Source organism: Actinomycetospora soli, from assembly GCF_021026295.1.
GTDB lineage: Bacteria > Actinomycetota > Actinomycetes > Mycobacteriales > Pseudonocardiaceae > Actinomycetospora > Actinomycetospora soli.
Genome location: NZ_JAJNDA010000016.1, coordinates 1 through 57,671 on the forward strand (window position 1 = coordinate 1; position 57,671 = coordinate 57,671).

The following is a 57,671-nucleotide window of genomic DNA, read 5'->3' on the forward strand; positions in this document are numbered from 1 at the left end:
AAACTTTCCACCACAGAACATGCATCCCATGGTCATATCCGGTATTAGACCCAGTTTCCCAGGCTTATCCCAGAGTGGAGGGCAGGTCACCCACGTGTTACTCACCCGTTCGCCGCTCGTGTACCCCGAAGGGCCTTACCGCTCGACTTGCATGTGTTAAGCACGCCGCCAGCGTTCGTCCTGAGCCAGGATCAAACTCTCCAACAAAAAACGTTAGAGACCAATCAAGACCTCTGACAAAAACTAGCTACTCAAAGAAACCCCAAAAAAATTGGGGCCAGAACACAAAACGTCAGCACACTGTTGAGTTCTCAAAGGACGACCACACGAACCCGCAGACCCACACCCAGGTGGACCGCCAAGCCCGATGGCTTCGAGTCCTCACCCTACCAGACCGGCTGGAGGGCAACCTCTCGAACCTATCCCGCCTCCAGGCCCCGGGGCAACCCCTTCGTCCTGGCGACATGGAGAACATTACACGGCCCGTGAGGGCCTGTTCGAAGGGGGGTCCCTTTCGGGATCACCGCAGGTCGGACGGGGTTTCCCGCCCGACCCACGGTCGTCACCCCGTCGACACGAGCTCCACACCCGCCGTCGTGCGCTTCCCGCGACGGACCACGAGCCACCGACCGTGCAGCAGATCGGTCTCCGCCGGCGTCCAGTCCTCGGTCTCGACCTTGGTGTTGTTGACGTAGGCCCCGCCCTCGGCGACCGTCCGCCGGGCCGCACCCCGGCCCGAGGCCAGGCCGGTCCCCACGAGCAGGTCGACGATGGTCGGGTTCTCGCTGCGCGACAGGGTCGCCGACGGCACCTCGGCGAGGGCGGCCTCGAGCGTGGCCGCGTCGAGCTCGCGCAGCTCCCCGCGTCCGAACAGGGCCTGGCTGGCGGCCTGGACCCGCCCGACCTCCTCGGCCCCGTGCACGAGGGTGGTCACCGACTCCGCGAGGGCCCGTTGGGCGGCCCGCGCCTGCGGCTTCTCGACGGTCAGCCGCTCGAGTTCCTCGATCTCCTCGTGGGGCAGCCACGTGAAGGCTCGGAGGTACTCCCCCACCTTCGCGTCCTCGGCGTTGATCCAGAACTGGTAGAAGGCGTAGGGGCTCGTCAGGTCGGCGTCGAGCCACACCGTGCCCGCCTCGGTCTTCCCGAACTTCGAGCCGTCGGCCTTGGTGATGAGCGGCGTCCCCAGTGCGTGCACGGACCGCCCCTCCACCCGGTGGATGAGGTCGATGCCCGACGTGAGGTTGCCCCACTGGTCGCTGCCCCCGGTCTGCATCGTGCAGCCGTAGCGGCGGTGGAGCTCGAGGAAGTCGTAGGACTGGAGAATCTGGTACGAGAACTCGGCGTAGCTGATGCCCTCGTCGGACTCCATCCGCCGACTCACCGCCTCCTTGGCCAGCATCCGTCCGACCCGGAAGTGCTTGCCGAGGTCCCGCAGGAAGTCCAGGGCCGAGACGCCCTCGGTCCAGTCGAGGTTGTTCACCAGCAGCGCGGCGTGCTCGCCCGTGAAGTCCAGGAACGGGCGCAGCTGGGCGCCGATCTTGTCGACCCAGCCGGCGACGATGTCGCGGTCGTTCAGGGTCCGCTCGGAGGTCGGCTTCGGGTCACCGATCAGCCCGGTGGCCCCGCCGACGAGGGCGATCGGGCGGTGCCCCGCCTGCTGGAAGCGCGCGAGGGTCAGCCACTGCAGGAGGTGGCCGATGTGGGCGCTCGGCGCGGTGGGGTCGATCCCGGAGTAGAGGGTGACCGTCCCGGTGTCGAGGTCGCGGCGCAGCGCGTCGAGGTCGGTGCTCTGGGCGATGAGGCCCCGCCAGGCGAGGTCGTCGAGGATGTGTGGTGCGGTCACGAGCCCATTGTCCCCGGTGGGCCCGCCTACCAGTCGGGACCGTCCGGCCGGGCGCGTCCGGCCTTGTACGGAGTCACGGCGGGTGACCCGGCCACCCACAGCCGCCACGGCCGCTGCTGGCCCGCGGCGACGCCGACGCGCGGTCCCGTGCGGACCGCGTCGTCGGGGACCGGGGTCCCGCGTTCCACGCACGGACGACGCCGGGTCGAGCACGTCCGTGCCGTTGTGCTCGCGGGCGAGGCCCAGCAACGTGCACAGCCGGGCCGGGCCGCGGGCGAGCTCGGCGTCGCGGCCCCGCGCGGTCGGCCGCCGGACGTGTGCGAGCGCGGGGTCGGAGAGCAGCTCCCCCGCCCGGAGCAGCACCGCCCCGGGTCGCCCGTCGACGAGCGCGACGACGTTGGCGCAGAAGTGCATGCCGTAGACGAAGTAGACGTACAGGTGCCCCGCCGGCCCCCACATGACGTCGTTGCGCGGGGTGCGACCGCGGTAGCAGTGCGACCCGGGGTCGTCCTCGCCGCGGTACGCCTCGACCTCGACGATCCGGATGCGGATGTCGCCCTCCGGCACCTCGGCGACCATCTCGGCACCGAGCAGGCGGCGGGCCGCCTCGAGCGGGTCGACGGCGAGCTCGGCGCGGTGCAGCGGCCCGGACGTCCCCGTCACCGCCGGTCGATCGGCCGCGACGCCCAGGCGCGCGCCTCGATGACGGCGCCGACGATCCGGTCGTACTGCTCGGCGACACGCTTCGGGGCCGTCCCGCCGTGGGCGTCCCGGGAGGCGATCGAGCCCTCCACGGTCAGCACCGTGCGCACGTCGGCGGTGAGCGCCGGGTCGCACCCCTGCAGCTCGTCGTCGGTGAGCTCGTCGAGCCCCACGCCCCGACCCTCCGCGACGCGGACGCAGGCCCCGGCGGCCTCGTGGGCGCGGCGGAACGGGACTCCCTGCCGGACCAGCCACTCGGCGATGTCGGTGGCGAGGCTGAAGCCGGCCGGGGCCAGCTCGGCCAGCCGGTCCGTGTGCACGGTCAGCGTGCGGATCATCCCGGCCATCGCCGGCAGGACCATCGCGAGCTGGGCCGCCGAGTCGAACAGCGGCTCCTTGTCCTCCTGCAGGTCCCGGTTGTACGCGAGCGGGAGGGCCTTGAGCGTCGTCATCAGGCCGGCGAGGTTGCCGACCAGCCGGCCGGCCTTCCCGCGGGCGAGCTCCGCGACGTCGGGGTTCTTCTTCTGCGGCATGATCGACGAGCCGGTGGACCAGGCGTCGTCGAGCGTCACGTAGCCGAACTCGGCGGTCGCCCACAGGATCACCTCCTCCGCGATGCGGGAGAGGTCGACGGCCACCATCGCGAGGACGAAGGCCCCCTCGGCGGCGAGGTCACGCGACGCGGTGCCGTCGATGGAGTTGTCCACCGCGTCGCGGAACCCGAGGTCGCGGGCCACGGCCGCGGGGTCGAGCCCCAGCGACGTGCCGGCCAGGGCACCCGAGCCGTAGGGCGACAGGCCGAGCCGGCGGTCGAGGTCCCGGCAGCGCTCGACGTCGCGCAGCAGCGCCTGCGCGTGCGCCCCGAGGTGGTGGGCGAGCAGCACCGGCTGCGCGTGCTGCAGGTGCGTGCGGCCCGGCATGACGGCGTCCGGGTGGGCGCGGCCCTGCCCGACGAGGGCGTCGACGACGTCGCACACGCCGCGGGCGAGCTCCCGGAGCCGGTCGCGCAGCCACATGCGCAGCTGCGTGGCGATCTGGTCGTTGCGCGAGCGGCCGGCGCGCAGCTTGCCGCCGAGCTCGGGGCCGACGCGTTCGATGAGCCCGCGCTCGAGCGCGGTGTGCACGTCCTCGTCCGCCTCGGCCGCGACGAACGACCCGTCGGCCACGTCGGCCTCGAGCCGATCGAGTCCCTCCAGCATCCCGCGGAGCTCGTCGTCGTCGAGCAGCCCCGCGCCGTGCAGGACGCGGGCGTGCGCCCGCGAGCCGGCGACGTCGTAGGGCGCGAGGACCCAGTCGAAGTGGGTCGACTTGGACAGCGCCGCCATCACGGCGTCCGGCCCCGAGGAGAACCGTCCGCCCCAGAGGGCCGCTCCCGATCCCGATCCCGCCGTCACCCTGGTCCCTCTCCCTCGTCCTGGTGCATCCGCGTCGTGCGCGGTGTCGTCCTCGTGGCCAGCCCGCGGAGCACCCCGGCCAACCCGGCCCCGTCGAGCGGCTCCCGGGCCACGACCACGACCGTGTCGTCCCCGGCGATCGTGCCCACCACCTCCGCCAGCGCCGCCCGGTCGAGCGCGCTCGCCAGGTAGTGCGCGCCGCCCGGCGGGGTGCGCAGCACCGCGAGGTTGCCGGAGTGGTCGGCCGAGACCAGCAGCTCCGCGAGCAGCCGGGACAGTCTGTCGGTGCCGCCGGTGACGCCGCGCACCGGGCTCCCGTCGTCGGGGACGACGTACCGGCCGGCGCCCCCGTCGGCGCCCCGCAGCTTCACGGCGCCGAGCTCGTCGAGATCGCGCGACAGCGTGGCCTGCGTGACCTCGATCCCCTCCCGGGCGAGCATGCCCGCGAGCTCGCCCTGGCTGTGCACCTCGAGGGCGCTGATGAGCTCGACGATGCGCGCCTGGCGGGACGCCCGGCTGCTCCCCGGACGCAGACGCTCGAGCCGTTCGCGGGCCGCCCGCGGATCGGGCCGCGCCCCCGGGTCGGTGTCGAGCGCCTCGTCCGGCGGCGTCATCGCCCGAGCAGCCAGGTCAGCAGCGCCTTCTGCGCGTGCAGGCGGTTCTCGGCCTCGTCCCAGACCGCTGCCGCCGGCCCGTCGAGCACCTCGGCGGTGATCTCGTCGCCGCGGTGCGCGGGCAGGCAGTGCAGCACGGTCGCCCCGGGGGCGGCCCGCTCCAGGAGCTCGGTGTCGATGCGGCACGGCCGGAACGGGGCGACCCGGTCCAGCCCGTCGTCCTCCTGGCCCATCGAGGTCCAGGTGTCGGTGACGAGGACGTCCGCACCCGCGACGGCGTCCAGCGCGGCCGGCCGTCCGTCGACCTCGACGACGGCCGCGGAGCCGCCGGTCTCGCGCGCCCGGGCCCGGGCGTCCTCGACGACCGCCGGGTCGGGCTGGAAGCCCTCGGGGGCCGCCACGCGGACGTGCATCCCGGCGGTCACCCCGCCGAGCAGCAGCGACTGCGCCATGTTGTTGGCGCCGTCGCCGAGGTAGGTCAGCGTCAGGCCGGCGGTGCGCCCGTGGCGTTCGACGACGGTCTGCAGGTCGGCGAGGACCTGGCAGGGGTGGAACCCGTCGGTGAGGGCGTTGACCACGGGGACGTCGGCGTGCTCGGCCATCTCCCGGATCCGCTCGTCCGCACCCGTGCGCCACACGATGGCGTCGACGTAGCGGGAGAGCACGCGCGCGGTGTCGGCGATCGTCTCGCCGCGCCCGAACTGCGCGTCACGGCCGTCGATCATGACGGGGGTACCGCCGAGGGCCGCGATCCCGACCTGGAACGACACCCGCGTCCGCGTGGACGGCTTGTCGAAGATGACCGCGACGGCCCGCGGGCCCGCCAGCGGACGGTGCCCGAACGGGTCGGCCTTGAGGGTGGCGGCGAGCTCGAGGACCTCGGCCTGTTCGGCGGGCGTGAGGTCGTCGTCGCGGAGCAGGTGGCGGACGGGCCGGCCGCCGGGCCGGGGCCCGGTGCCGTCGGGGGCCTGGAGGGACGCCGCGCTCACGAGGTGCCCTCCGCGCCGGCGGCGCCCTGGGTGAGGATGTCGGGCAGCGCCGCGACGAAGCCGTCGACCTGCTCGTCGGTCACGACGGCGGGCGGGGCGAGGCGCACGCGCCCCGGCACCGCCCCGTTGACCAGGAATCCGGACTCCAGCGCCGCCGCCGTCACCTGGGGCGAGGCGGGCGCGGTGAGGGCCACCCCGACCAGGAGCCCGGCCGCGTCGACGTGGTCGACGAGCGGGTGGTCGAGCCCCTCGATGCGCGCGCCGAGGTCCTTGCCCAGCGTGTCCGCGCGGTCGAGCAGTCCCTCGGCGACGATCGTGTCGAGCACCGCCAGCGCCGCCGCGCAGCAGACCGGGTTGCCACCGAAGGTGGTGCCGTGCTGACCCGCGCCGAGCAGCTCGGCAGCAGGGCCGATGCCGATGCAGGACCCGAGCGGCAGGCCACCGCCGAGCCCCTTGGCCAGGGTGACGACGTCGGGCACGATGCCGGCGCGCTGGTGGGCGAACCACACGCCGGTGCGGCCGATCCCGGTCTGCACCTCGTCGATCACGAGCAGGGCGCCGGCCGCCGAGGTGATCTCGCGGGCCGCCTGCAGGTAGCCCTCGGGCGGGACGATCACCCCGGCCTCGCCCTGGATCGGCTCGAGCACGACCGCGGCGGTGTCGGTGTCGACCGCCGCCCGCAGGGCCTCGGCGTCGCCGTAGGGCACGAACTCGACGCCGGGGGGCATCGGCTCGAAGGGCTCCCGCTTGGCGGGCTGACCGGTCAGCGCGAGCGCCCCCATGGTGCGGCCGTGGAAGCCGCCCTCCGCGGAGACGATCCTGCGGCGGCCGGTGCGGCGGGCGATCTTGAACGCCGCCTCGTTCGCCTCGGCGCCGGAGTTGCACATGAGCACCCGGCCGTCCGGGACGCCGAGCAGGGAGAGCAGGCGCTCGGCGAGCTCGACGGTCAGCGGGTTGATCACGAGGTTCGAGGTGTGCCCGAGCGTCGCGACCTGACGGGACACGGCCTCGACCACGGCCGGGTGGGCGTGGCCGAGCAGGTTGACGGCGATGCCGCCGAGCAGGTCGAGGTACTCCCGGCCGTCGGCGTCCCAGACGCGGGCGCCCTCGCCCCGCACGAGGCTGATCGGCGGGGTGCCGTAGTTGCCCATCATCGTGTCGGACCAGCGACGACGGAGGTCCTCACCGGTCGGTGCAGTGTCGGTCATGCGTGGGGACCTCCTCCGGGGGATGCGGGAGCGGGGACCACCATGGTCCCGACGCCCGTGCTGGTGAACACCTCGAGCAGCACCGAGTGGGCCACCCGTCCGTCAATGACGTGGGCGCGCGGCACGCCGCCCTCGACCGCCCGCAGGCAGGCCTCCATCTTCGGGATCATGCCGCTGGAGAGACCGGGCAGGAGCTCGGCGAGCTCGGTCGCGTCGATCTCCGAGCGGAGGCTGGAACGGTCGGGCCAGTCGGTGTAGAGCCCCTCGACGTCGGTGAGGACGACGAGCTTGCGGGCGCCGAGGGCGACCGCGAGGGCGCCCGCGGCGGTGTCGGCGTTGACGTTGTGCACCACGCCGTCCACGTCGGGGGCCACCGTGGAGATGACCGGGATGCGGCCGCCGGCCACCAGGTCGAGCACCGCGGCCGGGTTGACCTCGACGACGTCGCCGACCAGACCGACGTCGACCTGCTCGCCGTCGACCGAGGCGGTGCGGCGGGCGGCGGTGAACAGGCGCGCGTCCTCCCCGGACATGCCGACCGCGAGCGGGCCGTGGGCGTTGACCAGGCCGACGAGCTCGCGGCCGACCTGGCCGACGAGCACCATCCGCACCACGTCCATCGTCTCCGGCGTGGTGACCCGCAGCCCGCCGCGGAACTCCCCGGACATCCCGAGCCGGTCGAGCATCGCGGTGATCTGGGGGCCCCCGCCGTGGACGACGACCGGCCGGATGCCCGCGAGGCGCAGGAACACCATGTCCTCGGCGAAGGCGCGGCGCAGCTCGTCGTCCACCATGGCGTTGCCGCCGTACTTGACGACGACGATCGCGTCCTGGAACTCCCGCAGCCAGGGCAGGGCCTCGGCGAGCACCGCGGCCTTGGCCTGGGCGTCCTCGTGCGCGGTCACGGTCATGTGGAGTAGGCGCTGTTCTCTTCGACGTAGGCGTGGGAGAGGTCGGTCGTCAGCACCGTCGCGGTGCCGGCGCCGAGTCCGAGGTCGACCTCGACGGTGACGTCACGGCCCGAGAGATCGGCCTTCGAGCGGTCTCCCACGGCGGCCGCGGCGGCACAGAGCAGGACGCCGTTCACGGTCACCGACAGCGTCTCGGGCTCCACCCGGGCCTCGCTGGCCCCGATCGCCGCCGCGATCCGACCCCAGTTCGGGTCGGAGCCGAAGAGCGCCGTCTTCACCAGGCTGTCGCGGGCCACGGCGCGGGCCCCGACGAGCGCCTCCGCGTCGGAGGACGCCCCGGTGACGGTGACGACGATGCGCTTGGTGACGCCCTCCGCGTCCGCCTGCAGGCCGCGCGCGAGTTCGGCGCACACCTCGCGCAGCTCGTCGGCGAACGTCGCCGCGTCCGGGGTGACCCCGGACGCGCCGGAGGCGAGCAGGAGCACCGTGTCGTTGGTGCTGGTCGAGCCGTCGATGTCGAGCCGGTCGAACGTCGTCGCCGTGGCGGCCCGCAGCGCGGCGTCGGCCGTGTCGGCGTCCAGGACGGCGTCGGTGGTGACGACCACGAGCATCGTCGCGAGGCTGGGCGCCATCATCCCGGCCCCCTTGGCGAAGCCGCCGACGGTCCAGCCGTCGCGGGAGCGGGCGGCCTGCTTGTCGACGGTGTCGGTGGTGAGCACGGCCGTCGCCGCGCGGGACCCGGCCCCGGCGTCGGCGGCGAGCACCCCGGCGGCCTCGTCGACCCCGGCGAGCAGGGACGCGATGGGCAGTCGTTCGCCGATGAGCCCGGTGGAGCAGACGGCGACCTCGATCGCGCCGCAGCCGAGGACCTCCGCGACCTTCTCGGCGGTGTGGTGGGTGTCGCCGAAGCCGTCGGGGCCCGTGCAGGCGTTGGCGCCCCCGGAGTTGAGGACGACCGCGCGCAGCGCGTGCTCGCGCAGCACCTGCTGCGACCAGAGCACCGGGGCGGCCTTGACCTGGTTGCGGGTGAACACCCCCGCCGCCACGGTGGACGGGCCGTCGTTGACCACCAGGGCGAGATCCGGACGGTCGCCGTGGGCCCGCAGGCCGGCGCGGACGCCGGCGGCGCGGAAGCCGGCGGCGGCGGTGACGCTCACGGCGTCCTCCTGGGGGTCGGGGCGGGCTGGTCGGGCCGGGTCACGGGGCGAGCCCGGCGACGGGGAGGCCGAGGGTCTCCGGGAGCCCGAGGGCCACGTTGACCGACTGGAAGGCGCCGCCGGCGGTGCCCTTGGTGAGATTGTCGATCACCGCGGTGGCGACGAGACGGCCGGCGTCGAGGTCGACCTCGACCTGCACCTGGACGGCGTTCGAGCCGACGACGCTCTTGGTGGCGGGCTGGACGCCCTCGGGGAGCAGGTGGACGAAGGGCTCGTCGTCGTAGGCCTTGGCGTAGACCCGGCGGGCCTCGGCGGCGTCGATCGCCGGGTCGGCCAGCGGGGCGCTGACCACGGCGAGGATGCCGCGCGGCATCGGGGCGAGAACCGGGGTGAACGAGACCCGCACGGCGCCCGCGCCGAGGTCGGAGAGGTTCTGCACGATCTCGGGGGTGTGCCGGTGGGAGCCGCCGACCCCGTAGGCGGTGGCCGAGCCCATGACCTCGGAGCCGAGGAGGTGGGCCTTGGCCGCACGGCCCGCCCCGGAGGTGCCGGAGAAGGCGACGACGCTGATCTCGGGCGCCACGATCCCGCCCGCGACGGCGGGCAGGGCGGCGAGCGTGGCCGTCGTCGGGTAGCACCCGGGCACGGCCACCCGGCGGCTGCCGCGCAGCTGCTCGCGGGCGCCGGGGAGCTCGGGCAGCCCGTAGGGCCAGTGCCCGGCGTGCTCCCCGCCGTACCAGCGCTCCCAGGCCATCGGGTCGCGCAACCGGTGGTCCGCCCCGCAGTCGACCACGAGGACGTCCTCGGGCAGCTGCGCGGCGAGCTCCGCGGACCGGCCGTGCGGCAGGGCCAGGAACACCACGTCGTGGCCCGCGAGGGCGTCGACGGTGGTGGCCACGATCGGCCGGTCGGCCAGGGGGGTGAGGTGCGGCTGGTGCGCGCCGAGGAGACTGCCCGCGGAGTCCCCCGCGGTCAGCGCGCCGACCTCCACCTCGGGATGGCCCAGCGCGAGCCGCAGGAGCTCACCTCCGACGTAGCCGCTGGCTCCGGCCACCGCGATCCGCATGCGTATGACTATGCACGATCACGGAATTCCATGCAACGCGCTCAGCGGAAGTCGTGCCGCCCCGGGCTGAGCCACGTGAGCGCCGGCTGGTCCCCGGTGGCGGGTGCCCGACCGGCCGTCGGCCCACCCGTCCGCACCGCGGTCGGGAGCGTGGGGTGGGGCTCCCGCAGCGTCGGCCCGTCGATCAGGGTGGGGTCGACGACGGTGCGCCCCACGGTGGCCGACGGGACCGCCGGCTCCGCGGCGGGAGCGGGGACGGCCTCTGCGGGGGCGGCGGCGGCGGCCGGGGCGACCGGGGCGACCGGGGCGACCGGGTCCGCGTCGCCGCGTCGCGGCGAGGGCGCCACCGCGCCCGTCGCCACCGGGTCCCGACCGAGCACGGCGGCGGCGACCCAGTCGAGGACGATCCGTGCCTTGCGCTCCGCGGTCGGCATGGCCCACAGGTGGTAGGCGCGGTGCAGGGCGTACGCGGGCCACCCCATCAGGCGCACCCCGCGGATCTCGGCGACGCCCCGACGGCGCCCGAGCCCGGCGACCACGCCGGCCGAGGCGTGCTGGTAGGGCTGCAGCGGACGGCCGCCGAGGTGGGCGACGACGTTGCCGGCGAGCACGCGGGCCTGCCGCACGGCGTGCTGGGCGGTCGGGGTGGTGAGGACCTTCGGGTCCTCGTCGGCGAGCAGGGCGCCGCGGGCGAGGTCGGGCACGGCGGCGCCGTCCCCCGCCGCGAAGACGTGCGGGCGTCCGACGACCTGCAGCATTGCCGTGCAGCGCACCTTGCCGGTGCGCTCGAGCGGCAGGTCGGTCCGCTCCAGCAGCGGGTGCGGGCGTGTCCCGGCCGCCACGACGACCGTGTCGGTCGGCACCTGGGTGCCGTCGGCGAGCCGGACGACGCCGTTCTCGGCGGACACCAGGCCCGCGCCGACCCGGACCTCGATGCCACGGCGGGCGAGCCGTCCGTGGACGCGGGCCGCGGTCGGTTCTGTGACCTCGGGCATGATCCGCCGGGACGCCTCGACGAGGACCCAGCGCATCTCGTCGCGGTCCACGCCGACCTGACGTCCGGCCCGGCGGGCGAGGTCCTCCAGCTCACCGAGTGCCTCGACGCCGGCGAAGCCGCCGCCGATGACGACGAAGGTGAGCAGGCGTGCCCGCCGCGCGGCCTCCGCGGCCGTGGTGGGCACGACCGAGGCCGCGGCGTCGAGCCGGGACAGCACGTGGTCGCGCAGGGCGGCGGCGTCGCCGACCGTGCGGAAGGTGAGCGCGCACTCGGCGAGCCCGGGCACCGGCAGCTCCCGGGCGACCGCGCCCGGCGCGACGACGAGGACGTCGTAGGGAATCTCCTTCGAGAGCCCGTCGGGCAGGGAGACCACGGCCCGACGACGGGCGTCGTCGATCGCGACCACGGAGCCCGTCACGACGTCGCTCCGGTCGAGCACGCGCCGCAGCGACACCGTGAGGTGCCGCGGCGCGATCGACCCGCCGGCCGCCTCCGGCAGGAACGGCTGGTAGGTCATGTGCGGCTGCGGGTCGACGACCGTGATCGAGCCGACCGGCGTCGAGGCGCGGTCGCGGGCGCCGCTGCGGCGCCCGCGGTGGCGCCCGTCGCCGGACCGGCCGAGGCGCGCCTGCAGGGCCCGGGCGGCCACGAAGCCGACGTAGCCGCCGCCGACGACCAGGACGCGGGCGCCGGGCACGAACGTCCCGGTGTCGGGCGCGGGACCGACCGACCCGGCGCCGTGCAGGATCGTGCCGCCCGCCAGCGCCGCGCCGCCGCCCAGCGCGACGACGGCGAGGGCGGCCGCGACCCACCAGCCGACGAGGCCGCCCGCCCAGAGTCCGAGGATGACCGCCGGGGCGGCGAGGACGCCGAGCACGGCGACCAGGCGGGCCGCCGTGCGGGGACGGCGGCCGGTCGGGGACCACTGGGACGGGACGTCGGGCGTCCCGGGGTACTGCGGCATCGCGGGCTCCTGTCGGGGCAGGACGGTGGTTCGTCGTCCACCGACCGGGCGGGCCCGGGGGAGCCGGTGGACGGGTGCTCACGCTAGGCACACGCCCGCGTGCGGAGCGCGGACCTGAGAGCGCCGCCGGGTACCACCGCCCGACGCCGCCCGCCCGGCGCTCAACTGCGCCCGATTGCTCCGAGCGGAGCAGCCCCGTGCAGCGAACGCCGCTCGGCCCTCTCAGGAACCGCCGTCGGTCCACGCCGGACCGTCGACCGCACCGAGCAGCGCGTCGCGGAGATCCCGCTTGAGGACCTTGCCCGCCGCCGACACGGGCAGGGCGTCGACCACGAAGATCCCGCGCAGGCGCTCGTAGGGCCGGACGGCGCCGTTGACCGCCGCGGCCAGGTCGGCGACCACGTCGGGACCCGATCCCGCCGACAGCACCACGGCCGCCGTCGGGACCTCCCCCACCGCCTCGTCGGGCAGGCCGACCACCGCCGCCGTCAGGACCTCCGGACGGGCGACGAGCCGCTCCTCGAGCTCCCGCGGGTAGACGTTGTAGCCCTTGAACAACAGCATGTCCTTGACCCGGTCGACCACCGACACGAGCCCGTCGTCGTCGACGATCCCGATGTCGCCGGTGCGCAGCCAGCCGTCGACGAGCGTCTCCGCCGTCTCGTCGGGGCGGTGGTGGTAGCAGCGCATCACCTGCGGGCCGCGGGCCCAGATCTCGCCGCGCTCGCCGATCCCCACCGGCGCGTCCCCGGGCCGTCCGGTGCCGACCTCGAGCAGGACCAGTTCGGTGTCGGCGATCGGCACGCCGACGGTGCCGATCCGCCGGTGCGCGGACCGGGCCGACGGCGAGGTGCAGAGCGCCATCGTGGCCTCGGTCAGGCCGTAGCCCTCGAGGACGATCGCGTCGGGCATGAGGGCCGCGATCCGCTCGGCCTGCGCGACGGCCATCGGGCTCGCGCCCGAGGTCACCGAGCGGACGCTGGACAGGTCGCGGGTCCGTGCGTCGGGGTGGGCGAGCAGCGCGTGGTACATCGCGGGTGCCCCGGACAACGTGGTCGCCCGGTGGCGCTCGACGTCGGCGAGGTAGGCGGCCGGGTCGAAGCGGTCCTGGACGACGGCGGTGGTCCCGGTGACGAGGCCGATCGTCAGCCCGTTGGTGCCCATGGCGTGGAACCACGGGGCCACGGCGAGCGAGACGCCCTCGCCGAGCCGCACCGGGTGCTCCTCCGGCGGGGAGGTCTGCTCGACGGTGACCCCGCCGTGCACGTCGGGGACCGGCACGGCGCCGGAGCCCGACGCCGTGTACTGCAGGACGTTGGCCACCACGTTCGCGTGCGTCAGCTCGACGCCCTTGGAGCGCCCGGTGGTGCCGCCGGTGTAGGCGAGGTGGGCCAGGGCCACCGTCGGGTCGATCTCGAGGTCCGGCGGGCCGTCGACCGGCTCGACCGGGAGGTCGAGGCGGCGCCCGTCGGTGCCGACGACGTTCGGCAGGGTGGTGTCGCGGCTGACGACGGCGACGACCCCCGCGTCCTCGAGCTGGGCGCGCAGCAGCTCGGGCGGCAGCGCCGGGCTCGCGAGCGCCACCGTGGCGCCGGCCAGCAGGATGCCGTGGTACGCGACGGGCCAGACCAGGGAGTTCGGCAGGTGCAGGCCCACGACGTCGCCGGGCCGGATGCCGCGCGCGACGAGCGCGTGGGCGACGCCGCAGGCCTCGGTCCACAGCGCGCGGAAGCTCAGGACGTCGTCGTGGTGGACCAGGGCGGCGCGGTCGCCGTAGCGCCGGGCGGCACCGTCGAGCAGGGCCCCGACGGGGACCACGGGGAGGTCGAGGGAGATCGGGGAGCGCAGCGTCGGGCCCGTCGTCATGACCGGGGAGTCTGCTCCTCCCCGGAGGGGATTTCCTGGCACCGGACGCAAGCAATGACGCCTTCCTGGCACCGGAGGCGCTCAGAACAGCGCCCGCTCCACCCGGCGGTTGCGTCCGGAGCCCGCCCAGGCCCACGTCCCGACGATCCGGCCGTCCCGCACGACCGTCGGGCGGAAGACCCCGTTGGCGCCGGGGACGATCCTCTCGGCGTGCTCGGGGTCGAGCACGGCGCTGCGGTCGGCGTAGCCCAGGACGAACTCGTCGAAGCCGGGCAGCAGCAGCTCGTCGGGGACCTCGGCGGCGGCCAGCCGGTCCGGGGTCTCCGGGTCGTGGAGCAGGCCGTCGGTCTCGGCGAGGTCGTCCCGGGCGCCCTCGATCGCGACGGTGACGTCGGCGGCCGGGATGCCGGTCCAGCGGGCGAAGTCCTTGCGGTCGGCGGGGCCGTGCGAGCGGAAGTACCGCCGCGCCCACTCGGCGAGGGCCTCGTCGCGGGTGAGCCGCCGCGGCGCCGGCACCCACTCGTCCAGCAGCACGAACGCCTGTTCCCTGGCCGAGGCGAACGGGCCCTGCACCAGCAGGCCGCGCTGACACAGGACGCTCAACGCGTGGTAGACGCGGGACGAGGTGAGGTCCAGCCCGGCCTCGGCCCACGCCTCGCACATCTGCGCCCGGGTCCGCCGGCCGCCGCCGCGCAGCACCTCCGCCGCGACCTCGCCGGCGCGCTCGAGGGTCTCCTCGGCCAGCCCGAGCCCGGCGCGTCGCTTGGCGGCCGCGGCGAGCGGGCGCGGCGTGCCGAGCGGCAGCATCCACGCGAGGTCCTCCGCGGCGACCACGTGCAGCGTGCCGCGCATGGGCCACGACCGGACGAGCGCCCCGTCGTCGAACGCGCGCCGGACCTCCTCGACGTCGCCCGTCGTCGTTCGCAGGGCGATCGACGCGAGGGCCCCGGGGAGGTCCTGGCCCTGCGCGCACCCCAGCCACGCGACGGCCTCGGCGGGAGACGCAGCGCGTTCCCCCACCAGCCGCAACGCGGCGAGCCGCCATCGACCGACCTCGATCACAGCGTCGCATTGTGGCAGCGTCCGCACCCATGACCTACTGCGTCGCCGACTACCTCGCCGACCGCCTCGCCGAGGTCGGGGTGGAGCACGTCTTCGGGGTGCCCGGGGACTACAACCTCGCGATGCTCGAGCACGTCGTCGGCCACGACCGGCTGCGGTGGGTCGGCTGCGCCAACGAGCTCGACGCCGGCTACGCGGCCGACGGCTACGGACGCCTGCGCGGGATGGCGGCGCTCGCGACGGCCTTCGGCGTCGGGGAGCTGTCGGCGATCAACGCCGTGGCGGGGAGCTTCGCCGAGCACGTGCCGGTGGTGCACGTGGTGGGCGCCCCCTCGACGGACCACCAGTCGGCCCACCGGATGGTCCACCACTCGCTCGGCGACGGCGTCTTCACCCACTTCATGACGATGCACGAGGGCATCACGTGCGCGCGGGCGGCGCTGACCGTGGAGAACGCGCGGGCGGAGATCGACCGGGTGGTCGTCGAGGTGCGTGACCGGCACCTGCCCGGTTACCTCCTCGTCCCGACCGACGTGTCCGCCGCCGCGGTCGACCCGCCGTCGGGAAGCCTCCCCGCACCCGTGGACCACACCGACCCGGAGGCCCTCGAGGGCTTCGTCGAGAGCGCCCGGGCCCTGCTGGAGAAGGCGGGCTCGGTGGACCGCGTCGGGGTGCTCGCCGGGCTGCTGACCCACCGGGTGGGCGGCCGGGAGGTGCTGCGGGAGCTGCTCGACGCCGGACCGCTGCGGCACGCGACCGACGTGTGGTCCAAGAGCCTGGTCGACGAGAGCGTGGAGCACTTCGTCGGGACCTACGCCGGCGCGGCGAGCGCCGAGGAGGTGCGGTCCGCCGTCGAGGACGCGGCCGCGCTGATCGTGGCCGGCGTCTACTTCACCGACCTGACCAGCGGCTTCTTCACGCAGCGCATCACCCGCTCCCGGACGATCGAGCTCGGGGCGCGGACGGCCAGCGTCGGCGCGGCGACGTTCTCGCCCGTCGAGCTGCCGACGGCGCTCGCCGCGCTCGTGCCGCTGGTGCGCGACCTGGCCGAGCGCGGCGGGGTCACGGCGCCGCACCCGGCCCCCGCCCCCGCCCTCGCCGCCCCGGACGCCGCCGAGCCGCTGTCCCAGGACGCGCTGTGGGCCGAGGTCGCCGGGTTCCTGCGCGAGGGCGACGTGGTGCTCGCCGACCAGGGCACCTCGTTCTACGGCGCCTCGACGCACCGGTTGCCGCGCGGCGTGGACTTCCTCGGGCAGCCGCTGTGGGCCTCGATCGGCTACACGCTGCCCGCCACGCTCGGCGCGTGCCTGGCCCAGCCCGACTCGCGGGGCGTGCTGCTCATCGGGGACGGCGCGGCCCAGCTGACGGTGGCCGAGCTCGGCACGATCGTCCGGGAGGGCCTCGCGCCGGTGATCGTGGTGGTCGACAACGACGGCTACACCGTCGAGCGCGCCATCCACGGGCCGGCCGAGCCGTACAACGACATCGTGCGCTGGGACTGGACGGCCGCGCCCGCGATGTTCGCGCCCGGCGGCGGGGCCACGGCCTCGCGCGCGACGACCGTGGGCGAGTTGCGCACGGCGCTGCGAGCCGCGCGCGAGGACCCGTCCCACACCGCCATCGTGCAGGCCGTGGTGCCCCGCGACGACGTGCCGCAGCTGCTCGCCGACCTGACGAAGGCGCTGGGTCAGGCCAACTCCAGCTCCTGAGCGAGGAACTCGACGGTCATGGCGTCGACCTGACGGGCGGCTTCGGTCTGCGGGGCCGGCTCGAGGCCGGGCTCGTCGGCGAGCGCGTGCCCCATGTCGTTGACCACCCGCAGGTCGGCCCGGACGCCCTGCTCGCGCAGCATGTCGCGCAGGCGGCCCGCCGGGTAGAGGAAGGCGTCGAGGTCGTCGTCCCCGCCGACGATGCAGCGCACGGCGGTGCTCCCGAACTCGTGGGCCCGCCACACCAGGTCCATCCGGTCGGCGACGGCCGTGGACTCCGGCGTCCACGTGTAGTCCACCCCGAAGTGCCGGGCCAACAGGTCGACGACCGGTCGGAGCTGCAGCAGGGGGCTGATCAGCACCGCCGCCCGGGCCTGCACCACCTTCCCGACGACGGCTCCTCCCGCGACCCCCGCGCCCGCGGAGCCGCCGACGAGCGCGACCGGACCGCCGCCGATCCCGTGCGCGGCCCGGACCTCGTCGAGCAGGCCCGGGAGCTCGGCGACCGCCTCGGCGTTGATGCGGCCGTGCCCGTTAAGCACCGGCTCCGCGAGCATCTGCGCCATGAACGCCTCCTCGCCGGGGAAGCGGTCGCCGCTGAGCGGCAGGCCGGGATAGAGCTTCCACGCGTCGAGCCCCGCGAGCGGGAGCGCCGCGGCGAACGCGCGCTCGGTGCGCGGCGCGTCCATGAGGTGCCAGGCGATGACCAACGGCGCGTCGGGCCGACCCGACGACGGCGGCTCGAGGACGTACGGGACACCGGCGGCCGAGGTGCTGTACATAGTCCAATAGTAGCTGGACGCTGTACAGTTGGGAAGTATGAGAACCCCCGGGCAGCGGGCGGGACTGACCCGACCCGTCGTCGTGCAGGCCGCGCGCGAGGTCCTCGACGACGGCGCATCGTTCTCCATGCGCGCCGTGGCCGGACGGCTGGGGGTGGCGCCGAACGCGCTGTACAGCCACGTCGACGGCCGGGACGGGCTGCTCGACCTGGTGCTCGACGAGCTGCTGGCGGTCCTGCCCGAGCCCGAGGACGCCTCGCCGCGTGCGGGGTTGGTCGCGCTGATGACCGCCACCCACGACCTGCTCCTCGCCCACCCCCGGCTCGTGCCGCACTTCGTGGCGCGGCAGGGCTCGCGGGGACCGAACGCGCGGCGGCTGGGCGAGACGATGCGGTCGTGCCTGGTGGCGGCAGGTGTCGTCGACCGCGCGGCGCAGGACACCGCGATCCGGGTGCTCGTGGTGCACGCGATCGGCAACGCCGCGCTCGGGGTCGCCGCCGACGGCGCCCCGTTGCCGCCCGACACGCTGCGCGCGACCTACGCGGCCGGGCTGTCGTGGTTGGTGGACGGCGCGCTCGGATCGGCGTCGGCCGGCCCCCTCCACGCGTGAGGGGAACCCTCGAGCGCTCTGATGGCACGAGAGCTCCCCTCACGCGGGGTGGGCGCCGAGGGGACGGCGCGGAGAGCTCAGGCGCGCAGCGTCGCCCCGTGGCGCTCACCGGCGAGCGCGATCGCGGCGTCGCGGGCGGCGCCGGCCTCCTCGAGGGTGAGCGTCCGGTCGGGCGCGCGGAGGCGCAGGGCGAACGCGAGCGAGCGCCGCCCCTCCCCCACCTGGGCGCCGGAGTAGACGTCGAAGAGCCGCACGTCCTCGATGAGCTCCCCGCCGCCCTCGACGAGCGCGGCCTCGATCGCGGCGGTCGGCACGTCCTGCGCCACGACGAGCGCGACGTCGAGCAGCACCGGCGGGAACGCCGACACCTCGGGCCGCGCGAGCACCTCGTGCACGGGCAGCCGGTCCAGCTCGAGCTCCATCGCGCAGGTGCGCGGCGGCAGACCCAGGGCCTCCAGGACCTTCGGGTGCAGCTCGCCGGCGTGCCCGACGAGGACCCCGTCGACGTGCAGCGCGGCGCACCGGCCCGGGTGCCAGGGAGCGTGCCGGTCGTTCGACACGGTCGGCGTCGCGCCGTACACCGCGGCGACGGTCCGCGCCGCCTGCACGGCGTCCGCCCAGGTCGCCGGGCGGCCCTCGCCCCACCAGCCCTTCGGCTCCCAGGCCCCGGTGAGCACGGCGCCCACGCGCAACGGCTGGGCGGGCAGCGCCTCGAGCAGGGCGGCGATCTCGGCGTCGGAGGGCCGGGAGTCGGTGGCGACCACGGGGGCGTCCGCGGGCTCCCCGGTCGGTCGGGCGACCTGGCCGACGTGGAAGAGGGCCAGGTCGCGCAGGCCGCGCGAGACGTTCCGGACGACCGCGTCGAGCAGCCCCGGCAGCAGCGTCGTCGCCATGAGCGAGCGGTCCGCGTCGAGCGGGTTCGCGAGCCGGACCGCGGAGCGGCGCGGGTCGTCGTCGTCCAGGCCGAAGGCGTCGAGCACGCCCGGCGCCATGAACGGCGACGGCAGGACCTCCTGGAAGCCCGCGTCGGCGAGCGTGTGCGACACCTGGCGGCGACGGCGCTGGGCCATGGTCAGCCCGGTGCCGCCCGCGAAGACCGGGAGCACCGACGGGATCGCGTCGTAGCCCTCGAGCCGCAGGACCTCCTCGACGAGGTCCGCCGGGCGGGTCAGGTCGGGGCGCCAGGTCGGCGGGACGACGGTGACGCCGTCACCCCCGACGTCGACCCCGCAGCCCACCTGCACGAGCCGGCGCACGCTCGCGCCGCGCGGGTAGGTGACGCCGGCGACCCGGTCGGGCAGGTCGAGCGCCATGGTGATCGGCGGGGTCGGCGGCTCGGTGCCCTCGGGGAACGCCCCGACGTCGGTGACCCCGCCGTCGACCGTCGCCCGGCCGTGGTGCGCGAGCAGGGCCGCGGCCCGGTCCGTCGCCGCCCGGGCGACCGCCGGGTCGACGGCCCGCTCGAAGCGGCGCGCCGCCTCGCTGGGCAGCTTGTGCCGGCGCGCGGTGCGGGCCACCGAGGCGGGGTCCCAGGTGGCGGCCTCGAGCAGCACGTCGGAGGTCGTCGCGGTGACCTCGGTGGACGCGCCGCCCATGACGCCGGCCAGGCCGATCGGGCCGGAGTCGTCGCAGACCGCGACGTCGTCCGGGTCGAGGGCCCGGCTGACGTCGTCGAGGGTGGTGATCTTCTCGTCGGCCCGCGCCCGGCGCACCACGACGTCGCCGGTGATCCGGGCGGCGTCGTAGGCGTGCATCGGCTGCCCGAGCTCGAGCATCACGTAGTTCGTGACGTCGACCGCGAGCGAGATCGGGCGGATGCCCGCGAGCAGCAGCCGGCGGGTCATCCACCACGGCGTCGGCGCGGTCGGGTCGAGACCGGTGACCCGGCGGGCGACGAAGCGGCGGCAGCCCGACGCCGGGTCGACCGTGACCGGGTAGCCGGCCGCCCCCGAGCCCGGGACCCCCTGGTCGATCGAGGCCGGGTCGCCGAACGGCGCGTCGTGGGCGTTCGCGAGTTCGCGTCCCATGCCGCGGATCGAGAGCGCGTACCCGCGGTCGGGGTTCACGGCGATGTCGAGCACGGCCTCGGCGTCGCCCTCGGCGAGGCCGAGGAGCGGCGCGGCGTCCGTGCCCGGCTCGGCGGTGTCCGCGGGCAGCACGAGGATGCCGGAGTGGTCCTCGCCGAGCCCGAGCTCGTCGAGGGCGCAGAGCATGCCGTCGGACACCCGCCCGTAGGTCTTGCGCGCGGCGATCGCGAAGTCCCCGGGCAGGGTGGTCCCGGGCAGGGCCGCGACGACGAGGTCACCGACCGCGAAGTTCGTCGCCCCGCAGACGATGCCCTGGGGCCGGTCGGGGTCGCTGCCGCGCGCGCCGACGTCGACCCGGCAGAACCGGATCGGCTTCTTGAACTCGGTCAGCTCCTCGATCTCGAGGACCCTCCCGACGACGAGCGGGCCGGGGACGGCCTCGAGCTGCGCGACGTCCTCGACCTCGAACCCGACCCGGATCAGCGCCTCGGCGAGGTCGTCCGCGGAGACGTGCTCCGTCAGACCGACGTGCTCGGTGAGCCAGGAGACGGGGACGCGCACGGGTGTTCAGGCCTTTCGGACGACGGCTCTCGGGAGGCTCTCGGGAAACGGATCAGGGCTCGACGGCGAACGCGCTGGTGAAGCGGACGTCGCCCTCCACCATGTCGCGCATGTCGGGCAGCCCGTTGCGGAACATCAGCGTGCGCTCGAGCCCCATGCCGAACGCGAAGCCGGAGTAGACGTCCGGGTCGACCCCGCAGGCCCGCAGGACGTTCGGGTCGACCATCCCGCAGCCGCCCCACTCGACCCAGCCGGCGCCGCCCTTCTTCTGCGGGAACCAGACGTCGGGCTCGGCGGAGGGCTCGGTGAACGGGAAGTACGAGGGCCGCATCCGGATCCGGGAGTCCGGACCGAACATCGCGCGGGCGAACGCGTCGAGGGTGCCCTTGAGGTGGGCCATGGTCAGGCCCTTGTCGACGGCGAGCCCCTCGATCTGGTGGAAGACCGGGGTGTGGGTCGCGTCGAGCTCGTCGGTGCGGAAGGTGCGTCCCGGGCACACGACGTACACCGGGAGGTCCCGCTCCAGCAGGGTGCGGATCTGCACCGGGGACGTGTGCGTGCGCAGGACCTGCTTCGCGCCGGGCGGCTGGACGTGGAAGGTGTCCTGCATCGTCCGCGCCGGGTGGTCGGGCAGGAAGTTCAGCGCGTCGAAGTTGAACCACTCGGACTCGACCTCGGGGCCCTCGGCGACCTCCCAGCCCATCGCGACGAAGACGTCCGCGATCCGCTCCGAGGTCTGGGTGAGGGGGTGCCGGCTGCCCCGCGCGTGCCGCGCCGTCGGCAGCGTGACGTCGACGGCCTCCTCGCCCAGCACCCGCTCGTCGCGCTCGGTGAGCAGGACGGCGTGGCGCTCGTCGTAGGCGCTCTGCACGGCGAGACGGGCCTCGTTGACGCGCTTGCCGGCGTCGGCCTTCGCCTGGGGCGGCAGGGAGCCGATCTCGCGGCGGGCCAGCAGCACCGGCGAGCGGTCGCCGAGGTGGGCCGGCTTGAGCGCCGTGAGCGCGTCGAGCGTGGTGGCGCCGGCGAAGGCACTGGTCGCCTCGTCGCGCGCGGCCTCGAGGGACTCGGGGGCCAGCGCGGAGACCTGCTTGGGGTCGAACGAGTCGTTGGTGCCGGACATGCTCGGCGGACGCTCCTGCTCTGCGGCGGTTCGGTGGGGACCGAGTCTATCGAGGCGGGTCGAGCGGCTTCGTCTCGTGGGCCGTCTCGTGGGCCCGCGCCGAGGCGTACAGGCACACCGCGGCGGCGGTGGCGAGGTTGAGGCTCTCGGCCCGGCCCCGGATCGGCACGCGGACGCGGTGGTCGGCCTGCTCCGCGACCTCGGCGGGGACGCCGTGCGCCTCGCTGCCGAGGATCCACGCGGTCGGCCCGACGAGGAGGTCGTCCGTCGCCGGGCCCAGCTCGGTCTCTCCCCCACCGTCGGCGACCACGAGGGCGAGCCCGGCGTCCCGGAGCCGGCGCCACCCGTCGTCGGGAACGCGTGCGCGGAGCACCGGCAGGTGGAAGAGGCTCCCCATGCTGGCGCGGACGCACGTGGGGTTGGACGGGTCGACGGAGTCGCCGACGAGGAGCACCGCGTCGGCGCCGGCCGCGTCGGCCGTGCGGATGACGGTGCCGGCGTTGCCGGGGTCGGCGACGTCGACGAGGACGGCGACCAGGCGCGGCTGCGGCGGGAGGTCGGCCCGCGGCTGACGGCAGACCAGGACGAGCCCCTGCGGGTGGACCGTGTCGGTCAGCCCGGCGAGCGCCTTCTCGGTGACGAGGGCGGTGCGGATGCCGGCCTCGCGGGCCCGGATCAGCAGGTCGCGTTCGCGATCGGCGACCGGCTCGGTGACGAACAGGTCGGTCACGGCGCCCGGGTCGTCCTCGGCCCGGGTGACCGCGTCGTACGCCGGGCGGATCCCTTCGAGGAGGAACCGGCCGGTGTCCTCACGCGCCGCGCGCCGCAGCAGCTTGCGGGCTGCCGCGACGCGCGGGGTGCGTTCGGTGAGAACGGCGGAGTGCTCGCTCAGGCAGCGGCTCCGTCTTCGCCGTTCTTCTCCGCGCCCTTGGGCACGTCGGCCACGGCGGCCTTCGCGGTCTCGACCAGCGCCGCGAACGCGGTCGGGTCGGAGACGGCGATCTCGGCGAGGACCTTGCGGTCCGCCTCGATGCCGGCGAGCTTGAGGCCCTGCATGAACCGGTTGTAGGTCATGTCGTTGGCCCGGGCCGCCGCGTTGATACGGGTGATCCAGAGCTGCCGGAAGTCGCCCTTGCGCTGCTTGCGGTCGCGGAAGGCGTAGGTCAGCGAGTGGAGCTGCTGCTCCTTGGCCTTGCGGTAGAGCCGGGAGCGCTGCCCGCGGTAGCCGCTGGCGGCCTCGAGAACCGTGCGGCGCTTCTTCTGGGCGTTGACTGCGCGCTTGACGCGTGCCACGTCGTCCTGCCTTCGATCGTGTCGGGGACGGTCACCGGGGCGTCACGGCGACCGGGTGGTCAAGGGGGCTGCTCAGATACCGAGCATCTTGCGGATGCGGCGGTCGTCGGACTTGGCGACCTCCGTCTGACCCGCGAGCCGGCGGGTGTGCTCGCTGGACTTCTTCTCCAGCAGGTGGCGCTTGCCGGCCTTCTCGCGCAGCAGCTTGCCGCTGCCCGACACCTTGATGCGCTTCTTGGTCCCGGAGTGGGTCTTGTTCTTCATCCGTCCTCGTCCTGGTCGTCCTGCCGTCCCGGTCCGCACGTGCGACCCGGGCGGGGGCGGCTCCCGCCACCGCGGGGCGGGCCGTGCCTGACGGTACGGCCCACCCCCGCGGGGTCAGGAGGTCGGCGTCGGCTCGGCGGTCTCCGCCGCGGCCTGGGCCTGCTGCTGCTTCGGCGTCTTCGCGACCTTCTTGTTGGGCGCGAGCACCATGGTCATGTTGCGGCCGTCCTGCTTCGGTGAGGCCTCGACGAACGCGAGGTCGCCGACGTCCTCGGCGAGCCGCTGGAGCAGCCGGAAGCCCAGCTCGGGCCGGGACTGCTCGCGACCGCGGAACATGATCGTGACCTTGACCTTGTGACCCTGACCGAGGAAGCGGGTGACGTGACCCTTCTTCGTCTCGTAGTCGTGCGGGTCGATCTTCGGCCGGAGCTTCTGCTCCTTGATCACGGTCTGCTGCTGGTTGCGACGCGACTCGCGGGCCTTCTGCGCGCTCTCGTACTTGAACTTGCCGAAGTCCATGAGCTTGCAGACCGGCGGGCGCGCCTGGGCCGCGACCTCGACGAGGTCCAGGTCGGCCTCCCGGGCCAGCCGCAGGGCGTCCTCGATGCGGACGATCCCCACCTGCTCGCCGTTCGGACCGACCAGACGGACCTCGGGCACGCGGATGCGCTCGTTGATGCGCGTCTCTGCGCTGATGAGTTCTCCTCGGGTTAGGCAGTGTTTCCGGCCGCAACCCGGCGAGAGGTGTCCTTGTTCCCTCACGACGTCGAGCCCCGCGCCGTCGTGCTGCTGGCGGGGGCCCTGACTCGTACCGATCGGACTCGTCCCCGGGATCACTCCCGGCGACGGGTCTGTTGCGCCGCTCCCGGAGGAACGACGTAGACCGGGACCCGGCCACCGGGGGCGGCTCGGGTGGGAGACGGGCTCCACTTGCCGCTCGCGTGGACACGGATGCCCGCACGAGCTGGTCGCTTGACGTCGAGCCTACCACTGCCCGCGTGTCGGGCTCCCACGGCGTGGCGACGGGACGTGGCACGGCCCGGGCGTCGGCCGGGCGCGGGGCCGGCGCGAGATTCACACCAGGCAGGCCCCGGGGCCCCCGGCGTGCCTCACGTGACCCTCGCGGGCGGCGTCAGCCCGCCTTCGCGCGCGTCCGCTTGGCCGGGGGCGCCTCCGGGGTGACCAGCTCGGCGAGGAACTGGCCGGTGTAGCTCTCGGGCACGGCCGCGATCTGCTCGGGCGTGCCCTCGGCGACCACCGTGCCGCCACCGTTGCCGCCCTCGGGGCCCATGTCGACGACCCAGTCCGACACCTTGATGACGTCGAGGTTGTGCTCGATGACCAGCACGGTGTTGCCCTTGTCCACGAGCCCGTTGATCACGCCGAGGAGCTTGCGGATGTCCTCGAAGTGCAGCCCCGTGGTGGGCTCGTCGAGGATGTAGATCGTCCGACCCATCGAGCGCTTCTGCAGCTCCGAGGCCAGCTTCACGCGCTGGGCCTCGCCGCCGGAGAGGGTGGGCGCCGGCTGTCCGAGCCGGACGTAGCCCAGGCCCACCTCGGTGAGCGTCTTCAGGTGCCGGTGGATCGCGGTGATCGGCTCGAAGAACTCCGCGGCCTCCTCGATCGGCATGTCGAGGACCTCGGCGACCGTCTTGCCCTTGTAGTGCACCTCGAGCGTCTCGCGGTTGTACCGGGCGCCCTTGCAGACCTCGCACGGCACGTAGACGTCGGGCAGGAAGTTCATCTCGATCTTGATCGTGCCGTCGCCCGCGCACGCCTCGCAGCGCCCGCCCTTGACGTTGAACGAGAAGCGGCCGGGCCCGTAGCCGCGCACCTTCGCCTCGTTCGTCGAGGCGAACAGCTTGCGCATGTGGTCCCACACGCCGGTGTAGGTGGCGGGGTTGGACCGCGGCGTGCGGCCGATCGGCGACTGGTCGACGCGCACCAGCTTGTCGAGGTGCTCGAGCCCCGTCACGCGGGTGTGCCGGCCCGGCACCTGCCGCGCCCCGTTGAGCTTGTTCGCCAGCACCGTGGCCAGGATGTCGTTGACCAGCGTCGACTTGCCCGACCCGGACACCCCGGTGATCGACACCAGGCAGCCGAGGGGGAAGGAGACGTCGACGTCGTGCAGGTTGTGCTCCCGCGCGCCCACGACCGAAATCTGCCGCTTCCGGTCGCGCGGGCGCCGGATGTCGGGCACCGGGATCGAGCGGCGGCCGGACAGGTAGTCCCCCGTCATGGACCGGTCGTTGGCGAGCAGCTCACCGACCGGCCCGGAGTGCACCACCTGGCCGCCGTGCTCCCCCGCGCCCGGGCCGATGTCGACGACCCAGTCGCTCGCGCGCACCGTGTCCTCGTCGTGCTCGACGACGATCAGGGTGTTGCCCAGGTCGCGCAGGCGGGTCAGCGTGTCGATGAGCCGCCGGTTGTCGCGCTGGTGCAGCCCGATCGAGGGCTCGTCGAGCACGTAGAGCACGCCGACCAGCCCGGACCCGATCTGGGTGGCCAGCCGGATGCGCTGCGCCTCGCCGCCGGAGAGCGTGCCGGCGGCGCGGGACAGCGAGAGGTAGTCGAGCCCGACGTCGAGCAGGAAGCCCAGGCGCGCGCCGATCTCCTTCAGCACGGCGCCGGCGATGACCTGCTCGCGCGGCCCGAGGACGAGTCCCTCCATGAACGACGCCGCGTCGGCCACCGAGAGCGCGCACACCTCGGCGATCGACATGTCGCCGAGGCTCTCGTGGCGCAGCGTCACGGCGAGGATCTCGGGCTTGAGCCGCGTCCCGGTGCACGTGGGGCACGGCACCTCGCGCATGTAGCCCTCGTAGCGCTCGCGCGCGCTGTCGGACTCCGCCTGGTCGAGCCGGCGCTCGAGGAACGGGACGACGCCCTCGAACGCGGCGTAGTACGACCGCTCGCGGCCGTACCGGTTGCGGTAGCGAACGTGCACCTGGTCGTTCGACCCGTGCAGCACCGCCTTCTTCACCGCGGCCGGCAGCTTGCGCCAGGGCGTGTCCATGCGGAACCCGACCGACTCGGACAGCGCGGTCAGCAGGCGCTGGAAGTAGTCGGCGGTCTGCCCCATGTTCCAGGGGGCGATCGCGCCGTCGGCCAGCGAGAGCTCGTCGTCGGGGACGAGGAGCTCCGGGTCGACCTCCATCTTCGTCCCGAGGCCACTGCAGGCCGGGCAGGCGCCGTAGGGCGAGTTGAAGGAGAAGGCGCGGGGCTCGAGGTCGTCCACCGCGAGCTGGTGACCGTTCGGGCAGGCCATCTTCTCGGAGAAGCGCCGCTCGCGGTCCGGGTCGTCGTCGTCGAGGTCGACGAAGTCCAGCACGAGGATGCCCTCGGCGAGCCGCAGCGCGGTCTCCACCGAGTCGGTGAGGCGCTGCTTCGCGCTGGCCTTGACCGAGAGCCGGTCGACCACCACCGCGATGTCGTGCTTCTCCTGCTTCTTCAACGTCGGCGGCTCGGCCAGCGGGTAGACCGTGCCGTCCACCAGGACGCGGGAGTAGCCCTGCCCCTGGAGCTGGGCGAACAGGTCGACGTACTCGCCCTTGCGCCCGCGGATCACCGGGGCGAGGACCTGGAAGCGGCGCCCGGACTCCATCGCGAGCACCTGGTCGACGATCTGCTGCGGGGTCTGCTTGGAGATGACCTCGCCGCACGTGGGGCAGTGCGGCGTGCCGGCGCGCGCGTAGAGCAGCCGCAGGTAGTCGTAGACCTCGGTGATCGTGCCGACGGTCGACCGCGGGTTGCGGCTGGTCGACTTCTGGTCGATCGACACGGCGGGCGAGAGGCCCTCGATGAAGTCGACGTCGGGCTTGTCCATCTGCCCGAGGAACTGGCGCGCGTAGGCCGAGAGCGACTCGACGTACCGCCGCTGGCCCTCGGCGAAGATCGTGTCGAACGCGAGGCTCGACTTCCCGGAGCCGGAGAGTCCGGTGAACACGACGAGGCTGTCGCGCGGCAGGTCGATGTCGACGCCCGTGAGGTTGTGCTCACGGGCGCCCTTGACGACGAGGCGGTCGGCCACGGATCAGCTCCCCAGGCGTTCAGGACAGGTGAGTGCTCCCCTGTCATACCCCCGGGCACCGACAACATCGTCCGGCAGCGACTCGCGGGGGTTCTCCTCCACTGTAGGAGCCGTTGTCCAGGTCGCCCGCCGGGCCCGGATCCGGGCGGTCAGCGGCCCGTCCGCGACGCCGGGCGCGGACACGGGCCGTCGTCGGGGTCGCCCGGGTGCGGTGAACGGACGAGCGGGTACGCCTCCCGGGTGACCGCCTCAGCCCGACCGCTCCCCTGGACCGACGACACCGAGCAGCTCCAGCCCCACGAGGACGAGCACATCCGGCGCTGCATCGACTCGATGCTGCGGATCAACGCGATGACGTTCGACCTCCACCGGCACGGCGTGCGGGCCACGCACGCGAAGAGCCACGGCTTCCTGCGCGGCACCCTCACCGTCCACGAGGACCTGCCGCCGGAGCTCGCCCAGGGCCTGTTCGGCACGCCCGGCGCCACCCACGACGTCGTGGTGCGCCTCGCGACCGAGTCCGGTCAACTCGACGACGACCGCAAGCCCAACGCCCGCGGCCTGTCGCTGAAGGTCTTCGACGTCGACGGCGAGACCCTCGAGCCCGGCTCGTCGACCCAGGACCTGCTGTTCAACACCCTGCCGATCCTCGGCCCGGGCACGGCGCAGAAGTTCATGGAGCTCTCCGAGATCCGCGAGCGCCACTTCTCCGACGAGTCGGCCATGACCGAGGAGATCCAGGCCCGCGACGACGCCGAGCAGATGACGTCCTTCCACCGGCTGGTCGGGAACATCCACCCGCTCGCCCACGCCTACTACACGCAGGGCGCCTTCGGATACGGCGAGCACGTCGCGAAGATCGCCGTGTACCCGGGGACGTCCGAGCAGGAGGCCCTCGCCGACCGTGAGGTCACGAACGACGACGACGGCAGCGTGCTCCGCGCACTCGTCGAGTCCTGGACCACCGACCGCGAGACGGTGTTCGACGTGCGGGTCCAGCTGCGCACCTCCGAGGACATGCCGGTCGAGGACGCGTCGGTCGACTGGTCGCAGGAGGAGAGCCCGTACCGCTCGGTGGCGACGGTGCGCCTGCCCCCGCAGCAGCCCTACTCCAACGCCCGCCGCGTCTTCGGCGACGACCGCCTGGCCTTCCGCCCCTGGCACGGGCTCGCCGCCCACCGGCCGCTCGGCTCGGTGAACCGGCTGCGGCGGGCCGGGTACGAGGAGCTCGGGCGGCAGCGGACCGACCTGAACGCGGTCGAGGGCACGACGATGCGGTCGGCGTCCGAGCTGCCGGACTGAGCGGGCGGTCCTCCGGGCAGACTGGGGGCGTGGAGCTTCTGGACGAGTACACCGGCCACGTCGACCCGGAGGGCCCGGCCGCCCGGCGCGACCTCGGCGCCGTCGCGATCACCAAGGTCTCCGTCGGCCCGATGGACAACAACGCCTACCTGCTGGTCGACAAGGCCACCGGGTCGACGCTGCTCATCGACGCCGCGAACGAGGCCGAGCGCCTGCTCGACACCGTCGACACCGTCGCCGAGCGCGGCCGGACGAAGACGATCGTCACCACCCACCAGCACTGGGACCACGTGCAGGCGCTGGAGGCGATGACGCAGGCGCTCTCGCCCGAGACCTACGCGCACGAACTCGACGCGCCGGAGCTGCCGGTGCCGCCGGACCACACGGTCGGCGACGACGACGAGGTCCGGTTCGGCGAGTCGTTCGTCGAGGTCATCCACCTCGACGGGCACACCCCGGGCTCGATCGCGCTGCTCTACCGCGACCCGGACGGCTCGGCGCACCTGTTCACCGGCGACTCGCTCTTCCCCGGCGGCCACGGCAAGACCGCGACCGTCGACCACCACAACGCGCTGATGGACGACCTCGAGCGGAAGGTCTTCGACCGGCTCGACGACGACACCTGGGTCTACCCCGGCCACGGCGACGACACGACGCTCGGCGCCGAGCGCCCGCAGCTGCCGGAGTGGCGCGAGCGGGGCTGGTAGGCCGTTCCCGACGACGGGTGGCCGGGGGCTCAGGCCCCCGGCATCGTCGCGTTCGGTGCGGGCACGGTGCGGCTCATGAGCGACCGGGCGAGCTCGAGCACGAGGTCGCGCTCGTAGACCACCGCGTACTGGTACTCGCCCCCGACGGTCTCCCGCGCGACGAGCGCGGCGGACACGTGCGGGCCGACGACGATGACGTCCCACTCGGCGCGCAGCGGGTCGCCCTCACCGAGGTCGGCCCCGCGGACACCGGGCAGGGGCTCCGGCCCGGCGCCGAGCAGCGCGACGAGGCTGGTCTCGCGGGCCGCCTGGGCGTAGCGCTCGCCACGGGCCCCGCTGAAGGCGCCGCGGGGGCCGACGGTGGCGAGGGTGACGGTCGGGCCCTCCGCGGTGAGCGCGCGGCGTTCGAGCAGCTCGGCGGCGAGGGAGACCTCGGCGAACCCGCCGTGGCGCATCGGGCGGCTACGGGACACCGTGGCGAACGGACTGCGCCGGGTCGGTCCCTCCGGCGCCCGCGCGAGCGGGGCGCTCACCGGGAGGATGCGGCGCGGGTCGGGGCCGAGCAGGCCCGGCCGCCCGTAGTACCAGCCCTGGCCGAGGGTGGCGCCCAGCGCGCGGGCGGTGCGCTCGTGCGCGGCGGTCTCGATGCCCTCGGCGAGCACGATCGCGTCGTTCTGCTCGGCGTAGGCGAAGACCGCGGTGGCGATCCGTGCGGCGTCGTCGTCGTGCGGCTCCTGGATCAGCCGCTGGTCGAGCTTCACGACCTCGGGGCGCAGGAACGGCATGAGCGCGAGCGAGCTGGGGTGGCTCCCGACGTCGTCGAGCGCGATCGCGATCCCGACGTGGCGCAGCCGCGTCGCGAACCACTGCACGCGGGCCGGGTCGGCGGTGAGCGCGCGCTCGGTGAACTCCATGACGAGCCGGCCGCCGCGGGCCGCGAACTCCTGCGCCACGGCGGGCGGCGGTCCGATCGGGATGCCGTCGGGCTCGACGTTGAGGAACAGCGTGGTCGGCCCGTCGTCGCCGGCCGCGAGCGTCGCCTCGAGGGCACGGATGCGGCAGAGCTCGTCGAGCTCCGCGAGCCGCCCGTCGGAGCGGGCCCGCTCGAAGAGCTGCTCGGGCCGGGCGAGCAACCCGGCGGGGCCGCGCGTCAGCGCCTCGTGCGCGATCACGCCGCCGGTCGCGAGATCGACGATCGGCTGGAACGCGGTGGTGAGCGAGTCCATGGCGCCGGTGAGCTCGTCGCCCGCCTCGACGGCGGCCCGGGGTCCGCTGACCCGCCAGATGTCGGTCACGGGTCACCCCTTCCAGCCACGTCGCGCCTGCACTCCGTGGACCGGACGGTACCCGGATGATCCGATGGAGCTAGCGCCCCGCCCCGGAAGCGACCCGGATGGATGACAACGGCGACGCTGAGGTCTCGTCGGCCGCCGGACGGGGGACGGCCCGGGCCATCAGGGAGCGGGCGATCTCGAGGACCAGGGGCCGGTCGTGGGTGAGGACGTAGTCGAACGGGCGGGTCGGATCGGCGGGGTCCGCGTCCGGCTCGAGGTCGCGGGCGACCAGCGCGGCGGCGAAGTGGGGCCCGACCACCGCCACGTCCCACTCCCCCTGCACCGGGTCGTCGGCGTCGAGGTCGGCGCCGCGGACCCCCGGCTCCGGCTCGGGGTCGAGGCCGCGTCCGAGGACCCCGACGAACGCGGCCGCGGCGGCGAGCGCCCGGTAGCGGCGCCGCGATGCGGGGGTGAGGTTCACGGCGTCCTCGTAGGCGGCCAGGACGACGGCGAGCTCGCCCTGGTCCGCGGCCTGCCGCTCCAGGTGCCGGCTGACCGCGACCAGCAACGCCTTCGACGCGCGGCGGGGCGTCCCGTCGCGGGCGGCGGTGGCGAACGGACTGCGCACGACGCCGCCCGCGACGGGACGGCGCAGGACGGGCGGGCGCCAGGGGGCGGCGAGGTCGCCGAGGTGCTCCGCCCCGGCCGGGCGCCCGACGTGCCAGCCCTGCACGAGCGTGGCGCCGAGGCCCCGGGCCGCGGCGAGGTGCTCGGGGGTCTCGACGCCCTCGGCGAGGACCACGGCGTCGGCCTGCTCGGCGTAGGCGGCGACGGCCGACATGATCTCGGCGACCTCTCCCGGGTCGCGTCCCTGCACCAGGGACAGGTCGAGCTTGACGACCTCGGGACGCAGGAACGGCATGAGGGCGAGCGAGGCCGGCACCGCCCCGACGTCGTCGAGGGCCACCCGCAGCCCGTGGGCACGGGCCTGCTCGGCGAAGGCGAGCAGCCGGGCGGGGTCGGCGGTCAGGTCGCGCTCGGTCAGCTCGACGACGACCCGGACGCCCCGCTCGAGCAGGGTGGCGACCGCCGGGACGGGATGCACGGCGGTCGGCACCGCGAGCGGCTCGACGTTGACGAACAGCCCGAGCGGCCCGGTCAGCCCGGCGTCGGCGGCGACCTCGACCGCCCGGCGGCGGCACAGGTCGTCCAGCTCGGCGAGGCGACCGCAGGCGCGGGCGACGGCGAAGAGGCGGTCGGGCCGCTCGAGGGGGCCGCCGGCCGGTCCGCGGGCGAGCGCCTCGACGCCGACCACGGCGCCGGAGGCGGCGTCGGCGACCGGCTGGAACACGGGGACCACCGCGCGGTGGCGCAGCAGGTGGCTCAGCGCCGCCCGCTCGGTCGGGGTCGCGCCCGGGTCGTGGGACACCCGCGCTCCCCTCCCCCGGCGACACGAGCGCCACCGACCGTACGCCGGATGATCCGAAAGGGCGACGCCTGCGGACCCGACGTCCCCGACGGCGGTCACGCGCCGAGCACGCCCTCTCCGGCGACCGACCCGTGGGCCACAATGGGCGAGGTATGGACGGGACGACGCGCGTGGACCGCTGGCTGTGGGCGGTGCGGCTGAGCAAGACCCGGGCGGACGCGGCGACCGCGTGCCGCGGCGGGCACGTGCGGGTCAACGACAAGCCGGCGAAACCGTCCACCCCGGTGCGCCCTGGCGACACCGTGCGCACCCGCCTCTACGACATCCCCCGCATCGTCGAGGTCGGCACGGTCATCGAGAAGCGCGTCGGGGCCCCGGTCGCCGTGACCTGCTACGTCGACCACACGCCGCCCCCGCCGCCGAAGGAGTCCGTGCTCCCCGTGGCGCAGCGCGAGCGCGGCGCCGGTCGCCCGACCAAGCGCGACCGACGCCGGATGGAGGCCTTCGAGCAGGCCTCGCTGCTGCACACCGTGGAGCACGAGCTCGAGGACTGAGGTCCCCTACTGCCCGTTGCGGGTCAGCGAGTAGGACGTCGTCTCCAGGCCGTCGCCGCCGATCCACGGCTCGAACCCGGCCTGCACGCTCGTGAGGTACCAGCCCTCCTTGGCCTGCCCCCGCTTCTGCGCGTCGGCCACGAAGCCCGTGATGTTCAGGTCCTTGACCTCGGTGGTCTGCTGCTGGCGGACGTAGGAGATGGTCGGCAGGTCGGCCTTGCCGAGCCACACGTCGTAGCCGACGCCGTCGAGCGTGGCCGTGCCGACCTTGTTGCCGATGGGCTGGACCCGGTCGGTGTGCTTGAGCCAGATCATCAGCTCCAGGCCCGTGGGGCGGCCGTCCTTGCGGGCGGTCGGGTCGAGCCAGATGTCGTAGGCGACGTTGTAGTCCCCGGACGACGGGGTCTTCACCGACCACGACGACCGCAGGTCCCCGAGGTCGGAGATCGGCCGCGGGAACGGCGTGCCCTTGGTGCAGTTGCCGTAGTTGCAGCCGAGGACGATCGACGGGTACGACGCCGGGCCGCTGTTGTTGCGGTGCTTGGCCTCGACCCGGAAGGCGGCGCTCGCCCCGGTCGGTCCGGCGCTCGGGCCGTCGAAGGCGACGATGCACTGCGGGGTGCTCGCGCCCCACAGCGAGTTCTGCACCTCGTAGCGACCGCCCGCGACCGGCGTCGACCCGAACTTCTCGCAGACCTTCTTCTCCGCACGGCCCGCCGAGGCGGCCGCGGTCGTGGCGCTCGGGGCCGTGGTGGTGGTGGTCGTCGGACCGTCCGGCGCGTCCGAGGCCTCCGGTGCGTCCGGCTCGGAGGTCGGCTCCGGCGTCGTCGACTCCGTGGCCTCCGGGGTCTCCGGGGTCTCCGGGGTCTCCGGGGTCTCCGGGGTCTCCGGGGTCTCCGGGGTCTCCGCCGGGCTCGCCGGCGTGAGGGTGCTCGTGGTCGGGGTGCCCGGCACGTCGGTCGTGGCCACGGCGGCCGGGACCAGGTCGACGGTCGCGGCGGCGGCCCCGTGCGGCAGGCCGGTCAGGACGGCCAGCGCGACGAGGGCCACTCCCCCGGCGAGCGTGCGCGCCGCGTCGGCGCGGAACCCCGCCCGCCGCTCGTGGCGTGCCGCGACCGCGGACCGGGCACCGCGGCGGGCCGAGCCGGCCCGCCGGTGCCGCCCGACCCGCCGTCGGGCCTTCGGCGTCTCGCTCGCCGTCGATGACCGACCGTTCATCCGCGCCGTCCTCCCCGTTGGACCGTTCAGCGCGCAGAAACGTACGTTCGGCGCAGTGAGCTGCGCCAGACGGCGTCAGTCGTTCGAGGTGTAACGAGGAGCCTTCACACCCACTCGGGTGACGATCAGACCCCGTTGCGCGTGGCGTTGAAGGCGTCCGTGGACAGCCCGGTACCGCCGACCCAGGGCTCGAAGCCGGCCTGGAGGTTCGTCAGGTACCAGCCGGGCTGCACGACGCCCTGCCGCTGGGCGTCGCGGACGAAGTCGGTGATGGGCAGGTCGAGCACCTGGCGGACCGACTGCTGACGCACGTAGGAGATGACCGGCACGCCGTTGTTCGCCCCGGTCCAGACGTCCCACGCGGCGCCGCCCAGCGTCACCGTGCCCCGCTTCGAGCCGATCGGGTCGATGCCGCCCGCGCGGATCGTCCAGATCATGAGCTCGGCGCCGGTGTTGTCGCCGTCGCGGCGCGGTGTCGGGTCGAGCCAGATGTCGTAGGCGGCGTTGTAGCGGCCGCGGTCGGGCACCGTGACCGACCAGCTCGACCGCACGTCGCCGAGGTCGGCGAGCGGCCGCGGGAACGGCGTGCCGCGCGTGCAGGTGCCGTGGTTGCAGCCCCACACGATGCTCGGGTAGGCCGCCGGGCCGGAGTCCTTCGCGTGGTTCGCCTGCACCGCGAACCCGGTGTCGAAGGCGGTGGTGCACTGCGGGGTGTCCGCGCCCCACGCGTTGTTCTGGACCTCGAAGCGACCGCCCGCGACGGGGGCCGAGCGGAACTTCTCGCAGATGCGGGGCCCGGTGCGGTTCCCGATCGCCGACAACGGCGCGAGCAGCCGCGGGACGGCCGGGGCCGCCTCCGGCAGGGCAGGCAGGGGCGCCGGGAGCGGCGCGGCGCCCGCGAGGGGCTGCGACCCGGCGTCGGCGGCGCGGTCGACCGTGATCGGCGGGACCGTCTCCTGCGGACCGGCGCAGGCCGTGAGCAGGGCCAGGAGCGCGGCGACGGCGAGCACCGGGAGACGACGGGACCGGCCACGCGGCGCAGCGGAGCCGACTCCTCGGGACTGACCCACACGGGGGAGGCTAGAGCAGGCGGTCCGGGTGGTACGCAGCGGGCTCGACGCCGTGTCGTCGCAGGTCAGCGGGCACGTCACGGCCCAGCAGGACGGCCGCGGCGAGCGCCGCCGCGGCGGGCGCGGTCTCGATCCCCGAGCCGCCCTGACCGGCCACGACCGCGAGCCCGGGCGCCCGCTCCCCCACGACGAGCGTGCGGTCGGGCGCGAACGTCCGCTGCCCCGCCCGGCTGGTGACGACCGACCGGAGCCCGAGGGTGGTCACGGCGTCGACGCGCTCGAGGGCCAGCGCCACGTCGAGCTCGTCGGGCCGGGCGTCGCCCGGCTCCTGCGGCGTCTCCTCGGAGGGGCTGATCAGCAGGCCCGCCGCCTCCGGCTTGGCGTACCAGGCGTCCGCGGCGCTCACCGCGAACGGGTCGTCGGGGCGCACCTGCGCCCGCACGATCGCGATCGTGCGCCGGTAGGCCTGCAGTCCCAGCGGAGCCGCGCCCGCGAGGACCAGGAGCCGGTCGGTCCACGCCCCGGCGGCGAGGACGACGAGGTCGGTGTCGATCCCGCCGTCGGGGACCTCCAGGTGCCACCCGGTGCCGGTCGGGGCCATCCCGACGACGGGTGCGCTCGTCCGGATCGTGCCGCCCGCGGCCCGGAAGCGGGCGCGGTAGTGCTGGAGCAGGCCGGACGGGTCCGCGTCGTGGGCGTCCTCGACGATGCCCGCGGCGCGCACCGCGTCCGGTCGCAGCGCCGGCCACCGGCGGACGGCCTCCGTCGGGGTCAGCTCGTCGACGGGGTCGAGCGGGAGGATCTCGTCGCGGAGCACCCGCTCCTCGTCCGCGGTGGTGGCGACGTGCAGGACCGGGCGCGGGCGCAGGAACGGGTGGCCCGCCTCGGCCGCGAGCGCGTCGAACCGGTCGCGGCTCGCGGCCACGAGCGCCCGCATCGGCCCGGACCCGTGCCCGGGGATGTAGCTCGCCGCGGACCGGCCGGTGGTGTGCCGAGCGAGCTCGGGCTCGGCCTCGAGCAGCACCGGGCGCTCGACGCCGAGGGCGGCCAGCTCGGCCGCCACCGACACGCCACCGATCCCGCCGCCGACGATCACGACACCCGCGGTGCTCACGTCCGCAGGTCCAGCCCCAGGTCCAGCGCCGGGGAGGAGTGCGTGAGCCCGCCGACGGCGAGGAAGTCCACCCCGGCCGCTCCGTAGGCGGCCGCGGTGTCGAGCGTCAGCCCGCCGGAGGCCTCGAGCCCGCAGCCCGGGGCCGCCGCGTCCCGCCGCCGGACCGCCTCGGCGCACTCGTCCGCGGTGAAGTTGTCCAGCAGGATCAGCTCCAGGCCGAGCCCGAGCGCCTCGTCGAGCTGGTCGAACGAGTCGACCTCCAGCTCGCAGGGCAGCTCGGGCGCGGCGGCGCGCGCAGCCCGGACCGCGGCGGTGACCGACCCGGCCGCCGCGACGTGGTTGTCCTTGATCAGCAGGGCGTCGCCGAGGGACATCCGGTGGTTGACCCCGCCACCGGCGCGCACCGCGTACTTCTGCAGTGCACGCAGGCCCGGCACGGTCTTGCGGGTGTCGCGGATGCGGGCCCGCGTGCCGGCGACGGCGTCCACCCAGGCGCTGGTGGCGGTCGCGACGCCGGACAGCTGGCAGAGCAGGTTCAGTGCCGTCCGCTCGGCGGTCAGAAGCGTCGTCAGCGGTGCCCGCACCGCGAGCGCGACCTCACCGGCCGCGAGCCGCGACCCGTCGTCGCGCACGTCCAGGACCTCCAGGTCCGGGCCGCAGACCCGCTCGAGCACGCGGACCGCGACGCCGACGCCCGCGAGCGTGCCCGGAGGCCGCGTCCGGAACTCCCCGACCGCGACCGCCCCGGGCGGCACGCAGGCCGCCGTCGTGCGGTCCGGTCCGTCGCGGAGGTCCTCGTCGAGGGCGCGGTCGACGACGGCGTCGATCTCCGCGACGTCGAGCCCCTCGGGCAGCAGGACGGGCGTGGCGAGCGGAGCGACGGGTCCGGACGTTCGAGTCATGCGACACCTCCGGTGGAGATCGTGAGGGGAGGATCCGAGCGCTCTTGTGGCACGAGGGCTCCCCTCACGCCGGGGGAGGGCCTCACGCGGCACCTCCCAGTGCGGTCTCCAGCGGGGCGACCCGGAGGACGTCGCCGTCGAGCGTGACGGCCACCGACGTGCCCTGCCAGCGGTCGTCGCGGCGCGGGAAGTCGCGTCGGAGGTGGCAGCCGCGGGACTCGGTGCGCCAGCCGGCGGCGGCCAGCACGGCGCCCGCGGCGAGCGTCAGCGCGGCGTCCTCGACGGCCGCCCGGGTGTCGAGCGCGCGCGGCGCGGCCGACGCCTCGACGACGTCGGACGTCGCGGCCAGCCCGGCCGCGTCCCGCCCGATCGCGACGCCGCGGCTCATCGCGCGCTGCAGGACCGTCCGGTCCGCCGCCGGGGCGTTCCCGACGACGGGTGCGCCCGGCTCCGGCACCGAGCGCGGCCCCGCGAGGGTCGCCGCGACGTCCGCCCCGGCCCGACGACCCACGACGAGGCCCTCGAGCAGGCTGTTCGACGCGAGCCGGTTGGCCCCGTGCAGCCCGGTGCGGGCGACCTCGCCGGCCGCCCACAGCCCCGGCACCCCGGTGCGCCCGGTCGTGTCGGTGAGGACGCCGCCGCAGGCGTAGTGCTGCGCGGGCCGGACCGGGATCGGCTCGTGGGCGAGGTCGACGCCGATCGCGTCGCAGGAGGCGGCCACCGTCGGGAAGCGGCGGCGGACGTCGGGGACGCCGGTCGCGTCGAGCAGGACGTGGTCGGCGCCCGTCCGGACCAGCACCGCGGTGATCGCCCCGGCCACGACGTCGCGCGGGGCGAGGTCGCCGCGGGGGTCGACGTCGTCCATGACGCCGTGCCCGCCGAGGTCGACGAGGTGCGCGCCCTCGCCGCGCAGCGCCTCGGTGACCAGCGGCGCCCGGCCGACCAGGCCCGGCACGAAGAGCGCGGTCGGGTGGAACTGCACGAACTCGACGTCGGCCAGCGCCGCCCCCGCCCGCAGCGCGAGGGACCAGCCGTCGGCGGTGGCGACCGCGGGGTTCGTGGAGGTCTCGTAGAGCCCGCCGATGCCGCCGGTGGCGAGCAGGACGGCGGGCGCCGCGAGCACGCCGAGGCGCCCGGCGGCGTCGACCACCTCGAGGCCCGCGACCCGCCCGCGGTCCCGACGCACGGCGACCGCGGTGTGGTGCGCCAGCACGGTCACCTCGCCGGGCAGGGCCGCGAGCAGCGCACGCTCCACCTCCGCGCCGGTGGCGTCGCCGCCGGCGTGGATGACCCGAGTGGTGCCGTGCCCGCCCTCGCGCGTGCGAGAGAGCCGCGGCCCGTCCGCGTCGAAGAGCGCCCCGCGCGAGCGCAGGTCCTCCACCGCGTCGCGGCCGCCCCCGAGCAGGTCCCGGGTCGCCGCCTCGTCGACCAGCCCGCCGCCCGCGGCGAGCGTGTCGGCCACGTGCGCGTCCACGGTGTCGCCCACGACGTCGCCGAGCACCACGGCGATCCCGCCCTGGGCCCAGCGCGTGGAGCCCTCGTCGGGCACGTCCTTGGTGACGACCACGACGCGCAGCCCCGCCCGCGACGCCTCCGCCGCGGCCGAGAGGCCCGCGACCCCGGAGCCGACGACGACGAGGTCGGCGGCCGCGGTCCAGGGGGCCCGCCGTTCCGGACGAACGGTCATTCCCCACCCCCGGGCTGCCCGATCTCGATCATGCGCTGCACCGACGCGCGGGCCCGCTCCGCGGTCGCCGGGTCGACGTGGACCTCGTCGCGCCCCTCCTGCAGCGACCGCAGCAGCGCACCCGGCGTGATCATCTTCATGTACCCGCAGGCCGCGCGGGCGTTGACCGGCCGGAAGTCCACGGCCGGGTTGGCACGGCGCAGCTGGTGCAGCATGCCGACCTCGGTGGCGACGAGCACCGACGACTTCGTCGTGTTCTTCGCCGCGTCGAGCATCCCGCCGGTGGACAGGATGTGGACCTGCTCGGCCGGGACGGCGCCCTCGCCCGCGAGGTAGAGCGCCGAGGTGGCGCAGCCGCACTCGGGGTGGACGAACAGGTCGGCGTCCGGGTCGGCCTGCGCCTGCGCGGTGAGCTCGGCGCCGTTGATCCCCGCGTGCACGTGGCACTCGCCCGCCCACACGTGCAGGTTCGCCCGACCGGTCTCGCGGCGGACGTGGGCGCCGAGGAACTGGTCGGGCAGGAACAGCACCTCGCGGTCCGGGTCGATCGACGCCACGACCTCGACGGCGTTCGAGGAGGTGCAGCAGACGTCGGTCTCGGCCTTCACGGCCGCCGTCGTGTTGACGTAGGAGACGACCACCGCGCCCGGGTGCTCGGCCTTCCAGGCCCGCAGCTCGTCCGCGCTGATCGAGTCGGCGAGCGAGCAGCCGGCCCGCGCGTCCGGGATCAGCACCGTCTTCTCCGGCGCGAGGATCTTCGCCGTCTCGGCCATGAAGTGCACGCCGCAGAAGACGATGGTCGACGCGTCGGAGGCCGCCGCGACCCGGGAGAGGGCCAGCGAGTCACCGGTGTGGTCGGCGACGTCCTGGATCTCCGGGCGCTGGTAGTTGTGCGCGAGCACCACCGCGTCCCGGGCCCGCGCGAGCTCCCGGACCTGCGCGGCCCAGGCCTCCACCTCGTGCGGCGCGGACAGCGAGCGCGGCTCGACGAGATCCGTCGGCGGCTGGTGCACGGCGTCCTCGATGACGGTCATGGCCGGTCCTCCCCCGACCCACCCGCCCGTCCCCGGGACGGTGTGTCGGTTCTGTCCGAGGTTTTCGCCTGTTGGTCGAAAACAGGGGCGACGGTACGCGGCGTGCCCGCACCGCGCCAGCTCTCCGACCGACCGGGATGACGCAGCACACAGCCGGTCACGGACCGCTACCGTGACGCGCGTGGAGGCCGAGGGCCTGATCGCCCACGACGTGCTGGCCGTCGTGCTGCGGATGACGCCCAGCTCGCCCGAGGTGCTGCTCTGGCAGCGCGCCCGGGAACCGCACGACGGGCGCTGGGCGCTGCCGGGCGGCCGCCTGGGTGCCACCGAGGACGTCGAGGCCTCGGTGCGCCGCCACCTCGCCGAGAAGGTCGACCTGGGCGAGGTCGCGCACGTCGAGCAGCTCTCGGTGTTCTCCGACCCCCACCGCGGCCCCGCCCCGCGCCGGGTCGCGACCGCGTTCCTCGGGCTCGTGCCCAGCGACGCCGACCCCGCCGTCCCCGGTGACACCGCGTGGCACCCGGTCGACGCGCTCCCGGAGACCGCGTTCGACCACGGCACCATCACGACGGCGGGTCTGGACCGGCTGCGCGCGAAGCTCTCGTACACCAACATCGGCTTCGCGCTGGCCCCCGAGATCTTCTCGATCTCCGAGCTGCGCGGGCTCTACGCGGCCGCGCTCGGGCACCGGGTGTCGGCCACGAACCTGCAGCGGGTCCTCACCCGCCGCGGCGTCCTGGTCCCGACCGGCAGCACGGCCGCTCCCGGCCCCTCGGGCGGGCGACCGGCGGCGCTCTTCCGCTTCTCCGAGCGGTCGTTGCGGGTCACCGATCCCTTCGCGACGCTCCGCCCGCCCGACCGGGACTGCTAGCGGTACGGGGTGCGCGCCACCCGTACCGTCCGCGCACGCTCACCCGGCGACGGGCGCCCGGTGGCCGTAGCGTGAGCGCCGTGCCCGAGACGCTGCCCCTCTTCCCGTTGGGCACGGTGCTGCTCCCCGGGGCACCGCTCCCGCTGCACATCTTCGAACCGCGGTACCGCCAGCTGACGATCGACCTGGTCACCGGCGCCGTCCCCGGCAAGCAGTTCGGCGTGGTCGCCGTGCGTGAGGGATGGGGGCCCGACGACGGCCTCGACGGGCTCCACGAGGTCGGCTGCACCGCGTCGCTGCGCGAGGTGCGGCGCCTGCCCGACGGCCGGTTCGACGTCCTCACCGTGGGCGACCGCCGGTTCCGCCTGCTCACCGTCGACGCCACCTCCGCGCCGTACCTGACGGCCGAGGTCGAGTGGCTCCCCGATCTCGAGGGCGACGACCCCGACGTGCTCGAACCCCTGGAGCGCGCCGCCCGCGCCGCCCACCGCCGCTACTGCACGGCGGCGTGGACCTACCGCCGCCAGGCCGAGCGGGACGTCGACGACGTGGTCGACCTCGCCGAGGTCGTCGAGGACGAGGAGGACGAGGAGGACGACCTCGACGACGACGCCCAGGCGCCGCCGGTGTCGACCGAGCGGACCGACGTCGACGTCACCGTGCTCCCGCACGTCCTCGCCGCCGACTGCCTGCTCCCCCTCGCCGACCGCCAGGAGCTGCTGGAGCAGACCTGCCCGAAGGCGCGCCTGGAACTGGTCTCGCACGCCATGAGCCGGGAGGCGACCCTGCTCGGCCGCCTCGGCGCGGTGTGGGCGCCGACGGCGAAGTTCATGGTGCCCACGAGCGACAACTGAGGTGCGCTCCGCGCAGGTGAGCACGGACGGTCGCTACAGCGACCGTCCGTGCTCACCTGCCGGACGGCACATGTCGTCCTCGCCGAGCGCGATCGCGCAGAGCAGGTAGGCCAGGACCGCCCCGAGACCGGCGCCGAGCACCGTCCAGAACGAGCCGATGGTGGCCGGCACGGTCGACAGGGTCGCGGGGATCGGCGCGCCGGCCGTCGCGCTGCCGGTGGCCTCGGCGCGGTCGAGGAGCACCCCGATCGGCGACCGGTCGGTCAGCGGCCCCGCCAGCGCGGTGCCGACGGAGGCCGCGATCCACGCGCCCGCCGTCGTCGCGACGCCGACCCCGAGCAGGATGACGGGGCCCCGGCGGTCGACGCGCCGCCAGGCCAGTGCCCCGACGACGACGCCGTAGGCCGTGGCGAGCAGGAAGAAGATCGCGGTCGCGTCGAAGACGTGGTCGGACTCGGCGGCGAGGGGGGACGTGGCGCCCGTCGCCGTCGTCACCGTCGCCTGCCCGGGCGCGATCAGGGCCCAGAGCAGGCCCAGCAGCACACCCGACAGCGCGACCACGACCATCGTCAGGACGGTGGGCCGCAGGTCGGAGCGGAGCTCGCCGCGCGAGAGCAGGCCGCGCGGCTCCTCGACCACGAACTCCTCGGACCCGAGCGTCACCGCTGCGCGGCCTCGGCGCTCGTCCGCTCCCCGTGCCGGCTGCAGCGGGCGGTCCAGCCCATCGGGTCGACCTGCACGACCATCCGCCGCGCGCACTCGGCGCAGTACCGGGGCGGGTCGATGAGCGAGAGCCGCGACCGGCAGTGCTCGTGGTCGCCGGACGCGGTCTCGCCGCCGCAGAAGGAGCAGAACATCAGAGCGTGTCGTTCAGGGCCTTGATCGGCATCTTCAGGGTCTCGAGCATCTCGAGGTCCTGCTCCGCCGGGCGGCCCAGGTTGGTGAGGTAGTTCCCGACGATGATCGCGTTGACCCCGCCGAGCATCCCCTGCTCCGCGCCGAGGTCGCCGAGCGTGAGCTCACGGCCACCCGCGAAGCGCAGCACCGTCTTCGGCATCGCGAGCCGGAACGCCGCGATCGTCATCAGCGCGTCCGGGCCCTGCGGCACGTCGAGGTGCGCGAACGGGGTGCCCGGGTTGGGGATCAGGAAGTTCATCGGGACCTCGTCGGGCTCGAGCTCGGCGAGCTGCACGGCGAACTCCGCGCGCTGCTCGAGCGTCTCCCCCATCCCGATGATCCCGCCGCAGCAGACCTCCATGCCCGCGGCGCGGACCATCTGCAGGGTCTCCCAGCGCTCCTCCCAGGTGTGGGTCGTGACGACCTCCGGGAAGTGCGAGCGCGCGGTCTCCAGGTTGTGGTTGTAGCGGTGCACGCCCATCGCGGCGAGGCGATCGACCTGCTCCTGGGTCAGCATCCCCAGCGAGCAGGCGACGTTGATGTCGACCTCGGCGCGGATCGCGGCGACCCCGACCCGGATCTGCTCCATCAGCTTCTCGTCCGGCCCGCGCACGGCGGCGACGATGCAGAACTCGGTCGCCCCGGTCTTCGCGGTCTGCTTCGCGGCCTCGACGAGGCGGTCCTTGTCCAGCCATGCCGCGCGCACCGGGGAGTCGAAGAGCCCCGACTGGGAGCAGAAGTGGCAGTCCTCCGGGCAGCCGCCGGTCTTCAGGCTCACGATGCCCTCGACCTCGATGTCCGGCCCGCACCAGCGCACCCGCACCTCGTGGGCCAGCGCCAGCGCCTCGGTCAGCCGCTCCGCCGGGAGCTGCAGCACCTCGAGGACCTGGGCCTCGGAGAGTCCCTCGCCGCGCTCGAGGACCTGCTCGCGGGCCACGGCGAGGATGTCGCCCGGCTCGCCGGCGGTCCCGGTGGCGGTGTCGGTGCTCGCCGTCGTCACGCGTCGCTCCTGGGGGTTTCGGGGGTCGGACGGTGCGGAGTCTGCCTGACTCCTCACGGCTGACTCCACCGCCCACCCAGGACGTGATGCAACCCGCACCGGGCGGCGGTCTCGAACGACGCGGGATCCGCGTCGCCGAGGCCGGCCGGCAGCACGCCGAGCAGGGGCGCGCCGGTGACGACGGGGACGTCGTCGAGGTTGGTGCGCTCGGCGAGGTCGGGCTGCTCGGGGTAGGCCCCGACGACGGTCCCGACGAGGTCCCTCCCGCGCCGGTCGAGCGCCTCCGCGGTGAGCGCCGCGGAGTTCAGGACGCCGAGACCCGCGGAGGCGACCAGCAGCACCGGCAGGTCCAGGTCGGCGAGGGTCTCGCCGTCGTCGTTCAGGCGGACCAGCAGCCCGCCGGCGCCCTCGACGAGCACGAGGTCGGCCGTGACGTCGGTCAGCGCCTTCTCGATGTCCGCGACGTGCAGCGGCGGGAGCCCGGAGCGCCGCGCGGCCGTGGCGGGCGCGAGCGGCTCCGGGTAGCGGGCGAGCTCGAGCGTGGTGACGCGGTCGCCGGTCAGCCGCCCGACGTCGGCCAGGTCCCCGGGCGCGCCCGGCTCGATCCCGGTCTGGGCGGGCTTCACGACGACGACCCGTTCCCCGGCCGCCGCGGCCAGCGCCGCGACGGCGGCGGTCACGACGGTCTTGCCGACGCCGGTCCCGGTCCCCGTGACGATCATCGTGCGCACGGGTCGAGCCTAGAACGCCCGGCCCCCTCCGCGCGCTAGGCAGTTGATCATGCCGAGCGCGACGCTCCGGGTCGTCGCGCTCGGCGTGATCATCTGCCTGGCGTCGGCCGGCCGGTGTCCTCGGGCGGGTCGGGCTCGTCTGCCCGGAGATCTCGTCGAGCGGAGCGAAGTGCGCGCTCAGCGAGTACTTCGCTCGGCTCGTTCCGATCTCGGGTGCCCATTCCGACCGAAGGGTCCCCTCGCGCAGTGGAGCCGCCCGTGGGCGCCCACGGCCAGGAAGAGACCGCACTGGCGGTGGGCGCCCACGGCCCGTCTACTCGACCGAACGGGCCCTTCGGTCGGGACGGGCCGGACGTCAGTCCCGGCCCAGCACCACCCCGCCGCACCAGGCGTCGTCGTCCCAGCACCCCTCGTCGGGCACGGAGCGGGGCAGGCAGCAGTCGCGGGCGAGCAGGTCGGCCGTGGTCTCCCGGCGCACCAGCACCCGGGCCACCCCGTCGCGGACGCCGACCAGCGGCGGGCGGCCGACCAGGTTGTACGACGACGCCATCGCGTGGTGGTACGCCCCGGTGCCGGGCACGGCGACCACGTCGCCGACGGTCACGTCCTCGGGGAGCGCGACGTCGCGGGCGAGCACGTCACCGGCCTCGCAGTAGCGGCCGACCACGGTGGCGGGCCTCCACGCGGCGCAGGTCGACCGACCGACGAGGTGGGCGTCGTAGGCCGCGCCGTAGAGCGCGACGCGCGGGTTGTCGCCCATCCCGCCGTCGACGGCGACGAACCAGCGGCCGCTGCCGGCGCACTTGGTGGCCTGGACCCGGTAGAGCGTGACCCCGGCGCGCGCCACGATCGCCCGGCCCGGCTCCACCCCGAGGCGCAACAGGGGCAGCGATCGGGCCGAGCAGCCGCGGGCCACGGCGCCGGTCACGCGACGGGCGAAGCCCGCGAGGTCGAACGGGGTGCCGCCGGTGACCGCGTGCCCGCCGCCGAGGTTCAGCTCGCCGAGCTCGCCGGGCAGCTCGGCGGCGAGGTCGAGCAGCGGGTCGACGGCGCGCTCCCACACCGCGGTGTCCGCGATCTGCGAGCCGAGGTGGCAGTGCAGGCCGACCAGGCGCAGCGCGCGGCGCCCCGCGATCGCGCCGGCCACCGCGGCCGCGCGACCCCCGGCCAGCGGGACCCCGAACTTCTGGTCGTCGCCGCCGGTGCGGATGGCCGGGTGGCCCCCGGCGTCGACGCCCGGCGCGATGCGCAGCAGGACGTCGACCACGGTGCGGTGCCGCGAGGCGACGGCCGCGAGCCGGTCGGCCACGTCGAGCGAGTCGACCACCACCCGGCCCACCCCGGCCCGGACGGCGGCGTCCAGCTCCGCCTCGGTGGGCGCGTTGCCGTGCACCACGATCCGGTCCGCGGGCATACCCGCCCGCAGGGCCAGCGCGAGCTCGCCGCCGCTGCAGACGTCCAGCCGCACCCCCGCCTCGACCAGCAGCGACACCAGCCCGGCGCACAGCAGCGCCTTCCCCGCGTAGGCGACGTCGGCGTCGGGCAGCGCGGTGCGGTAGGCCCGCAGGCGGGCGGCGACGTCGTCGAGGTCGAGCACGGTCGCCGGGGTGCCGAAGCGCGCGGCGAGCCCCGCGAGGCCCAGGCCCCCGACGGCGAGGTCGCCGCCCGGCGCGGGCGCGGTGGTCAGCGGCCAGGCCGCCGGGTCGACGTGCTGGTAGAGCGTGCTGCGCAGGCTCGGGATCACCGTCTCCAGGGTCACGACGACGAGCCTGCGGTCACCTCCCGCGCCGCGGTCCGGTCGTGCACGGACCGTTCACGACGGCGGGTCGGGCTTTGACGGGTGGTCTACAGCCAGTCCCGCACGCGCACGGCGTTCGGGTCGGCGGCGGGGCGCTCGGCGGCCTCGACGTCCGGGCGCGGCGTGCCGTCGACGTCGTGCACCGCGCCGCAGCAGCGGCAGCGCAGGTAGTCCGACGCCTCGGCCAGCGGGCGTCGGCAGCGGCCACAGTGCCAGAGCCGGAACGCCTGACGGCTGTCCGTGACGGTCACCGCGATCTCCTCCCCGATCGATTCAGTACTGCTCGGTCCAGGATGCCATCCCGGCTCGCCCCGCCGGGTCGGGGGGACCGGGCGGGCCGCCGCCGACGAGCGTGCCCAGCACCTCGTGCAGCACCCGGTCGACCAGCGCCAGGTCCTCCGCCGAGAGGTCGGCGCGGGCGGTGAGCCGCAGCCGGGACGTGCCCTCGGGCACCGACGGCGGCCGGAAGCAGCCCGCCCGCACGCCGGCCGCGGCACAGGCGTCCCGGGCGGCGACCGCGAGGTCGGGCTCCCCGAGCACGACCGGGACCATCGCCGCCGTCGGGTCCGCGACCCCGAGCGACGGGGCGGCCGACCGGGCCGACGCCGCCACGGCCGCGGCCGCCGCGTGCAGCGCCCCCACCCGCTCCGGCTCGGTGCGCAGCACGCCGAGGGCGGCGAGCGCCGCGCCGACGCTCGCGGGCGCGAGACCGGTGTCGAAGATGAAGGCGCGGGCGGCGTCGACGAGGTGCGCGACGACGGCCGCCGACCCGAGCACCACGCCGCCCTGCGACCCGAGCGACTTGGACAGCGTCGCCGTCGTGACGACGTCGGGCTCCCCCGCCAGGCCCGCCTCGGCGACGAGGCCCGCACCGCCGGGACCGCGGACCCCGAGCCCGTGGGCGTCGTCGACGAGCAGCACGGCCCCGCGGGCGCGGCACACCGCGTGCAGCTCCACCAGCGGCGCCAGGCCGCCGTCGACCGAGTCGACGCCGTCGGTGACGACCAGGCGACGGGTCTCCCCCGCCGCGGCGAGCACGGCGTCGACCTCGGCCGGCACCGCGCACCGGCCCACCACCACGCGGGCCCGCGACAGCCGCGCCGCGTCGACGAGCGAGGCGTGCGCGGCGACGTCGCTGACCACCAGCGCGCCTCGCCCAGACAGGGCGGTCACGGCACCGAGGTTCGCGGTGTAGCCGCTGGAGAACACGAGCGCGTCGGGCGTGCCGACGAGGTCGGCGAGCGCCTCCTCCAGCTCGGCGTGCAGGCGGGTCGAGCCGGTGACCAGGCGCGACCCCGTCGACCCGGCGCCCCACGTGCGGGCCGCGGCCACGGCGCCCTCGACCACGCGCGGGTCGCGGGCGAGGCCGAGGTAGTCGTTCGACGCCAGGTCCACGAGCGGCTCGACCACGTCCCGCGGGGACAGCACGCGCCGCAGGCCGGCGGCCCGGCGGTCGCGCGCGGTGTCGGCCAGCCAGGCGAGGGGATCGTCCACGGGCGGACAGCCTAGGCACTCCACCGGCACCGACCCGGCGTCGGGAACGCCCCGCCCGGAGGACGGCAATGCGTCACTGCGTGCACCGGGAGCCGGCAGTGACGCATTGCTCGCACCGGGGCCTAGCTGCTCACCGGGAACGCGGTCGTCTCCGGCTCGGCCCGCGTCGCCGACGCGCCCGCGCCGAGGCGGTCGGTCGACGCCGGGACGAAGCGGTCGCCGTCGAGGACGAGCATCCGGGCGGTCGGGATGTCGAAGAACAGCCCGACGAGGCGCACGCGGCCCTCGGAGACGGCGGAGGCCACCCCGGGGTGCCGGGCGAGGCGGTCCAGCTGCACGGCCACGTTGACCATGGCGAGCTGATCGACGTCGCCCCAGCCGCCGGCGCGGGCGTGCTCCCCCACCGGGTGCTTCGCCGCCCAGCGCGACTTCGACTCCGTGGCCCCGGCGAGCCAGCGGCCGAGCGCCGAGTCGCCCGCGACCTCGCGGTTGACCGCCTGCATCGCGCCGCAGCCGGAGTGGCCGCAGACGACGAGGGTGGGCACGCGCAGGGCGTCGAGGGCGTACTCGACGGTCGCGCCGACCGAGTCGTCCGCCTCGGTGCCGAGCGGCGCGAGGTTGCCGACGTTGCGGACGGTGAACAGGTCGCCCGGCCCGGACGAGGTGATCACGTTGGGCACGACCCGCGAGTCGCTGCAGGTGAGGAACCAGGCGTGCGGGGCCTGGCCGTCGGCGAGGTCGGACAGGTACGGCGCGACGAGTCCGGCGGCGCGGCGGTGGTACTCGCGCAGTCCGGTGAGGATCGGGTCGGCGTCGTCGCTGTGCTCGTGGCCGTCGTGCTCGTGGTGCCCGTGGCCCCAGCCCTCGCCGTAGGCGGCGTCGTGCCGGGCCTGCCACACCGACCAGGGCGAGAGGAACCGCGGCACGGGGCCGGGGCGCCGGTCGCCGGGACCGCCCGCGGTCGACTCGCGACGGGCGACGAGGCCCATCGTGCCGACCTCGTCGATGCGGACGCTGCCCCCGGCGAGCCGGTGCCGCTCCTCCCACTCCGAGAGGTGGTCGTACGCGGCGTGGTCGAGGTAGTCGGTGACGAGGTCGACCACGACGTCGGCGCCCTCGGGGATCTGGGCGAGGCGGCGCGAGAGGCGCGGCACCGACAGGAAGCAGAGCGCGCCCTCGACGACGACGTGCCAGGTGCCGCCCTCCTTGCGCCAGGGCCCGTCGTCGTCGGCGCGCGGCTCCTGCACCTCGATCGTCGCCCACACCACGCGGCGCAGCACCATGAGCAGCGCGAGGCCGAGCCCGATCAGCACACCGCTGAGCAGGTCGATGAAGACCACGCCGAGGATCGTCACGACGTAGACGGGGAGCTCGCCGTGGCGGTGCAGCTCGCGCATGTGACCGACGTTGACGAGCTTCGCGCCGATGTGGACCAGCAGGCCGGCGAGGACCGCCATCGGAATCTGCTGGACCAGGCCGAGCAGGGCCACCGAGAAGACCACGACCCAGACGCCGTGCAGGATCGCCGAGACCCGGGTGCGTCCGCCGGCCGCGACGTTGGTGGTGCTGCGGACGATGACGCCGGTGATGGGCAGGCCGCCCAGCAGGCCGGAGAGGGTGTTGCCGGCGCCCTGGCCGACGAGCTCGCGGTCGAGGTCGGTCTGCGAGCCGGGCCGCATGCGGTCGACGGCGACGGCGGAGAGCAGGCTCTCGATCGAGGCGATGATCGCGACGGTGAAGACGCCGACGATGACGCCGCCGAGGTCGGAGGTCGGCAGGATCGGCAGGGCGATCGCGTCGAGCACGTCGCCGCCGATCTCCACCCGCTCCACCGGCAGGGCGAACACGGTCGCGACGACCGTCAGCGCGACGACCGCCAGGAGCGGTGCGGGAACGCCCTTCACCCAGGACGGCACGGCCTTCGGCAGCTTCGGCCAGGCGAGCAGGATGGCGATGACGGCGAGCCCGAGCAGCGTCGCGGGGCCGTAGGCCGAGACCAGCTGGCCCGGCAGGGCGAGGACGTTGGCCAGGGCGCCGTCCTGCTGCTCGCCACCGAGGACGACGTGCAGCTGGCCCAGCACGATCGTCACGCCGATGCCGGCGAGCATCCCGTGCACGACGGCGGGTGAGATCGCGAGCGCGGCCCGGCCGACCCGGGTGAACCCGAAGACGATCTGGAGCACGCCCGCGGCGACGGTGATCGCGCAGGTGACACCCCAGCCGAAGCGGTTGACCAGGTCGGCGACGATCACGGTGAGGCCCGCGGCCGGGCCGCTGACCTGCAGCGCGGAGCCGCCGAGGGCGCCGGCGACGATGCCGCCGACAGCGGCGGCGATGAGGCCCGCGGTCAGCGGCGCGTCGGAGGCGACCGCGATGCCGAGGGAGAGCGGCACGGCGACGAGGAAGACCACCAGCGAGGCCGGCAGGTCGTAGCGGATGTTCTCGCGGAGGCTCGTCAGGGCGCCTGAGAGGCCTGCGGCGGGGGGACCCGACGCCGATGACGTCGGCGGGGTCGGAGCGGGAGCGCTCATGGGCGGGTGCGTCCTCCGGACGGATCGTCTCGGCCGCGTCCGCCCGTCGTCGTCGACGGGGATCCACGGCCCGGGGCGGTCCGAGCGGTCTGCGTCCCTCGCCGTCGTCGTCGACGTCGAGTGCGGCAGTCGTCTCGGCTGCTCGGTCACTGCGTGTGTAGGTCGGAGATTCCCCGGCGACGGCCGCGGTCTCGTCGACGAGAGGGAGTCTGCCCTGTCGCGAGCCCGCGTCGACCGGTTCACCTGCCGTTCACGTGACTCCCGGTACCGGCTACTCGCGAGGGTCCACGCGACACGCCGCGCATAGTGAATCGCGCACAACCGATGATCACGGAACGCGTCGCTGGGCCGTTCAGCCGCGTGGGCCAGGTCGCACAGGTGCGCCGATCAGGTGAAGATTCGCTTTACCGACTCTTGGGACGCGGCTGCAGTGGCCTTTGCCTTCCGCAGTGGTCCGGACCTCACACCGTCGACACACCACCGTCACCCGGCGGTGGCGGCCCCCACGACGGCCTCCGCGATGCGCGCCACGTCGTCCGGCCCGGTGACGAACGGCGGCATCGTGTAGATCAGGTCGCGGAAGGGCCGCAGCCACACACCGTGACGCTCGGCGGCGGCCTGCGCGGCCGGCACGTCGACGGGGTGGTCGAGCTGCACCACGCCGATCGCCCCCAGCACCCGGACGTCCCGGACGCCCGCGAGCGCCCGGGCCGGCGCGAGACCCGTCGTCAGGACCTCGCCGATCCGGGCCACCTCGCCCCGCCAGTCGCGGCGCAGCAGTTCGGTGACGCTCGCCAGCGCGACGCGGGCGGCGAGCGGGTTGCCCATGAAGGTCGGGCCGTGCATCAGTCCGCCGCCGCCGGCGTCGTCGCTGACCGCGGCGGCGACGTCCGGGGTGCACAGCGCCGCGGCCATCGTCAGGTAGCCGCCGGTGAGGGCCTTGCCCACGCACAGGACGTCGGGCGCGACGCCCGCGTGGTCGGCCGCGAACAGCTCCCCGGTGCGGCCGAACCCGGTGGCGATCTCGTCGAACACGAGCAGGAGGTCGTGCCGGTCGGCGATGGCCCGCAGCGCGGCCAGGTGGCGCGGGGAGTGGAACCGCATGCCGCCCGCGCCCTGCACCACCGGCTCGACGACGATCCCCGCCAGCTCGTCGGCGTGCCGCTCCGCGACCGCGGCGAGGTGCTCGTCGTAGGCCGGGTCGTAGGCGGCCGGGGGCGCGTCGGCGAACACCTGCTCGGGGAGGAAGCCCTGCCAGAGCGCGTGCATCCCGCCGTCGGGATCGCAGACGCTCATCGCGGCGAAGGTGTCGCCGTGGTAGCCGCCGCGCCAGGTCATCATCCGCGTCCGGCCGGGGCGTCCCCGGGCCCGCTGGTACTGCAGGCACATCTTCACGGCGACCTCGATCGAGATCGACCCGGAGTCGGCCAGGAACACGTGCTGCAGGGGCGCGGGCGTGATCTCCACCAGCCGCGTCGCGAGCTCGACCGCCGGGTGGTGGGTGAGCCCGCCGAACATGACGTGGCTGAACGCGTCGGCGTGCAGGGCCGCGTCGAGCGCGGGGTGCCGGTACCCGTGGACCGCCGCCCACCACGAGCTCATCCCGTCGATCAGCTCGCGCCCGTCGTCGAGCGTGAGCCGCACCCCCTGCGCGCCGGTGACGACGAGCGGGGCGGTCCGCCCCGGCATGGGGCCGTACGGGTGCCAGACGTGCTGACGGTCCAGGGCGCGCACGGAGTCCGACACGTCCGGGACGGTAACCCTCACCTACGATCACGTCCCATGGCGGCGGGGGCGGGCGAGGCGTTCTCGCGCCGTCGTGAGGTGGCGGCCACCAGCGCCCGCTCGCTGCTGCTCACCGTGCTCGGCGAGTTCGTGCTCCCGGCCGGCGAGCCGGTGTGGACCCAGACCCTGCTCGACGCGCTCGGGCACGTCGGCGTCGAGGAGAAGTCGGCCCGCCAGGCGCTGGCCCGCACGGCCGCCGACGACGTCGTGGTCTCGGAGCGTTCCGGACGACGGGTGCGGTGGTCGCTGACCACCGCCGGCCGCCGGTTGCTCTCCGAGGGCGCCGCCCGCATCTACGGGCACGGCGTCGGACGGGAGGCGTGGGACGGGCGCTGGCTCGTGCTCGTCGTGAGCGTGCCGGAGGCCCAACGGGCCCTGCGTCACCAGCTGCGCACCCAGCTCGCGTGGGCGGGCCTCGGCTCCCCCGCGCCCGGCGTGTGGGTGTGCCCCGACGCGGCGCGGGCCGGCGAGGCCCACCGGGCCCTGGTCGACGTCGGGCTCGACGAGTCCGCGCTCGTGGTGGTCGGCGGCACCCACGGCGGCCTCTCCGACGCCGAACTGGTCGCCCAGGCCTGGGACCTGCGGGAGGTCGAGTCGCGGTACGGCGAGTTCGTCGAGCAGTTCGCCGACCTGGACCCCGAGCAGGACGGCGGCGTCCTGGCGGCCCAGGTCCGCCTCGTCGACGCCTGGCGGCGGTTCCCGTTCCTCGACCCGCAGCTGCCCGCCGAGCTGCTGCCCGACGACTGGGTGGGCGCCCGCGCGGCCGAGGTGTTCCACGCCCGGCACGAGGCGTGGGCACCCGGGGCGCAGGCGGCGTTCGCGGAGCTGGGGCGGTAGCGGGCACGGTCCCCGCCCGGGGTGGCAGGAAAGCGTCGTTGCCGGCGTCCAGTGGCAGGAACGCCCCGTCGTCGGGCCGCGATCAGGGCGTCGGCAGCCAGATCTCCCAGGCGATCCCGTCCGGGTCGGCGAAGGAGATGAACCGGGCGTACCCGATGTCGCGGACGGGGCTGGGCTCGACGCCGTGGGCGGCGAGCTGCTCGGCCCACGCGTCGAGGGCCGCCTGGTCGGCGACGGTCAGCGCGACGTGGTCGAGACCGGTGCGCTGCGGGCTGAACCGCTCCCCCGAGCCGTCGAGGGGCTCGTGGATGCCGAGCGTGATCCCCGAGTCGGGGTGGCGCAGCAGCTGCCGCGGGTGGCGGGCCTCGGGCGGGCCCTCGAGGCGCTCGGTGACCGCCTCGAACCCGAGGACGCGGCCGTAGAACTCGACGCTCGCCGCCATGTCGCGGACCACGAGCGCCACGTGGGCGATGCCGCTGAAGCTCATGCGCGCCGGACTACCCCTCGAGCCCCGGGAAGACGCGGGCGGCGTTGCCGCCGAGGACGGCGTCGGTGAGGTGCTCGGGCAGGCCGAGGTCGCGGACGGCGGCGACGTTGCGCGACGGGCTCGCGGCGGGCGCGTCCGTCCCGAAGATCGACTTGGCGGCGATCCGCTCGAGCCCGAAGCCCGCGTAGTAGGTGGGCAGCCGCTTCGGCGGGAGGCCGGCGAGGTCGAGCCACAGGTTCTCGCGGGTCAGCGCCAGGGACGCGGCGGCGTCGTAGCTCCAGCCCCGCCCGCCGTGGGCGAGGATCACGACGAGCTCGGGGAAGTCGCGCATCACGTCGTCCATGAGCACCGGATCACCGTGCCGGGACGTCGCGCCCGGGAAGAACGAGGGCCCGGTGTGCACGATGACCGGGACGCCGCGCTCGGCGCAGCGCGCGTAGGCCGGGTAGAGCTCGCGGTCGTTCGGGGCGATCCCGGCGTGCACCGGGTGGATCTTCAGTGCCACCGCGCCGTGGTCGAGCTGCCGGTCGGTCTCGCGGCCGACCGGGTGGTGCACGTGCGGGTTGACGTTCGCGACGATGCGGAAGCGCTCCGGGTCGTGCTCGACGATCGGCAGGACGTCCTCGATCGTCTGCCAGCCCGTGGCCTTCGGGCTGTACTCGCAGAACATCAGGACGCGGTCGACGCCCTCGTCGGCGAAGTACCCGCTGACCCGCTCCGGGACCGGCGCGCCGTCGTCGTCGTACATCGCCGCCCACGCCGCGGCGTCGCCGGCGGGCCCGATCCACGTCTCCCACGGCACCTTCAGCCGGGCGAGGTGGGCGACGTGGACGTGGGCGTCGACGATCATGTGGCCTCCGGCCAGGTGAGCAGAAAAGGTCGTTATAGCAGCCCTTACTGCTCACCTGCGCGCAGCGCACCTAGTCGAACAGGTCGGGATCCGTCCGCACGATCTCGTCCCAGATCGGCTGGAAGGAGAACCAGCCGGCGTACTCGGTGCCGGTCTGCTCGGCAGAGAACTTCGCGTTGACGTGGTCGATCTGCGTCGGCGTGCCGGCGGCCTCGGCGAGCAGCTGCGCCTGGCAGTTGCGCTCGGTGTTGATGAACCACCACGCGGCCTCGGCGACCGTCCTGCCGACCGAGAAGATGCCGTGGTTCTGGTGGAACACCATCTTGTTGCCGGTCAGCCCGGTCGCCAGCGCCTTCCCGACCTCCGGGTCCAGCACCACCGCCCCGCGCCCCTCGGTCACCACGCCGTGCTGCTCGTAGAGGGTGCAGGCGTCCTGGGTGATCGGGTCGAGCGGGCGGCCGAGCGAGGACCACGCCTTGCCGTACACCGAGTGCGCGTGCGCCGCCGCGACGACCTCCGGGTGTGCGGCGTGCACCGCGGAGTGGATGACGAAGCCCGCCTGGTTGACCGGCCGGTTGCCGTGGACGACCTCGCCCTCGTGGTTCACGGCGATGAGGTCGGAGACGCGGATGTGCCGGAAGCTCATGCCGAACGGGTTGACCCAGAACATGTGCGGGTCCTCGGGGTCGCGGACCGTGATGTGTCCGGCGATCCCCTCCCCGAAGCCGAACCGCCCGAACACCCGGAACGCGCCCGCGAGCTGCTGCTTGCGGTGCAGCCGCTCCTCCTCGACGGTCGCGAAGGTCGGCGGCTGGGGCATGGCGATGCCGCCCTGGGCGGGCATCGTGTCGGCGGAGGTGGGGCGGTCCTGCGTCGGTGCGGCCATACCCCGACGGTGCGCCGCGGCCCGCGTCCCGGTCAAGACCGGAGGATGATCGGGGCCATGCCCGCACCCGGCACCCCGCTCGAGAAGCTCGGCTTCCTCACGATCGGCACCTTCGACGGCGACGACCCGCGCCCCGGCCACGAGAGCCTCCTGCAGGAGATCGTGCTCGCCGAGGAGCTCGGCTTCGACTCCGTCTGGCTGCGCCACCGCCACCTCCAGCACGGCGTCTCCTCCCCCGTGACGCTGCTCGCGGCGGCCTCGCAGCGCACCTCGCGCATCGAGTTCGGCACGGCGGTCACCCCGCTGGGCTGGGAGAACCCGCTGCGCTACGCCGAGGACCTGTCCACCCTCGACGTCCTCTCCGGCGGTCGCATGAACCCGGGGCTCTCGGTCGGGCCGCCCGGACACTTCGACGACGTCAAGCACTCCCTCTACCCCGACACCGCCGACGCCGAGGACTTCACCTACACCCGCGTCGAGCGCCTGCTCTCCCTGCTGCGCGGGGAGCCCGCGAGCACCTTCTCCGGCGTCCAGGGCATCGAGGTCTTCTCCGACCACGTCCAGCCGCACGCCGCGGGCCTCGCCGAACGCGTCTGGTACGGCGCGGCGAGCGACCGCTCCGCGATCTGGGCCGGGGAGCAGGGCCTGAACCTGCTGACCTCCTCCGTGGTGCGCGTGGGCGAGGGCGAGGAGCCGGACTTCGCCGGCATCCAGTCGCGCACCATCCGGGCGTACCGGGAGGCTCTTCCCGACGGCAGGTCGGGCCGGGTCTCGCAGGGCCTCGTCGTGATCCCGACGGACTCCGCGACACCGGAGCAGGAGGCGAAGTACGCCGAGTACGTGGAGAGCCGCACGGCGCGGACGTCGTCGCCGCAGGGTCCGGGCCGACTGCTGTTCGCCCGCGACATCCTGGGCACGTCGGAGGAGGTCGCCGAGGCGCTCTACGCGCACGCCGCGTTCCGCGAGGTCACCGAGGTGGTGTTCGCGCTGCCGTTCGGCTTCGCCCACGAGGACTACGTGCAGATCCTGACCGACATGGCCACGCACCTGGGTCCGGCGCTGGGCTGGTCGGCCGGGGCATGATCTGTCCATGCCCGAACCCGGCGTGCCCCTGGAGCGGCAGGGCTTCCTGACCCTCGGCACCTACGACGGCGCCGACCCCGCGCCCGGCCACGAGTACCTGCTGCGCGAGATCGTGCTGGGCGAGGAGCTCGGCTTCGACTCGGTGTGGCTGCGCCACCGCCACTTCCAGTCCGGCATCTCCTCGCCGGTCGCGATCCTCGCGGCCGCCTCGCAGCGCACGTCGCGGATCGAGTTCGGGACGGCGGTGACGCCGCTGGGCTGGGAGAACCCGCTGCGCTACGCCGAGGACCTCGGCACCGTCGACGTCCTCTCCGGCGGGCGGATGAACCCGGGCATCAGCGTCGGGCCGCCGATCCACTGGGACGACGTGAAGGCCGGGCTCTACCCCGACACCGCCGAACACGAGGACCTGACCTACTCCCGGGTGGAGCGGCTCCTGGCCCTGCTGCGCGGGGAGCCGGCGAGCACGTTCTCCGGGATCGACGGCATCGAGTCGTTCTCCGACTACGTGCAGCCGCAGTCGCCGGGTCTGGCCGACCGCGTCTGGTACGGCGGCGGCAGCCGGCGCTCGGTGCGCTGGGCCGGGGAGCACGGCCTCGCCATGCTCACGAGCAACGTCATCCAGGCCGAGGGCCACGACCTCGGCGACGACGCGTCGCAGGTCTTCCCGCTCATCCAGGCCGAGCAGATCGAGCTCTTCCGGTCGGTGCACCCGCTCGGTGCCGCGGCGCGGGTGTCGCAGGGCCTCGTCGTCATCCCGACCGACTCCGCCACCGCCGACCAGAAGGCCCGCTACGCCGCCTTCGTCGAGCACCGCACCCCGCGGACCGCGGTCGCCCACGGCCCCCGGAACATGCTCTACGCCCGCGACCTCGTCGGCTCCTCGGACGAGATCGCCGAGGCGCTCTACGCGAACCCCGCGTTCCGGGCGGTCCGCGAGGTGGTCTGGGCGCTGCCGTTCACCTTCGAGCACGCCGACTACGTCCAGATCCTCACCGACATGGCCGAGAAGCTCGGCCCGGCGCTCGGCTGGAGCCCCCGATGAGCCTCCTTCCCGACGCCGGGTCGGTGCGGGTCACGCACGACGGTCCCGTCACGACCGTGACCCTGCACCGCCCCGAGCGGCGCAACGCCGTCGACGGCCCGACCGCGCTCGCACTCGCCGAGGCGTTCCGGGCGTTCGACGCGGACCCGCGCGCGGCGGTCGCCGTCCTGCACGGCGCCGACGGCGTGTTCTGCGCGGGCGCCGACCTCACCGCGGTGGGGAGTCCGTCGGGCAACCGCACCGACCCCGCCGGCGACGGACCGATGGGCCCGACCCGGCTGCGGCTGTCGAAGCCGGTGATCGCCGCGGTCTCCGGTCACGCCGTCGCGGGCGGGTTGGAGCTGGCGCTGTGGTGCGACCTGCGGGTGGCCGACGAGACCGCCGTGTTCGGGGTGTTCTGCCGTCGGTGGGGCGTGCCGCTGATCGACGGCGGCACCGTGCGTCTCCCCCGGTTGATCGGCACGAGCCGCGCGATGGACCTCGTCCTGACCGGCCGCCCCGTCGACGCCGCGGAGGCGCTGTCGATCGGGCTGGCGAACCGGGTCGTGCCGGCCGGGTCGGCGCTGTCGGCGGCCCAGTCGCTGGCGCGCGAGCTGGCCGCGTTCCCGCAGGTGTGTCTGCGTGCCGACCGGGCGTCGGTGCTCGGGCAGGAGGGCCTCGACGAGGAGTCCGCCCTGGCCGCTGAGTTCTCGGGCGGGCTGGCCGCACTGATGGCCGAGGGCGTGGCGGGCGCGGCGCGGTTCGCGTCCGGTGAGGGCCGGCACGGGAGCTTCGAGTAGGCCTCACCCGCACGACGACGTCGTGAGCACGACACGGCTGGACGCGGGCGTGTCGCTCACGCCGCCGATCTCGCCCGGGCACCGGCGCCCGCGCCTCCGCGAGGATGACACCAGGCAGCATCCGGAGCCCCGGACCCTGCCTGACGTGACACGCGCGGCGGCGCCGCCGGCGTCACTGCAGGCAGCGTGGCCCGAGCAGCGCCTTGAGGTCGCCCATCAAGGCGCCGGAGTTGGTGACCTTCAGCCCGTCGTCGAGACGCAGCACGTGGGACGCGCCGTTCGC

51 protein-coding genes, 1 rRNA gene and 1 pseudogene (1 of these 53 running past the window's edge) are annotated in these 57,671 nt (G+C 74.8%); 11 read left to right on the forward strand and 42 right to left on the reverse strand.

Annotated features, from left to right (window positions below; genetic code table 11):
* The 13 genes and pseudogenes from LN037_RS23015 to LN037_RS23075 form a co-directional block, all read right to left on the reverse strand.
* Positions 1-207: ribosomal RNA gene (locus LN037_RS23015) — 16S ribosomal RNA — on the reverse strand; the annotation flags it as partial.
* 355 nt (positions 208-562) lie between these two features.
* Positions 563-1,843: a tyrosine--tRNA ligase gene (tyrS, locus tag LN037_RS23020; protein ID WP_230757520.1), complete on the reverse strand. Its 1,281-nt coding sequence runs from the start codon at positions 1,841-1,843 to the stop codon at positions 563-565.
* 26 nt (positions 1,844-1,869) lie between these two features.
* Positions 1,870-2,485 (reverse strand): annotated as a pseudogene (locus tag LN037_RS23025) (DNA-3-methyladenine glycosylase).
* Between the two features lie 17 nt (positions 2,486-2,502).
* A complete protein-coding gene (gene argH / locus LN037_RS23030) occupies positions 2,503-3,939 on the reverse strand; it encodes an argininosuccinate lyase (protein WP_308286177.1) in 1,437 nt (478 codons plus the stop codon).
* Complete coding sequence (locus tag LN037_RS23035; RefSeq protein ID WP_230757522.1) at positions 3,936-4,553, reverse strand: arginine repressor; 618 nt, start codon at positions 4,551-4,553, stop codon at positions 3,936-3,938. The genes argH and LN037_RS23035 overlap by 4 nt, the downstream gene beginning before the upstream one ends.
* Positions 4,550-5,473, reverse strand: a complete 924-nt coding sequence (gene argF, locus LN037_RS23040; RefSeq protein WP_255694785.1) for an ornithine carbamoyltransferase — start codon at positions 5,471-5,473, stop codon at positions 4,550-4,552. The genes LN037_RS23035 and argF overlap by 4 nt, the downstream gene beginning before the upstream one ends.
* A gap of 65 nt (positions 5,474-5,538) precedes the next feature.
* On the reverse strand, positions 5,539-6,750 hold the full coding sequence (locus tag LN037_RS23045; protein WP_230757537.1) for an acetylornithine transaminase: 1,212 nt from the start codon (positions 6,748-6,750) through the stop codon (positions 5,539-5,541).
* Positions 6,747-7,661 carry an acetylglutamate kinase gene (gene argB, locus LN037_RS23050; RefSeq protein ID WP_230757544.1) on the reverse strand — a complete coding sequence of 305 codons (915 nt, stop codon included), beginning with the start codon at positions 7,659-7,661 and terminating at the stop codon, positions 6,747-6,749. Before argB ends, LN037_RS23045 begins: the two co-directional genes overlap by 4 nt.
* Complete coding sequence (gene argJ / locus LN037_RS23055; RefSeq protein WP_230757545.1) at positions 7,658-8,818, reverse strand: bifunctional glutamate N-acetyltransferase/amino-acid acetyltransferase ArgJ; 1,161 nt, start codon at positions 8,816-8,818, stop codon at positions 7,658-7,660. Before argJ ends, argB begins: the two co-directional genes overlap by 4 nt.
* A 40-nt stretch (positions 8,819-8,858) precedes the next feature.
* Positions 8,859-9,890, reverse strand: coding sequence for an N-acetyl-gamma-glutamyl-phosphate reductase (gene argC, locus LN037_RS23060; protein WP_230757908.1), 1,032 nt, complete (start codon positions 9,888-9,890; stop codon positions 8,859-8,861).
* A gap of 35 nt (positions 9,891-9,925) precedes the next feature.
* The gene (locus tag LN037_RS23065) at positions 9,926-11,845 is read right to left on the reverse strand and encodes an NAD(P)/FAD-dependent oxidoreductase (RefSeq protein WP_230757546.1); all 1,920 of its coding nucleotides are present in this window, start codon (positions 11,843-11,845) and stop codon (positions 9,926-9,928) included.
* 222 nt (positions 11,846-12,067) lie between these two features.
* Complete coding sequence (locus LN037_RS23070; RefSeq protein WP_230757551.1) at positions 12,068-13,711, reverse strand: class I adenylate-forming enzyme family protein; 1,644 nt, start codon at positions 13,709-13,711, stop codon at positions 12,068-12,070.
* A gap of 81 nt (positions 13,712-13,792) precedes the next feature.
* A complete protein-coding gene (locus tag LN037_RS23075) occupies positions 13,793-14,773 on the reverse strand; it encodes a winged helix DNA-binding domain-containing protein (protein WP_230757553.1) in 981 nt (326 codons plus the stop codon).
* 29 nt (positions 14,774-14,802) lie between these two features.
* Between LN037_RS23075 and LN037_RS23080 the strand changes: the two genes are divergently transcribed.
* Positions 14,803-16,482, forward strand: coding sequence for an alpha-keto acid decarboxylase family protein (locus LN037_RS23080; RefSeq protein WP_230757556.1), 1,680 nt, complete (start codon positions 14,803-14,805; stop codon positions 16,480-16,482).
* On the opposite strand, the gene LN037_RS23085 is transcribed toward LN037_RS23080, so the two are convergent.
* A complete protein-coding gene (locus LN037_RS23085; protein ID WP_230757558.1) occupies positions 16,461-17,264 on the reverse strand; it encodes an alpha/beta hydrolase in 804 nt (267 codons plus the stop codon). The genes LN037_RS23080 and LN037_RS23085 overlap by 22 nt on opposite strands.
* A 37-nt stretch (positions 17,265-17,301) precedes the next feature.
* Between LN037_RS23085 and LN037_RS23090 the strand changes: the two genes are divergently transcribed.
* Positions 17,302-17,874, forward strand: a complete 573-nt coding sequence (locus tag LN037_RS23090) for a TetR/AcrR family transcriptional regulator (RefSeq protein ID WP_230757560.1) — start codon at positions 17,302-17,304, stop codon at positions 17,872-17,874.
* Between the two features lie 77 nt (positions 17,875-17,951).
* On the opposite strand, the gene pheT is transcribed toward LN037_RS23090, so the two are convergent.
* From pheT to uvrA, 7 genes are all read right to left on the reverse strand, one after another.
* Positions 17,952-20,462 (reverse strand): phenylalanine--tRNA ligase subunit beta, encoded by a 2,511-nt coding sequence (gene pheT / locus LN037_RS23095; protein WP_230757562.1) that lies wholly within the window; start codon positions 20,460-20,462, stop codon positions 17,952-17,954.
* A 52-nt stretch (positions 20,463-20,514) separates the two neighbouring features.
* Entirely contained in the window at positions 20,515-21,582 is a 1,068-nt protein-coding gene (gene pheS / locus LN037_RS23100; protein WP_230757565.1) for a phenylalanine--tRNA ligase subunit alpha, read from the reverse strand.
* Between the two features lie 46 nt (positions 21,583-21,628).
* Entirely contained in the window at positions 21,629-22,474 is an 846-nt protein-coding gene (locus LN037_RS23105) for a TrmH family RNA methyltransferase (RefSeq protein WP_230757910.1), read from the reverse strand.
* The gene (rplT, locus tag LN037_RS23110; protein WP_230757568.1) at positions 22,471-22,875 is read right to left on the reverse strand and encodes a 50S ribosomal protein L20; all 405 of its coding nucleotides are present in this window, start codon (positions 22,873-22,875) and stop codon (positions 22,471-22,473) included. Before rplT ends, LN037_RS23105 begins: the two co-directional genes overlap by 4 nt.
* Before the next feature lie 72 nt (positions 22,876-22,947).
* Entirely contained in the window at positions 22,948-23,139 is a 192-nt protein-coding gene (rpmI, locus tag LN037_RS23115; protein ID WP_230757570.1) for a 50S ribosomal protein L35, read from the reverse strand.
* A 114-nt stretch (positions 23,140-23,253) separates the two neighbouring features.
* Positions 23,254-23,805, reverse strand: a complete 552-nt coding sequence (gene infC, locus LN037_RS23120) for a translation initiation factor IF-3 (RefSeq protein ID WP_443611899.1) — start codon at positions 23,803-23,805, stop codon at positions 23,254-23,256.
* A 466-nt stretch (positions 23,806-24,271) separates the two neighbouring features.
* Positions 24,272-27,169, reverse strand: a complete 2,898-nt coding sequence (uvrA, locus tag LN037_RS23125; RefSeq protein WP_230757576.1) for an excinuclease ABC subunit UvrA — start codon at positions 27,167-27,169, stop codon at positions 24,272-24,274.
* Between the two features lie 240 nt (positions 27,170-27,409).
* Here uvrA and LN037_RS23130 point away from each other — a divergent pair, with 240 nt between their 5' ends.
* Positions 27,410-28,471: a catalase family protein gene (locus tag LN037_RS23130; RefSeq protein ID WP_230757578.1), complete on the forward strand. Its 1,062-nt coding sequence runs from the start codon at positions 27,410-27,412 to the stop codon at positions 28,469-28,471.
* A gap of 29 nt (positions 28,472-28,500) precedes the next feature.
* On the forward strand, positions 28,501-29,178 hold the full coding sequence (locus LN037_RS23135) for an MBL fold metallo-hydrolase (RefSeq protein ID WP_230757580.1): 678 nt from the start codon (positions 28,501-28,503) through the stop codon (positions 29,176-29,178).
* Between the two features lie 29 nt (positions 29,179-29,207).
* Here LN037_RS23135 and LN037_RS23140 read toward each other — a convergent pair whose 3' ends face one another.
* Positions 29,208-30,473 carry a sensor domain-containing phosphodiesterase gene (locus LN037_RS23140; RefSeq protein WP_230757583.1) on the reverse strand — a complete coding sequence of 422 codons (1,266 nt, stop codon included), beginning with the start codon at positions 30,471-30,473 and terminating at the stop codon, positions 29,208-29,210.
* 70 nt (positions 30,474-30,543) lie between these two features.
* Positions 30,544-31,881, reverse strand: coding sequence for a sensor domain-containing phosphodiesterase (locus LN037_RS23145; RefSeq protein ID WP_230757590.1), 1,338 nt, complete (start codon positions 31,879-31,881; stop codon positions 30,544-30,546).
* 152 nt (positions 31,882-32,033) lie between these two features.
* On the opposite strand from LN037_RS23145, the gene LN037_RS23150 reads away from it, so the two are divergent.
* Positions 32,034-32,435, forward strand: a complete 402-nt coding sequence (locus LN037_RS23150) for an RNA-binding S4 domain-containing protein (RefSeq protein ID WP_230757592.1) — start codon at positions 32,034-32,036, stop codon at positions 32,433-32,435.
* 6 nt (positions 32,436-32,441) lie between these two features.
* Here the strand turns inward: LN037_RS23150 and LN037_RS23155 are convergent, their stop codons facing one another.
* The 6 genes from LN037_RS23155 to nadA form a co-directional block, all read right to left on the reverse strand.
* The gene (locus tag LN037_RS23155; protein WP_230757593.1) at positions 32,442-33,653 is read right to left on the reverse strand and encodes a GH12 family glycosyl hydrolase domain-containing protein; all 1,212 of its coding nucleotides are present in this window, start codon (positions 33,651-33,653) and stop codon (positions 32,442-32,444) included.
* 125 nt (positions 33,654-33,778) lie between these two features.
* Entirely contained in the window at positions 33,779-34,663 is an 885-nt protein-coding gene (locus tag LN037_RS23160) for a GH12 family glycosyl hydrolase domain-containing protein (protein ID WP_230757596.1), read from the reverse strand.
* A 70-nt stretch (positions 34,664-34,733) separates the two neighbouring features.
* Positions 34,734-35,837, reverse strand: coding sequence for an NAD(P)/FAD-dependent oxidoreductase (locus LN037_RS23165; RefSeq protein WP_230757600.1), 1,104 nt, complete (start codon positions 35,835-35,837; stop codon positions 34,734-34,736).
* Positions 35,834-36,739 (reverse strand): carboxylating nicotinate-nucleotide diphosphorylase, encoded by a 906-nt coding sequence (nadC, locus tag LN037_RS23170; protein WP_230757604.1) that lies wholly within the window; start codon positions 36,737-36,739, stop codon positions 35,834-35,836. The genes LN037_RS23165 and nadC overlap by 4 nt, the downstream gene beginning before the upstream one ends.
* Positions 36,740-36,821: 82 nt before the next feature.
* Positions 36,822-38,426 carry an L-aspartate oxidase gene (nadB, locus tag LN037_RS23175; RefSeq protein ID WP_230757606.1) on the reverse strand — a complete coding sequence of 535 codons (1,605 nt, stop codon included), beginning with the start codon at positions 38,424-38,426 and terminating at the stop codon, positions 36,822-36,824.
* Positions 38,423-39,460, reverse strand: coding sequence for a quinolinate synthase NadA (nadA, locus tag LN037_RS23180; RefSeq protein WP_230757608.1), 1,038 nt, complete (start codon positions 39,458-39,460; stop codon positions 38,423-38,425). The genes nadB and nadA overlap by 4 nt, the downstream gene beginning before the upstream one ends.
* A 232-nt stretch (positions 39,461-39,692) precedes the next feature.
* Here nadA and LN037_RS23185 point away from each other — a divergent pair, with 232 nt between their 5' ends.
* Positions 39,693-40,331 carry an NUDIX hydrolase gene (locus LN037_RS23185; protein WP_230757920.1) on the forward strand — a complete coding sequence of 213 codons (639 nt, stop codon included), beginning with the start codon at positions 39,693-39,695 and terminating at the stop codon, positions 40,329-40,331.
* Between the two features lie 71 nt (positions 40,332-40,402).
* Positions 40,403-41,185: an LON peptidase substrate-binding domain-containing protein gene (locus tag LN037_RS23190; protein ID WP_230757617.1), complete on the forward strand. Its 783-nt coding sequence runs from the start codon at positions 40,403-40,405 to the stop codon at positions 41,183-41,185.
* A 33-nt stretch (positions 41,186-41,218) separates the two neighbouring features.
* Here LN037_RS23190 and LN037_RS23195 read toward each other — a convergent pair whose 3' ends face one another.
* From LN037_RS23195 to LN037_RS23235, 9 genes are all read right to left on the reverse strand, one after another.
* Positions 41,219-41,848 (reverse strand): DUF2567 domain-containing protein, encoded by a 630-nt coding sequence (locus tag LN037_RS23195; protein ID WP_230757619.1) that lies wholly within the window; start codon positions 41,846-41,848, stop codon positions 41,219-41,221.
* Complete coding sequence (gene bsaP / locus LN037_RS23200) at positions 41,845-42,042, reverse strand: biotin synthase auxiliary protein BsaP (protein ID WP_230757621.1); 198 nt, start codon at positions 42,040-42,042, stop codon at positions 41,845-41,847. Before bsaP ends, LN037_RS23195 begins: the two co-directional genes overlap by 4 nt.
* Complete coding sequence (gene bioB / locus LN037_RS23205) at positions 42,042-43,082, reverse strand: biotin synthase BioB (RefSeq protein ID WP_230757623.1); 1,041 nt, start codon at positions 43,080-43,082, stop codon at positions 42,042-42,044. Before bioB ends, bsaP begins: the two co-directional genes overlap by 1 nt.
* Before the next feature lie 53 nt (positions 43,083-43,135).
* Positions 43,136-43,813, reverse strand: coding sequence for a dethiobiotin synthase (bioD, locus tag LN037_RS23210; RefSeq protein WP_230757633.1), 678 nt, complete (start codon positions 43,811-43,813; stop codon positions 43,136-43,138).
* Between the two features lie 355 nt (positions 43,814-44,168).
* Positions 44,169-45,572, reverse strand: coding sequence for a diaminopimelate decarboxylase (gene lysA, locus LN037_RS23215; protein WP_230757634.1), 1,404 nt, complete (start codon positions 45,570-45,572; stop codon positions 44,169-44,171).
* An 86-nt stretch (positions 45,573-45,658) separates the two neighbouring features.
* On the reverse strand, positions 45,659-45,862 hold the full coding sequence (locus tag LN037_RS23220; protein WP_230757636.1) for a hypothetical protein: 204 nt from the start codon (positions 45,860-45,862) through the stop codon (positions 45,659-45,661).
* Between the two features lie 22 nt (positions 45,863-45,884).
* Complete coding sequence (locus tag LN037_RS23225) at positions 45,885-47,105, reverse strand: 8-amino-7-oxononanoate synthase (RefSeq protein ID WP_230757638.1); 1,221 nt, start codon at positions 47,103-47,105, stop codon at positions 45,885-45,887.
* A 122-nt stretch (positions 47,106-47,227) separates the two neighbouring features.
* Positions 47,228-49,636: a SulP family inorganic anion transporter gene (locus LN037_RS23230; RefSeq protein WP_230757643.1), complete on the reverse strand. Its 2,409-nt coding sequence runs from the start codon at positions 49,634-49,636 to the stop codon at positions 47,228-47,230.
* 483 nt (positions 49,637-50,119) lie between these two features.
* Complete coding sequence (locus tag LN037_RS23235) at positions 50,120-51,382, reverse strand: adenosylmethionine--8-amino-7-oxononanoate transaminase (RefSeq protein WP_308286178.1); 1,263 nt, start codon at positions 51,380-51,382, stop codon at positions 50,120-50,122.
* 36 nt (positions 51,383-51,418) lie between these two features.
* Here LN037_RS23235 and LN037_RS23240 point away from each other — a divergent pair, with 36 nt between their 5' ends.
* A complete protein-coding gene (locus LN037_RS23240) occupies positions 51,419-52,258 on the forward strand; it encodes a PaaX family transcriptional regulator (RefSeq protein WP_230757646.1) in 840 nt (279 codons plus the stop codon).
* 82 nt (positions 52,259-52,340) lie between these two features.
* Here LN037_RS23240 and LN037_RS23245 read toward each other — a convergent pair whose 3' ends face one another.
* The 3 genes from LN037_RS23245 to LN037_RS23255 all read right to left on the reverse strand — a co-directional run bounded on the left by LN037_RS23245 (position 52,341) and on the right by LN037_RS23255 (position 54,481).
* Complete coding sequence (locus LN037_RS23245) at positions 52,341-52,745, reverse strand: VOC family protein (protein WP_230757649.1); 405 nt, start codon at positions 52,743-52,745, stop codon at positions 52,341-52,343.
* Between the two features lie 10 nt (positions 52,746-52,755).
* Complete coding sequence (locus LN037_RS23250; RefSeq protein ID WP_230757652.1) at positions 52,756-53,595, reverse strand: amidohydrolase family protein; 840 nt, start codon at positions 53,593-53,595, stop codon at positions 52,756-52,758.
* A 70-nt stretch (positions 53,596-53,665) separates the two neighbouring features.
* Positions 53,666-54,481, reverse strand: coding sequence for a class II aldolase/adducin family protein (locus tag LN037_RS23255; protein ID WP_230757656.1), 816 nt, complete (start codon positions 54,479-54,481; stop codon positions 53,666-53,668).
* Between the two features lie 57 nt (positions 54,482-54,538).
* Here LN037_RS23255 and LN037_RS23260 point away from each other — a divergent pair, with 57 nt between their 5' ends.
* Genes LN037_RS23260 through LN037_RS23270 form a run of 3 tightly spaced genes read left to right on the forward strand, consistent with a single transcriptional unit; the run spans position 54,539 to position 57,388 of the window.
* The gene (locus LN037_RS23260) at positions 54,539-55,564 is read left to right on the forward strand and encodes an LLM class flavin-dependent oxidoreductase (RefSeq protein WP_230757659.1); all 1,026 of its coding nucleotides are present in this window, start codon (positions 54,539-54,541) and stop codon (positions 55,562-55,564) included.
* 7 nt (positions 55,565-55,571) lie between these two features.
* Entirely contained in the window at positions 55,572-56,609 is a 1,038-nt protein-coding gene (locus LN037_RS23265) for an LLM class flavin-dependent oxidoreductase (RefSeq protein WP_230757662.1), read from the forward strand.
* Positions 56,606-57,388, forward strand: a complete 783-nt coding sequence (locus tag LN037_RS23270; RefSeq protein WP_230757663.1) for a crotonase/enoyl-CoA hydratase family protein — start codon at positions 56,606-56,608, stop codon at positions 57,386-57,388. The genes LN037_RS23265 and LN037_RS23270 overlap by 4 nt, the downstream gene beginning before the upstream one ends.
* Before the next feature lie 172 nt (positions 57,389-57,560).
* Here the strand turns inward: LN037_RS23270 and dnaE are convergent, their stop codons facing one another.
* Positions 57,561-57,671: the end of a DNA polymerase III subunit alpha gene (gene dnaE, locus LN037_RS23275; protein ID WP_230757665.1), read on the reverse strand. The gene runs 3,435 nt beyond the window's last position; only the last 111 of its 3,546 coding nucleotides appear in the window; the start codon falls outside the window, past its right edge — the gene reads right to left on this strand; its stop codon occupies positions 57,561-57,563.

Coding starts and splice junctions, on each gene's coding strand:
- LN037_RS23045 (WP_230757537.1), bottom strand. CDS start 6,750: ATGACCGACACTGCACCGACCGGTGAGGACCTCCGTCGTCGCTGGTCC.
- LN037_RS23070 (WP_230757551.1), bottom strand. CDS start 13,711: ATGACGACGGGCCCGACGCTGCGCTCCCCGATCTCCCTCGACCTCCCC.
- LN037_RS23270 (WP_230757663.1), top strand. CDS start 56,606: ATGAGCCTCCTTCCCGACGCCGGGTCGGTGCGGGTCACGCACGACGGT.
- LN037_RS23240 (WP_230757646.1), top strand. CDS start 51,419: ATGGCGGCGGGGGCGGGCGAGGCGTTCTCGCGCCGTCGTGAGGTGGCG.
- LN037_RS23085 (WP_230757558.1), bottom strand. CDS start 17,264: ATGTACAGCACCTCGGCCGCCGGTGTCCCGTACGTCCTCGAGCCGCCG.
- LN037_RS23250 (WP_230757652.1), bottom strand. CDS start 53,595: ATGATCGTCGACGCCCACGTCCACGTCGCCCACCTCGCCCGGCTGAAG.
- LN037_RS23260 (WP_230757659.1), top strand. CDS start 54,539: ATGCCCGCACCCGGCACCCCGCTCGAGAAGCTCGGCTTCCTCACGATC.
- bsaP (WP_230757621.1), bottom strand. CDS start 42,042: ATGTTCTGCTCCTTCTGCGGCGGCGAGACCGCGTCCGGCGACCACGAG.
- nadB (WP_230757606.1), bottom strand. CDS start 38,426: ATGACCGTTCGTCCGGAACGGCGGGCCCCCTGGACCGCGGCCGCCGAC.
- LN037_RS23245 (WP_230757649.1), bottom strand. CDS start 52,745: ATGAGCTTCAGCGGCATCGCCCACGTGGCGCTCGTGGTCCGCGACATG.
- nadA (WP_230757608.1), bottom strand. CDS start 39,460: ATGACCGTCATCGAGGACGCCGTGCACCAGCCGCCGACGGATCTCGTC.
- LN037_RS23035 (WP_230757522.1), bottom strand. CDS start 4,553: ATGACGCCGCCGGACGAGGCGCTCGACACCGACCCGGGGGCGCGGCCC.
- argB (WP_230757544.1), bottom strand. CDS start 7,661: ATGACCGTGACCGCGCACGAGGACGCCCAGGCCAAGGCCGCGGTGCTC.
- LN037_RS23080 (WP_230757556.1), top strand. CDS start 14,803: ATGACCTACTGCGTCGCCGACTACCTCGCCGACCGCCTCGCCGAGGTC.
- nadC (WP_230757604.1), bottom strand. CDS start 36,739: ATGACTCGAACGTCCGGACCCGTCGCTCCGCTCGCCACGCCCGTCCTG.
- LN037_RS23150 (WP_230757592.1), top strand. CDS start 32,034: ATGGACGGGACGACGCGCGTGGACCGCTGGCTGTGGGCGGTGCGGCTG.
- rpmI (WP_230757570.1), bottom strand. CDS start 23,139: ATGAAGAACAAGACCCACTCCGGGACCAAGAAGCGCATCAAGGTGTCG.
- LN037_RS23185 (WP_230757920.1), top strand. CDS start 39,693: ATGACGCCCAGCTCGCCCGAGGTGCTGCTCTGGCAGCGCGCCCGGGAA.
- pheS (WP_230757565.1), bottom strand. CDS start 21,582: ATGTCCGGCACCAACGACTCGTTCGACCCCAAGCAGGTCTCCGCGCTG.
- LN037_RS23230 (WP_230757643.1), bottom strand. CDS start 49,636: ATGAGCGCTCCCGCTCCGACCCCGCCGACGTCATCGGCGTCGGGTCCC.
- LN037_RS23065 (WP_230757546.1), bottom strand. CDS start 11,845: ATGCCGCAGTACCCCGGGACGCCCGACGTCCCGTCCCAGTGGTCCCCG.
- LN037_RS23265 (WP_230757662.1), top strand. CDS start 55,572: ATGCCCGAACCCGGCGTGCCCCTGGAGCGGCAGGGCTTCCTGACCCTC.
- LN037_RS23255 (WP_230757656.1), bottom strand. CDS start 54,481: ATGGCCGCACCGACGCAGGACCGCCCCACCTCCGCCGACACGATGCCC.
- LN037_RS23155 (WP_230757593.1), bottom strand. CDS start 33,653: ATGAACGGTCGGTCATCGACGGCGAGCGAGACGCCGAAGGCCCGACGG.
- LN037_RS23090 (WP_230757560.1), top strand. CDS start 17,302: ATGAGAACCCCCGGGCAGCGGGCGGGACTGACCCGACCCGTCGTCGTG.